Origin of the sequence: Pinibacter aurantiacus, from assembly GCF_019130065.1 — a bacterium.
Lineage (GTDB): Bacteria > Bacteroidota > Bacteroidia > Chitinophagales > Chitinophagaceae > Pinibacter > Pinibacter aurantiacus.
This window is the reverse complement of record NZ_JAHSPG010000001.1, coordinates 692,055-749,725: the sequence shown is the minus strand read 5'-3', so window position 1 is coordinate 749,725 and position 57,671 is coordinate 692,055. Positions and strand designations below refer to the sequence as shown.

Genomic DNA, 57,671 nt, shown 5'->3' with positions numbered 1-57,671 from the left:
ACGAAGGCTCAATAGTTGTGCGTAGGTGAGATAAAAAAAGAAGAAATTTTTGCGAGGAAAAATTGCAGTTTTTAAATAAAATGTTGAAAAATAATTGTTTACGATCAGGCGAAGAGATTGGCTTTGAAAAATTCTTAATTCTTAATTCCTAATTCTTAATTAATTGCCTTACTTTTGCACTCCCAAATATGTACCCACATATTTGAATTGCCCACAAGGCTCCATAAGAGTTCCGTCTGTTCGGAACCGCCAGCAGGGTATCACTTTTATAATGGTAATAAAATGCCTAAAGTAAAAACAAACTCTAGTGCCAAGAAGCGTTTTAAAGTAACGGCTACTGGAAAAATTACTCACCAAAAGTCTTTCAAACGTCACATCCTTACAAAAAAGTCTAAAAAACGTAAACGTGCGTTGCGTCAGGATGGAGTTGTTAGTGCTTCTCACACTTACTTCGTTAAACGTTTATTGCGTCTTAAGTAATTTTCCCGTAACTAATTAATTAAAACTTTAAAATTATTCAGATATGCCACGTTCAAAAAATGCAGTAGCATCAAGGGCACGTAGAAAAAGAGTCCTTAACCAGGCGAAAGGTTTCTATGGCAAACGTAAAAATGTATATACAGTTGCCAAAAACGTTGTAGAAAAAGGTCTTACTTACAGCTATGTAGGTCGTAAACTTAAAAAGAGAGAATACCGCGCTTTGTGGATCGCTCGTATCAACGCAGCAGTAAGAGAAGAAGGTTTGACTTACTCTACTTTCATCGACAAGTTGAACAAAAAAGGTATCACGCTTGACAGAAAAGTACTTGCTGACCTTGCAATGAACAATCCAGAGTCTTTCAAAAACCTGGTGAATTCAGTAAAATAAGAATGAATTTCTTACTATAAGAAGAAACCGGAGTTACATTTATGTATACTCCGGTTTTTTTTGTTTTTTAAATCATTCAAACAGTTACTTTTGTGAAGTTTTTTCAAAACCCTCACAAAAGGGCTAAACGATTTTTAAAAACATTCTTCACATTTAATCTATCGCCAATTGGAGAACAACACAACTTATTATGAGTTAGTGGATCAAACCTTTAATTTTCCTCAGGAAGGTTTTGATGTTGATAATGGGTATCTTGAGTTTAATGGCCTTGATCTCAAAGCGCTGATCGAAAAGTACGGCACTCCGTTGAAGCTTACTTACCTGCCCAAAATCGGGAAGCAGATCAACAAGGCCAAGGACATGTTTGCCAATGCTTTTAAAAAGCATAAGTATGAAGGCAAATATTATTACTGTTACTGCACTAAAAGTTCGCATTTCTCATTTATCGTGGAAGAAGCGTTAAAGAATGATATTCATTTGGAGACTTCTTATGCCTATGATATTGAGATCATCAAAAAGCTTTACCAGCGCAGAAAGATCACAAAAGATACCTTTATCATTTGTAATGGGTTCAAACAAAAAACTTATACCAGGCGCATTGCAAACCTGTTGAACACAGGTTTTAAAAATGTGATCCCGGTATTGGATAACAAAGAAGAACTGGATGCTTACAGACGATCTGTAAAAGTTCCGTTCAAAATGGGTATCCGTGTAGCTGCTGAAGAGGAGCCGAATTTCCCATTCTATACTTCAAGATTGGGTATTCGTGCGAAAGATATCCTGGAGTTTTATGTAGATAATATCGAAGGCTACGAAAACAAGTTCCAGCTAAAGATGCTCCATATCTTTTTGAATAAAGGTATTAAAGATGATATCTACTACTGGAGTGAGTTGAATAAGGTAGTGAACTTGTATTGCCAGTTGAAAAAGATCTGTCCTGAACTGGATTCAATCAACATTGGCGGCGGTTTCCCAATCAAGCATTCATTGGGCTTTAACTACGATTACCAGTTCATGGTAACCGAGATTGTAGGCACCATTAAAAACGCCTGCAAGAAAGCCAAAGTGCCAATGCCAAATATCTACACAGAGTTTGGAAGTTTTACCGTTGGTGAAAGCATGGCGCACATTTACAGCGTTATTGCTCAAAAAACGCAAAACGATCGTGAGATATGGTACATGATCGATTCATCCTTCATTACCACATTGCCTGATACCTGGGGTATTGGCGAACGCTTCCTGATGTTGCCGATCAACAAATGGAACGCGGAGTACCAGCGAGTCGTCTTAGGCGGCCTTACCTGTGATAGTCATGACTACTATGATTCCGAAGAGCATATCAACGAGGTGTTCCTGCCTAAAGTAACGCCGGATGAACCTTTATACGTAGGCTTCTTCCATACGGGCGCTTACCAGGACCAAATCAGTGGATACGGAGGCATTAAACACTGCCTGATCCCTTCTCCAAAGCACGTTATTGTTGGTTATGACAAAAACGGAAAGCTAACAGATTGGGTATACGCGAAAGAGCAGAGCGCTCAGAGTATGCTTAAGATTTTGGGATATATGTGATGAATTGAAAATTGAAAGTTGAAAATTGAAAATGCTTTCGATACTTCCATTGTAATTGTTTTCAATCTCGCTAATAAAAAAGGCTCCGATAAATTAGAATTATCGGAGCCTTTTAATTTATTGTAGGCGAATACAATTCGCCCCTACCATTTTCAACTTTCAATTTTCAATTACCTAAGTCTGTCCAGGCTTTTCACTAACTTCTCGTCTCTTCTTATTCCTCCGGCTGCCAGCCAAAGAAAGATTGCCATGGCGATTGGTAATAGACCACCCCAGCTATAAGTTCCCTTAACCATTGGCGTTGACTGTTTGAATGCATTGATGTAATATACCTCCAACCCAACTACAGCGATTGAAAGCAAAATTCCAGTGACTGCGAGTTTAAATTGAGTTGTTCTTTTTTTGAACAGGAAAATGGCAACAGTTGACATGCAAGCTACTGCGATACTCAGAGCGAAAACAACAAGATGGTCCGAAGCGAAAACAATGCGGCTTGAATTATCGGCCAAAGTTGCATTGAATAAAGGCACGCGTGACATTGCAAATCCGCATATGGCAGCCAGTGCCAGCCAGATCGTTTGTATACGTTGAATCATAATGAGTTTTTAACTGCGGTAAAAATAAACAAAAAGATGTACGATGTAAATTAAGATGTACGTTGTACGAATTTCATTCCAGCGCAACTCTGGAAACAATTTCGTACACCGTACATCGTCTACTTGCATGTAGGGGCCGCGCCAAAAAAAAGCCATTCGAAGATTTGAATGGCTTGAAGTGGTAAGGAGAGAAGAGAAGGGACAAAAACCTGACTTGTATATTATGGATTAGCTTTTTCGAATTTTTCTGTTTCTTCAGTTTCGCCGTCTACAACTTTTATTGTTTTCCAGTATTTCTCATTTTGTATTTTCACCAAATAGCCTGTTTTTTCACCTACGGTAACTTCTGTAACGCCAAATATTGAATAGCCTGCATAGTCAGCTTTGATGGCATCTTTCACGCTCTGAGGAAGCATAGCTGGATCGTAGTAGCGAATGGTATTCAGGCATTCACCTTTCTTACTGTAACATACACGGGTAAGAATACCTGCATTTTTGAAAACGACAATGCTGGTTTTTTTGCCATCGGTAACAGAGATGTCATTAATGTTGCTGTAATGGCTTACGAAGTTTTTATACGCTTTCTGGTTAGTGTTTGCCAGAGTGGCCATGCCTTCTGAACTGCTGGTAGCTGCATTCGGATCGTAAGATTTGCCTGATAAAGCGACGTATTGATTTTGCGCATTTGATGTGTTTGCGAATAGCATTCCGGTAATAGTCAGAACGCTGAAGAATAACTTTTTCATAAATTTTATGTTTAAATGATGTTGTTTAAAAATGCTCAAAAGGCAGGACTGCAATGGCTTTGAAAGGGAGGAGTTGTGTGAGATATCCGGGTTAATGCTGCATGCACATACTTTGTCGCGCATATGAAAACGATGGAAACAGGAGGAACGAAAAAAAGTAAAAAGTAAAAAGTAAAAAGTAAAAATTCCTGGATGCTGCTTGTTTTTATAAAACAGAGACAAATCTGGATTTAAAGTTTTTTACTTTTTACTTTTTACTTTTTGACTTAGCACATCTTGTCCGAACTTTCTAGTGGTTTGTTTGTAAGTATACTCGTGCTCGGCAGATACCTTTCTTATGAATTTGTGAGATGGAATTGGTCTTTACTCTCTCACCCCAACCTTTTGTAGAAAGCCGGTTTTTGTTGTCAATTGAACTTTTTTGGCTGGTTGTAAAAAACTATCACAGCGTTTGTTTTAAAAAACAGCTGTAAATGATTAATTTAGAACCCATTAAGGCTATTATGCAATCAACGTCTATTACAGATACAGACATTATTGAGGGATTGAGAAGAAAAGATAACAGGCACGTAGAGTATGAAAATGCCCTTTACCTGAAGTTTGCCTATTTCATCGAAGAAGGAAGGCACAAATATTCAGTTAATTATGAAGATGCCTTCAGCGCATACTCAGATGCAGTTATTACGGTGATTAACAACGTAGTAAATGCCAATTTCCAGGAAAGATCCTCACTAAAAACTTATTTATATCAGATTTTCCACAACAAATGTGTTGACCAGGTTCGAAAAAACACGACTAAGAAGAATGAAATGCATCACGGATTTGTTTTAACAGACGCATTAAATACTATGTCGGACACCAGCAAGACCATTGTCCAGCAACTTATAGAAAAAACGGATTTTGATTTGCTGAGGAAACGACTAAGTCAGATCGGAGAAAATTGTAAACAGATGCTATTGCTTTTTGCAGATGGTTTCAGCGATAAGGAAATAGCAACGATGGTAGGTTTTAAAACTGCGGCAGTTGCCAAAACCAGCAGACTGAGATGCATGGAAAAATTGAGACACATGTATAAACAGTAAACCCTTAGTCAGAATGAACAATTTAGAGTACATAGAAGATTATTTCAAAGGCACCCCAACACCTGATGAAAAAAAATCCTTTGATGAACGCATTCAGAACGATACGTCTTTTGCGGAAGAGGTTGCTTTTTATGTTTCTGGTCAGCAAGCAGCAGCGGATATGGCAAATGATGAGAGAAGAGAGCGCTTCAGGCAACTTAATTTCAATCAACGTGCAGCCCAGCCTGCCAAGGTTATATCTCTGCGCAGGGCTATAATATATGCCGCCGCCTGCGTTTTCCTGGTAGCGGTGGTAATGAGCTGGTTGTTTTTCAAACCGGTTTCCACAGAAAAACTGGCGAATCAATATATTGACAGTCAATTGACGACCTTTAGCGTGAATATGGGTGCACACGATAACATGCAGGAAGGCCTTGAGCAATACAATGCGGGCAAACTGGAGGAGTCGCTAAAAACATTTGAATCCATTTATAAGAACGACAATACAAAAGATCTTGCGGAAAGATATGCAGGCATATCAGCATTGCGTTTGCAGCAATACGACAAGGCTATTTCTTATTTCGAAGATCTTTCTACAAAAAGTCTTTATTCAAATCCCGGCAAGTTTTATCTCGCCCTTACCCTCATGAAACGCAACCAGGCGCAGGATAAAGAAAGAGCTCATATACTTCTCAAAGAAGTTGTTGACCAAAATCTTGAAGGCAAAGACATTGCAGAACAATGGTTGAAAAAAATGTAGTGAAAATAGTTGTTTGTTGGTAGTTGGTAGTTGTTAGACTTTATTATATGCAATCTTGCAAATAGTATCTGGCAGCTAAACTGGAAGAAGTTGAGCTGAAAGCCTAACAACCAACAACTAATAACTAACAACTAACAACTCTCTTCCGTAGCCCGCCACCAGTCATTATTTACCAATCATATTGCAAAACGACTGTCAATGAACTACACCTGGGCAAAAGAACGGGCCACTACCATAATGCTTGGAGTAAGTGTTATGGTTTTTGTTATGTCGGCCTGCAAACGCAACACAAAAGTAAAGATCTACAACTTCCCTAATTATGTAAACTGGAACGTCTCCACCAACCCCAACGCAAGTGATGACGAAAAGAAAAGAAGCCTCGACAGCGTTATTGCATATGTCAGGGGACTCAAATATCCCGACAGTACAGGCAAGGGAAGGGAAGAAGGAAATAATGGAGCGGGCGGCCGTCGAAAGATCTCCTCACAAACAGACAGCATCAAGGTATATACCTGCCCTTGCGATCCTAATCTCACCAACATTACAGCCAATTTAATTGTGATAGACAGTAGTGGTGATGCAACTTTAAAGCCGCCGCCACCGCCAAGGGTCCCCATGATCATTCAGGCACCAACTACACCGAATCCGCCAACATCAGGATCGGCAAGTAAAATGGATACTGTAATACAATCCATCAAACAAGGTGTCAGGATCAAAGGTTTCCCTGGTACAGTGAGTAAGCAAGGAATTCTCGCCATCATGGATACTGGTCTGGATACCACGTTGTTTGATCCGCAAATAAGAAGCATGATCTGGCAGGAGCCGGTTCCCGGAAATACTTTGTACAATTTCCTTCCGGGAGAAGATCCTAAGATATTGCTGGACGATAATGCCAGCAAACATGGAAGCGCGGCTACAGCTATTACATTGACACAACTTACAAATCAGTCGCCGCGGATTATGGTACTGAAAGTTCTGGATGCACATGGTCACGGAAGCGTATTTTCTGTGAGCTGTGGGTTGGCGTATGCACGCAAAAACAACGCATCGGTTATCAATGCAAGTTTGGGATATTACGGCGAGAAAGATTCCGTGTTCACAAGATATTTTACCAAAATATATGACTCGACTGTAATAGTTGCAGCAGCAGGAAATGATACGAGCCAACCTCATGAGAATGAAAAGCTTTGCTATCAACCTGTGAAACCTTCAAATAAGCTTACCCCGCACCACCTGTTTTTTCCGGCATGTTTTTCAGAGTCAACAGCTGATTTGATAAGTGTTACCGGGTTAACAGGAAGTAATGATGTCATGTGGCCGTGCTATTATCAAAACTATTCTGATGTATATGTAACGCTGGGTGTTTTGAAAAGCGATACAGGTTGTTGTACGATGAATGTGCCATTTCTCACATACCCAGTCGAAGGTTCGTCTTTTGTGGCGCCGGTAGTAAGTGGCAAAATTGTAAATTATATAATACAAAATGGATTTAAACCCACTACAAAGTTATACCTTCAAGGCATCGGTGTAAACAATGCAGCACCATCGGTGATCAATGAAACAACGCTACCTGTTAAGTATACTGTACTTGGCCAATATATCAAGAACTAAAGCCAGGATAAGAACATACATCTGCATATTTTTATTGTTAACTATTTCCTCATCCCTGTCGGCACAATGCCCTGACAGGGATGTTTTATTTAAACGGACGCTTTACTTAAGGGATTCTGTAAAAGGATTTTCGGAAGATTATTTGAAAGAACTTCTGCAGTATAAGGCGAACATAGATAAATGTGCATATAAGGGAGATACAACTCATGCGTCGCTACTGCTTACATTGGGACTTATGTATTCGAGAAGAGGCGATTTTTTAAATGCAGTGGCTTCAGCGAAACAGTCCATTGCTATCGCCAGTCTGCCCAAAAACAAATCAGCGTCCGGCAATGGATTGTTGGTAACGGACTATGCACTTTTGGGTAAGTTGTATGATTCGCTGCATCTTCCGATGGAAAAGAAATACGCCACCGACAGTTGTCTTTCCATCATTGCAAAAGAAAATGTTCAGTCACCTTATACACTGAGAATATTGTTTGATGCGGCCGACCATGCGTTTGACATTGGCGACTATCATGGCTGTCTGAATTATGTAAAGTATGGTGAAATCATTCAAAAAAACTACAACAGTGCCTACCTGGCAAGTGTGCTTCCCATGTGGAAGGGCCTTTCATTGATGAACCTGGGGAGATATGAGGATGCGGAAAATATTTTGCTTCAGTTTGTTGAAACACACAATTCAAAAGAAAGCCAGGCCTATCTGCCTATTGTGTATGGGAACCTCGGCCAGCTGTATGCGAGGAAGGGAGATATCAGGCAATCTTTGTACTATTCTAATAAAGTGCTGGAAAATTACAGGAAAAGTAAAACAGAAGATGCGGGACATGCAACTGTGTTGAATAATATCGCATTTGAAGTTTACTACAATAAAACACATGAATACGATAAAGCGCTTGACCTTTACCGGCAGGCAATTAAAATTTTTAAGAGCGTTAAAGAAATTGATGAACAAACGCGTGACTTCGAAATTTTCAATGTGCTGGATAATGTTGCCAATATTTATGTGAAAAAAGGCGATTTCAACAATGCAATGAAAACCTTTCAGCAAGCGTTTGATCTGTTGGAGCCGGGAGGATCAGAAACGATGTTGTTGCAGATGTCTCTTGCAAATGTACAAGTGAAATATGTTACTGGATTTGTGATTGACCTGGGAGATGCGTGGCTGGCGAAATACAAGGTAACACATGCAACGGCAGATCTTGAAAAGGCGATCAGCATTTATCATACAACCGATAGATTTTTCGACAGGTTAAAGGCCGAGCAATCAGACGTGCAATCGAAACTCTTTTGGCGCGAAAGCAGCCACCGCTTGTATGAGCATGCTATAGAAGCCTGTAATTTTTCGCACAATGCAGATGCGGCATTTTATTTTTTTGAAAAGAGCAGAGCCATTCTACTGAATGATCAGATACGCGAACTCGATGCGATAGGTAAAAAGGATGTGGTGAAATTCATGCAGCTTAAAAGAAACATAGTGCTGCTTGAAAGAATATTGAAGGACCTGACTTCTGACTCTTCGCAATATCGCGATTACCAGAATCAGCTGTTCGACAACAAAAAGCGGCTCGAAAAAATGCAGGACGATATTCGCGGCCACAACAAAGCATATAGCCAATCTCTTGTGGATTCTGTATTTATCACAGTGAAAAATGTCCAGGAACGTTTACTGGAAAATGATCAGTCGCTGCTGGAAATTTTTTCAGGAGATAGCGCTATTTATGCGCTCCACGTTTCCAAAACAGAAAAGAACCTGTATAAGATTGACAAAAAACAGTATGATAAACTAAGCCTTTGTTTTCTCCAATATTGTGATGATGCGGATAAGCTCAACAGGTTTTTCGGTGCCTTTGAAAAATGCGCAAACGATCTGTATAAATTGATTGCGGGAACGAGCAAGCTTAAAAGCAGATTGATCGTTTCTCCCGGAGATAATTTCTTTCCTTTCGAAGCCTTGATAACTTCCTATAATGGGCCTATTGTAAAATACATGATAGAAGATCATGCAATCAGTTACACCTATTCTGCCAAATTCTTAATGACCAATAAGGTGAGGAATAGTGTGGATGCCGGAAACGGGCAATTTATGGGGATGGCGCCTGTTACATATCCTGCGGGAATGCATTTGCCTTCATTGCAGAACAGCGATGCATCACTCGATAATATCAGCGACTATTTTTCTTCGCCTGCAGTATATGTCACGAAGAAAGCATCACGCCAACAGTTCCTTGATGAATTTTCTCAATACCAGGTCATTCAACTGTATACACATGCTGCCGACTCCAGCGCAATAGGAGAGCCTGTTATTTATTTTGCGGATTCTGCACTGTATTTGTCCGACATAATTACCGGCAATACAATGAACACAAATTTCATTGTGCTATCAGCATGTCAAACAGGGACCGGAAGGTTGTATAGGGGAGAGGGCGTGTTCAGCTTCAACAGGGCCTTTGCGGCTGTGGGGATTCCATCTTCGCTTACGAACTTGTGGTCGGTAAACAATGAATCGACATACCAGCTTACAGAGTTGATGTACAAGTATCTTGCACAAGGGTTTCCTAAAGACGTTGCTCTTCAAAAAGCGAAATTGGAGTTCATGAAAAAAGTTTCAAAGGAAAGAACATTGCCTTACTACTGGGCAGCGCCTGTGTTGGTGGGAACAGTTGATCCTGTTATTGCCGGAGGCGGCGGCTATTGGAAATACGTGCTGGGCGGAACGCTGCTCATTGCAGTCATCGGTGGTGGAATGTATATGCGAAAAAGAAAAGCCGGACGATGATCGGCCGGCTGTAGAGACAAGGCATTGCCTTGTCTGTACCGGGCTGTATGATTGCACAAAAAAGACAAGGCATTGCCTTGTCTCTACTAATTTATTTTTTCAATTCGCTCAACCACTTCTCCGCGAAGCTGATTGCTTGTTGCATTGGCTCTTTTCCCATGCGGTAAAAGTATTTCCAGTTGTTGTTTTTTCTTTCGTAGACAGGGTTGGTAAATCTTCCTTTAATTACGGTCGCATTGTAATCCACCGATTTTGCTTCTTCTATAAATGCTTTGAGTTTTTCAGGCAACACATTTTCCAGTTTGTACGTATCGTAGTTCCTTTGTTCCTGCGCCATGTCCTCTTTCAATTTTTTCAATTGCTCCTGGAACTGTTGGTCCTGTTCGTTTTTAGCGTTATTCATTTTTTCATTCATGTCGGCAGGGTACAAACTTTCAATAGCTTTTTTCTTGAACTCGTTAGGATTTGTTTTTGATAAAGCCAGCAGATCCTGTTTTTCTTTCAAGCTTTTTTGTAGTTGCTTTTTTTCAGCCTCCGTTTTTTCATTGTCCTGCAATTGTTCTTTGATCTCTACAATTTGCTGACCCACCGCTTGAGTAAGAACAGATGGTGGCAAGGAATTCATTGTTTGTATCATTGCTTTCCTTGTAGCTTCAGCATCGGGCATTTGATATTCGGAAACTTGCTTCTGTGCGGATATCGCGTTGTTGTAGGCCAGACCCGTTTTTGATTGCAGCGTGTCTTTGTGTTTATAATCGTAGGCTTCTTTGTTGGTTTCGATACTGATCTCATAGCTCTCTTTAAATTCTTTGCTGTTAACCAGTTCCTTTGCTCTTTTTAAAAGATCTGACATCAGCGCTGCACGGTCGCCTGAAGGCAACTTCAAACCTTCCGGACGTATTTTGTACCACGAATCATAATTGGTTGCAAATACGTCATTCAGCAGATAATTTTTTACGGCCTCATCAATATCATTTTGTGAAATGAGAATAGAAGCGAGCTTCTTGTAAGCGGTCATGCTCATCAGCACAACGGCCAGGGTTATAAGGGTGAAACGATAAGCTTTTTGCATAATAGAGTGTTTAAAGTGTAAAAGTATATCGCGCTGGTCCCGATAAAAATGTCAAAGGAAATGAAGTGTAGAAAACGGCGTGTGAAGTGTGGACTTCGTGCTATGCGATCATTTTTATTTCACGCAAAGCGCGCAAAGGTTTCACGCAAAGGACGCAAAGATGAGAAGGTGTATAAGGAAACCTTATCATCTGCAATCTTCGCGAAGGTTGAATTTAGTTATGATGTCTTTGCTTGTCTTTGCTCCTTCGCGCCTTTGCGTGAAGCTGTTTTGCGGGAAATAAAAAAAGCCTGCTGCAATTGCAACAGGCTTTGAAAATATATGCTGTTTGTTTTATCCCAATTCAGGATACAACGGGAATTGTTTCATGAAGGTTTTCACTTCTTCGTTTACCTGGGCAATAACCGCTTCGTCGTCGATGTTCATCAACACCTTATCGATGAAGGCAACTACTGTTTCCATGTGCTCAGCTTTCATTCCTCTTGTAGTAACAGAAGGAACACCAACACGGATACCGCTTGTTACAAATGGGCTCTTGTCATCGAAAGGAACAGAGTTCTTGTTCAACGTAATGTTTGCTTTATCAAGCGTTTCCTGCGCCTTTTTACCAGTGATATTTTTGTTACGCAGATCAATCAGCATCAGGTGGTTATCGGTACCACCGCTGATAAGGTTGTAACCGCGGCTAACCAATGCTTTTGCCATAGCCTGCGCATTTACCTGAATTTGTTTTGCGTAAGCAGTAAAATCATCGCTCAAAATTTCGCCGAAAGCAACAGCTTTGGCAGCAATCACGTGCTCAAGCGGTCCGCCCTGGATACCAGGGAACACAGCCAGGTCAAGCAATGCGCTCATCATGCGCGTATTGCCTTTTGGATCTTTAATGCCAAAAGGATTTTCGAAATCGTGGCGCATTAAAATAACACCGCCGCGAGGTCCGCGTAAAGTTTTATGTGTAGTGGTAGTAACAATGTGGCAATGTTCCAAAGGATCGTTCAACAAACCTTTGGCGATCAAAGCAGCAGGGTGGGAAATATCAGCAAGGATTAAAGCACCGATTTCGTCAGCTACTTTTCTTACTCTTGCATAATCCCAGTCGCGGCTGTAGGCAGACGCGCCTACGATGATCATTTTTGGTTTCGCTTCTCTCGCTACTTTCTCCAGTTGGTCGTAGTCAACCAATCCATCTTCTTTTGTTACACCGTAAAAAACAGGGTTGTAAATTTTACCGCTGAAGTTAGCGTGGCTACCGTGTGTAAGGTGGCCGCCCATGCTCAGGTCAAGACCCAAAATGGTATCTCCCGGCTTCAGGCAGGCAAGGAAAACCGCCGCATTTGCCTGTGCGCCACTGTGCGGTTGCACGTTGGCCCAGGTCGCATTAAACACTTGTTTTATCCTGTCGATAGCTAATTGTTCAATTTCATCGATCACTTCGCAGCCGCCGTAGTAACGCTTTCCGGGGTAACCCTCAGCATATTTATTGGTTGCTACACTACCCATCGCCTGCATTACCTGCAGTGATGTAAAGTTCTCAGAGGCAATTAGTTCAATGCCATTTTGCTGACGTACTTTTTCTTTATTCAGCAGATCGAATACTAATGTGTCTTTTTGCATGGCGCAAAGATAATGGGAGGAATTAGAAATTAGAAATTAGGAATTAGAAATTAGGAATTAGAACGACTGCTGCACCGATTATCTAATTCCTAATTTCTGATTCCTGTTTATCCTTTGCAATCGATTTCTATACGAAAAACCAAAAAATACCTATTTTCGTTTGCAGAGTGCGGAAGATGATGAAAAGGAAGGCTCTGTTACTCAAAAATGTACCGGTTTCTTACAGCTAATGCCGTAGACCGGCCCGTTTTTCGGAGATATTTATATTAAAACTTTACAAGTGAAAGCTATTATTCCCGTAGCTGGTGCTGGAACCAAGCTGCGACCACATACATATACTCAACCTAAGGCTCTCATTCCACTGGCAGGAAAAACGATTTTAAGCATCATAGTAGATCAACTGCTGGAAGCCGGTATAACAGAATACATTTTTATCGTAGGATATCTTGGAAACAAGATACAGGACTATGTGAGAGACAGATATCCCGGCCTCAACGTGCATTTTGTACAGCAAAATGAACGCAAGGGCATAGGACAAGCGATTGCACTGACAAAGGACATCGTTAACAATGATGAGCTGTTCATCGTATTGGGCGATTCGATTTGCGAGTACAATCCGAAAGATGTGCTGCAAAACGAACATTCCGTTCTGGGCGTAAAAAAAGTAGACGACCCGCGTGATTTTGGCGTTGCGGAAATCGGTGAGGACGGCATGATCAGCCGGGTGGTGGAAAAACCGCATATCCCGAAATCTAACATGGCCCTGGTGGGGATTTACTTTATCAAGGAATCCGAAAAGCTTTTCCAGTGTCTTGAAAATAACCTGGAAAACAACCTGACAAGTCACGGCGAATTCAACCTGACAGATGCATTGGAGTGTATGATCAATAGCGGCATTAAGATCGCGCCATTTAAAGTACAGAACTGGTTTGACTGCGGAAAGAAAGAAACCTTGCTAGACACGAACGCAATCCTGCTCAAAAAATTCGGACACAAAATAGCGGAGGACCGCATCTTTGAAAATACAATCATCATTCCTCCGGTAAACATCGCTTCGGGCTGCAACATTCGCAATGCGATCATCGGGCCGAACGTTACCATTGGAGAAAATGTTACCATTCATTCCTCCATCGTAAAAGATGCCATAATTGGTACTTTTTCTAACCTTAGCGACATCGTTATAACCCGCTCCCTCATTGGCAGCGACGCGGAAGTGAAAGGTGAAAGCCGAAGCTTGAACGTGGGTGATAATGCTGAAATAGATTTAGGCAGAACGATATAAAAGAAATAAAAAATAAAAAGTCAAAAGTCAAAAACGGTTCAAACTATTCGGGACCATTTTTGACTTTTGACTTTTTACTTTTGAATTAGAAAGGCACTATCATTTTTACACATGCATTCCTTCCCATCCCATAAATGCCCAGCTTACCATTGGGCGATTGCGAATAGTATTCAAAATATTTAAGCCTGCTCAAACCTGACTGGAAAGACGTGTTGAAAATGTTATTCACCTGCAAATAAAATTGCAGTGAAGATTTTTTACTGTAATTAATAACGGTGCTAACGGAAGCGTTGAAAAGCGTAAAAGCTTCGGATACCGTTTCTGTATTGAAGGATTGCAGGAACCTGTCCTGCCGGGCGTTGTAGTCAATATCTGCTTGTACGGATAATGAAGGAACAAACGAACTTTTGGTTTTTATCTCCTGCGAAACGGAACTCAATAATTTCGCCGGTGGAATAAATGGCAAATACTCTCCTTCAACACCTTTTCCTTTGTAGTTATTATTCTTGTTAAAGCCATATACAGCAGAAAAATGATTGCTGATCATAAATCCTTTCAACCGTTGTGGATGAATACTTAATGAGGCTTCCAAGCCATACAGCTGCGCTGCTTCCTGTTGGTATTGAAAAGTTTTATTGCCTTGCGCATCTGTGAGTGGATTACCGGCGCCGTCTGTTAACTGGGAAAAGTAAATGTAATTCTGCACGTTGTTATTGAAAACACTAATGCCCGCAGTTGCATCTTTTGAGCTAAAGTCCAGACCGATATCTTCCTGCAAATTGAATTCGGGCGAAAAATTACTGTTTCCCAAATAGATAATGTGAGCGCCGGGATCGAGGCCGTTTGAAGCGAGCTCAGTAATGTTAGGTGCTCTGTAACCCTTGGCAATGTTGGCCTTCACGGAAATCTTTTCGGTGAGTTTGTATGTTGCACCCGCACTTAGTGAAACTCCTGTAAATGTTTTTTGCAAAGCAGGAAACTGCAAAACCGAACCGGCAGTATCCGGCAAAAAGTATTGCTTATGAAACCCATTGCCGGAGTTGGGGCCTATGTACATATCCTTCGTGTGCATGGTTCGGACATCATATCTGATACCGCCACTAAGCGTCCATTTTTCATATTTCCAGGTAGCACAGACATAGGATCCTATATCCAGTAAGTTGTAATCGGGGATAGGAAAATCAGTGGCATCTTTGCTCTTGTTGTTTTGCAACATGCCATTCACACCAATAGTAAAATCAATGTTCGAAAAATAATGTGTGTTGTACTTTATATTGTAGTTCACAGTGTTCAATCTTACAAATAATGCAGCTTGTGTGGGTGCCGTTGGATGACTGAATTCCCTGCGTACATTTTGCTGTAAACCCAACAAAACTTCGAGGTTGCTTGTGCCAAAAATATAGCGGGTATTATTGTAAATACGATAGTGTTGAATATGCTGGTGCAATGGCGAAAGCGCATAGCTGTTGAGTTCTGCACCTGTTACAATTGGCCGGCTGGCAATGTCGTCGTGGCTGCCTTCATAGATCTGTTTCGTGAATTTTCTTGAAAGCGAATCACGGCTACCATCGGGAATTCCCTGCAGGTTGTCATACAAAGTAAAATTGAGGGTAGAAGAGAGCTTGTCATTATTATAGCCTGCCAGTGCAGCAAAATTTTTCTCACTAAATCCTGTGTTGTATACTCGTCCGTCCACTGCGTTTGTATAATTTTTTGCGAAGCGATAGGAGCCACGCAATGCGTATGACCAGTGCTCATTGCTATAATTGAGTCGCAGCCCGTTTCCCACCAGACCATTGTTGCTTTGATATTCTGTCGTGAATTTCCCTCTTAGCTTTCCGTCCTTTTCCTTCGGTACGTTAGGAAAAAGACTCACAACGCCCGCCAGTGCATCCGAGCCAAACATCAAACTGGACGGCCCTTTGATCACTTCTGCTTTTTCAATATTGTAAGCATCTACTTCAATACCGTGTTCATCTCCCCATTGCTGGCCCTCCTGGCGAATGCCGTCATACAAGGTCAGTACTCGATTGTAGCCAAGCCCCCTGATGAATGGTTTGGAAATATTCGGTCCCGTTTTTACAGTATTCAAACCCGGTACATTCTTCATCAGCACATCGATGATATTGCTCTCAATTGTTTTTTCAATTTTGATGGATGAAACGGTGGCGATGGGAACCGGATTTTCCCTGATCAACGTGGCTTTTGAAACACCCGTGATCACTACTTCTTCAAGCGATGCGGAAGTTTTTGAAAGTTTTATATGTACCGTTGCATTTGCAGTTCCGGTAACGCTTTTTTTATCGTAACCTACCGACGTTATCTCAAGTTCATACCTAACAGAATCAGGAACTGATATAGTAAAACTTCCTTGTTCATTACTAAGTGCACCAGCATTGATCGCTGGAATAAAGACAGACGCGCCTGCCAATCCATTACCCGTCAATTCGTCTTTTACAACGCCCCTGATGCTGTGTTTGTGCCTGGATTGGCCAGATGTTTGAGCTTGCAGATCATCGCAAAATGAAGTAAAAAGAAAGCTCAAAAAGAATAGTTTTTTCATTTAACTAAAAAAATATTTAGGTGTGTCTAAAATTTAATTTAGATAAACATATATTATTTTGTTAATATCAGAAAATATATTTTTACGGATTACTTTACCTCCTGATGTCATATGGCTGTTCGAAAAACATTCGACCCGTTTGCTTGTCATCCGAGGAACGAGGGATCAGAGACGCGCACTGGCAGGTTGTTTGTGTGGAACCCAGATCCCTCGTTCCTCGGGATGACAAGCGGTATTCCTTTATAAACGCGGAAATTCTTCATCCGCAAAGCCAAACAAAAAATCATATCAAATCATGACAACCATGAAAATCTGCGTTCTTTGTAGTTTATTAAGTAATTTCGCCTTTGCTACAAACCGAACTATCGTGTCGTCTTTTGACGGCAAGGAAAGTCTGGACAGCGCAGAGCAAATGCACCGGTGAACAGCCGGGTGTTTCGAGCAATCGGAGCAACAGAAAGTGCCACAGAAAATAACTATCCTGCTCACGCGGGAAAAAGGTGAAAATGTGGGGTAAGAGCCCACGGCCGTATGCAGTAATGCATACAGCGGGTAAACCTTGCATGCTGAAATGCCACGTATACCGGCGCCCGAGGGCTGCTCGCCCGATGCCGGAGGGTAGGCAGATTGATCCCTGGAAGTAATTCCCGGGACAGATAAATGATAGTGTAAAAACAGAATCCGGCTTATGAGTTTGTAGCTTTTTAATTTGAAAATTTGAAGATTTGAAGATTTGAAAATGTCAAGTGCGGCATATTGTACACTTTCATTTTCTTTCAAATTTTAACCTAATAAAACAGTGCACCTTCAATTGATCTTGTTTACTTGAAGGTGCAAAAAACTCCCTAAGCTCCCTCATTTTCAAATTTTCAAATTCCCACATTTTCAATTTATTTTGCAGTCCATTAAAACAATAGACTATGGCAGGTATACTCGATTTAGTAGGGAATACACCGTTAGTAGAGCTTAAGAATATTCCTACCAATAAGAACGTCACCGTATATGCGAAGCTGGAGGGAAATAACCCAGGAGGAAGTGTGAAGGACCGTGCGGCTTATGGCATGATCAAAGGAGCATTGGACAGGGGAGAAATAAAACCGGGCATTAAATTAATCGAAGCCACCAGCGGTAACACCGGCATTGCACTGGCGATGATCTCCAGCCTGTTTGGTGTGGAAATAGAACTCGTGATGCCCGATGATGCTACTAAAGAAAGGGTTTCCACAATGAAGGCCTTCGGAGCAAAAGTGATCTTAACGCCAAAAGAAAGATCTATGGAAGGCTCCATTGACTATGCGAACGAGCAGGTCGCAAAAGGCGGCTATTTGATGCTCAATCAATTTGGCAACCCTGACAACTACATGATGCACTACCGCACAACAGGCCCGGAAATATGGAGAGACACTGATAGAAAGATCACGCACTTTGTTTCCTCCATGGGAACAACAGGAACGATCATGGGTGTATCAAAATATTTAAAGGAACAAAATCAAAATGTGCAGATTGTAGGTTGCCAGCCAACAGATGGTTCGCGCATTCCCGGCATTCGAAAATGGCCCGAAGCATACTTACCCAAGATATTTGACCGCAGCCGGGTTGACCGCATAATAGAACTCGATGAAAAAGAGGCTCGCACCATGACCAAGCGCCTTGCCAAAGAAGAAGCCATCTTCGCCGGTATGAGCAGTGGCGGTGCCGCGCACGCAGCTATACAACTCGCAAATGAATTAGAATCAGGAGTGATTGTGTTTATCGTTTGCGACAGGGGAGACAGGTACTTATCGTCCGATCTTTTTGACTAGCAATTAGCACACGGATGACACGGATTAGACGGATTTACACGGATCTTTTTGAAGGCACGCAGATGACGCTGATTAAGCAGATGTGCACAGATTTTTTTCTTCATCTTGAGCAGCAAAGCTAATCCTGGGTTTTCTATTATTTAGTCTTTAACCATATAAAAAAATCAGTGTAAATCCGTCTAATCCGTGTCATCTGTGTGCCAAAAAAAGCCGCTACATCGCTGTAACGGCTAAACTATAATGGATGGGTTAGAGACGTAAGAGGCCTTTTCTACTGTATATACGTAAAAGTCGCTTTTTTATTGCCTATCATTACGTCAAAATCTCCCGGTTCTGTTATTGTCTTCAATTTTTCGTTTACAAACGCAAGGTCATTTTTGTCAAGAGTAAACGTGACCGTTTTACTTTCACCCGCTTTTAAATCGATCTTTTGAAATGCTCTCAGGCGCTGAATGCTTGGTGTAATGCTTGCATATTGATCATGCGTGTAAAGTTCTACAGTATGCTTGCCATCGCGGCTGCCAGTGTTTTTTACAGTGATGCTGACAGTTAATTTTGCAGCACCTTTTAATTGCTTAGAGCTTAGTTGAATATCACCGTATTCAAAAGTGGTGTAGCTCAAACCAGCTCCAAAAGCAAACAAAGGTTTATAACCATCCATCGTCATATCGGAGTTAAAGATTTCACGGATTTCTTCTGTGGGCTTCCGATCATACATCACTATTTCGCCCATGCTGCGAGGATAGCTGTATGGCAATTTTCCGCTTGGGTTGTAGTCGCCAAATAAAACGTCGGCAATTGCTTCACCTGTTTTTTTACCGCTCCAGTAAGCCATGAGTACGCCCTTCATTTGAGGTTCAATGTTTGTAATAAAACGTGGTCTTCCTTCTGTAAGAACAAGAATAACAGGTTTGCCGGTTGCCCACGCAGCCTTCGCTAAATTGATTTGGTTCTCAGGCAAAGCAAGGTCGGTGATATTGCCCGGACTTTCTGCATAGGCATTTTCACCAAGACATAAAATGATTGCAGAAGCATTTGCAGCAGCTGTTTTTAATGCGGTGGTATCAAAATTTTGCGGAGCATCAAAGCCTTTGGCTGTAGTCGTCGTTACGTTGGCAGCGCCAATTTTATCAGAAATTGATTGAAAGATTGTTTTGCTGTCCTTTGGGTACCAGGTTTCATCTTTGCCCTGCCATGTGTAGCTCCAGCAACCATTTAAAGCGCTGATGCTTTGTGCCGCCGGACCGGCTACCAATATTTTTGCGGTTTTAGGTATAGGTAAAATATTGCCATCGTTTTTCAACAAAGTCATTGCTTCGTGAGCCGCGTCCAATGCCAGTCTTTGATATTCGGGCTTGCCGAAATTTGCAGCCGCGTTTTTTTCAGGATATGGGTTATCGAACAAACCAAGCTTTGCTTTCAACAAAAGTATCCTGCGAACAGCATCATCAATGCGGGTCATTGGCACCTCATTTTTCTTTACTGCTTCAATCAGCAGGTCATAAAAAGAAAAATCAGTAGGCACCATGCTCATGTCAATACCTGCATTCACAGCCATCGCTACTGCGGCTCTTGGAGTTGATGCAACAAAATGCCTGTCGTTGAGACGTTTAATATCTTCCCAATCTGTTACGATAATGCCTTCAAAACCGAGTTCTTTGCGCAAAACATCTGTCAGCAAATACTTGCTTGCATGAACAGGCGTGCCGTTGATCTCGCTTGAATTGATCATCACCGTGGAAGCGCCAGCTTTCACTGCTTCGCGGAATTGTGGCAAATAATATTCGCGCATTTCAATCTCCGGCATGTAAATAGGAGTGCGGTCCTTGCCGGTTCTTGATGCAGAGTAGCCCAGGTAATGTTTCATACAGCTTGCTACTGCGGTTGGATTGCGTAGTCCATCTTCCTCATAGGCTTTAATGACTGTTGCGCCCATCGTTTTACCGATGTACACATCTTCACCATATGTCTCCGGAAATCTTGACCACAACGGCTGGCGGCCAAGGTCCAGCACCGGTGCGAAGTTCCAGCGTACACCAGAAGCACGCAATTCTTTCGCTGCCACTTTCGTAACTGCTTTTGCAAGCTCAGGATTACGTGTGGCGGCCATGCCTATATTTTGTGGAAACAGCGTTGCATCCAAAGTATATGTTTGACCATGAATGCCGTCAAGGCCATATAGCACAGGAATTTTCAAACGACTGTTCTTTGTTTCATCTTGTATTTGAGTGATCACTTTGCCCCATTGATCGACCGACAATGCGTGGTTTGTTACATTCAAAATAGAACCGACGCGATAATCAACAACTGCTTTTTTCAAGGCGGAAGGATCAAGCACGCCGTCTTCCGCAGTAGCAACAACACCGAGTGTAACCTGTGTCATTTGACCTACTTTTTCTTCCAGCGTCATTTGTTTAAGAAGTGATTCTACCTTTTGTTTGTCAGCAGGAGTTTGCCCGAAGGAAAAGTGAGATAGCATTAATCCCACCGTGGCGATAGCAAGCTGTTTCATTCGTAAAAATGTTGGTTGTGTTATTGTAATGCACTAATGTAAACAGAAGTTTGGTTGCTTCAAATGACGGTTTGAATTTTATAATCCAATGCTGACGGTATTTTAGCTGAGAGATTAAAAAAGTACAAGAAAAGGCAAAAGTAAAAATTCAAAAGTCAAAAATGATGCGACGGAGCGAACGTTTTGAATTTTGAATTTTTACTTTTTAATTTTAGTCTATGGTAAAATTCAGCACCACCATTCTTCGTTTCAACTCGCAGGGCGAAAAGACCGGCTGGACCTACATTGAAGTGCCTGCTGCTTTGGCGCAGAAACTTTCTCCAGGCAACAAAAAATCATTTCGCGTAAAGGGAAAGCTGGATAATTATGAGTTTGAAGGTGCATCATTGTTGCCGATGGGCGAAGGCAATTTTATCCTGGCATTGAACGCCAACATGCGCAAAGGAATCAAAAAGCAAAAAGGCGATAAACTGATGGTGATATTGGAGATAGACAAGCCATTTGAAATTCCATCATGGTTCATGGAATGCATCGAAGATGAACCCAAAGCCATTGCACATTTTAATAGTCTACCGGGCTCACATAGAAACTATTTTGTAAAATGGATATTGGCTGCAAAAACAAGTCCTACACAGGACAAGCGAACTGCACAAGTGGTCCATGCCTTGATCAATGGAATGACTTATCCGGAGATGCTGCATTATGAGAGAGACAGGGGGAGTTGAGAATTGAGAGTTGAGAATTGAGAGTTGAGAGTTGAGAATGCTTTCTGTGTGGCGGAGGAAGTAATAACAACCTTCCGTCTGCTTATCAGTTGTTGGTTGCATCCTCAGAAAAAAATCGGTGAAAATCAGTCTAATCAGCGTCATCTGTGTGCTATAAATCTTGACTAATCTTGAAAATCATGAAAATCTGCGTTCCTGCCTTTCCATTTTCAAATCTTCAAATTTTCAAATTATCTAATTGTTCCTCTGTTTCTTAAAATTCTTTTCAAAAAATTTGGTGGTTTGGAAAATGAGGTTCATTTTTGCCTTGCAATGAAAAAACAAGTAATAAATATTCAGTGGTGGTGGCATACAAACTCTTCCGGGGTTGTGTAATGTCATTTTCATGTTTATATAAACGCATTATATCAGGCCCCGAAGTATTCGGGGCTTTTTTATTTAGTTCCGGATAGCGAGGCGAATTAGAAACAACAGTCAAAAAAACATCCATTAGTCACCGAATGAAACGAATTGCAATAAGAACGGAAGTAAAAAAAATGCTGGCAGATGTATTTACGCCGGTAGGCATCTACCTCAGGTTAAGGGACAGGTTTCGCGACACGATCCTGCTTGAAAGCACTGACCACCACGTAGCAGAAAACAGCTACTCATTCATCGGCATCAACGCAATTGCCGGAATGGAAATCACTTCAAAAGAAAGCCTGGAATTCAAACTACCCGGCCAATCACCCGAAAAATTACCCATCAAAACCACGGAAGAAGTACCGAAGCACCTATGGAACTTTATGAAGCGCTTTGAGATTGCCGAAGGTTCAAGCATGCTTAAAGAAGCAAGATTTGCACAAGGGCTTTATGGCTACACCACTTTCGACGCGGTGCAATTCTTTGATACTGTAAAACTCAACGTTGGCAATGGTCAGCAACCGACCATTCCGTTGATGCGATACAGGTTATACCAATATGTGATTGCCATTAATCACTTTAAAGACGAACTGTTCATTTGCGAAAATAAAATTGACGGCATCGAGAGCGAACTCAGCGTAGTAGAATCGCTGATACGCAGCCGCGACATTCCGGTGTATCCATTTGCGGCGCAAGGTGAAGAAGGAAGGAACATGAGTGACACAGATTACATGGATATGGTGAAGAAAGGCATCCAGAGTTGTTTCCGTGGAGATGTGTTTCAGATCGTGCTCAGCAGAAGATTCCAGCAGAAGTTCACCGGCGATGAATTCAATGTGTACCGCGCACTTCGCAGCATCAATCCTTCTCCTTATTTATTCTTCTTCGATTACGGCGATTACAAATTAATGGGCTCAAGTCCTGAGGCGCAACTGATCATACAAAACGGCAAAGCGGTTGTACACCCGATTGCCGGCACTTTCAAAAGAACCGGCAACGATGAAATTGACGCACGCGAAACTGAGCGTTTAAGAAATGACCCCAAAGAAAATGCGGAACACGTAATGCTCGTGGATCTTGCCCGCAACGATCTTAGCCGCTTGTGTGATGATGTGCAGGTGGTTCACTACAAGCAGGTGCAATACTACTCGCATGTAATTCATTTGGTTAGTGAAGTAACCGGGAAAGTGCGTCCTGAAAGCAATCCGTTCGAACTACTTGCGAAAACATTTCCGGCGGGTACATTAAGCGGAGCGCCAAAGATCAAAGCTATGCAGCTGATCGATTCATACGAACCAACAAGCCGCAGTTATTACGGTGGAGGCATTGGCTTTATGGGATTTGATGGCAGTTGCAACCACGCAATTATGATCCGCACATTCTTAAGCAAAGACAATACGCTTACTTACCAGGGCGGAGCGGGCGTAGTATCTGCAAGCAATCCTGAACATGAATTGCAAGAGGTAAACAACAAACTGGGTGCATTGAAAAAGGCTATCGAGTTTGCAGAAACAATTTGATTTTGGGCGTCAATTAAAACACAATCATGGCTAATAATACAACAGATAATAAAGGCGTAGGAAAAATATTGGTGTTTGATAATTACGATTCATTCACTTATAACCTCGTGCATCTTGTAGAGAAAATAACACACACAAAAGTGGACGTTTACCGCAATGATAAAATTGCACTGGCAGACGTTGATCAATATGACAAAATCATTTTATCACCGGGTCCAGGCATTCCTGAAGAAGCAGGTTTGTTGTTGCCTTTGATCAAACAGTATGCACCAACGAAATCCATACTGGGCGTATGTCTTGGCCATCAGGCGATAGGACAGGCATTTGGTGGAAATCTTACAAACCTGTCAACAGTTTATCACGGTGTGGCAACGAACATCATGCAAAAGAAAGTTGCACCGAAAGGCACCAACGAAGTGTTCAATAATTTACCAGCAGAATTGGAAGTTGGCCGTTATCATTCATGGGTGATAGATAAAAAGGGATTTCCCGAAGAGCTGGAAATTACCGCTGAAGATGAAAACGGTTTTATCATGGCATTGCGCCATAAAAAATATGACGTGCAAGGGGTACAGTTCCACCCAGAAAGCGTTTTAACACCAATGGGCGAGAAGATTTTGAGGAATTGGCTGGAGATTAATTGAAAATTGAAAGTTGAAAATTGAAAATGGAGTGCGTAGGGGCGAATCGCATTCGCCCTGATGCCCAAACGGCGAGATGAATTGAAACAGAAATGGTGATTGAATCGGGTGTTAAACAAAAAAGCAAAATGAAAAAGATTTTACAATATTTATTCGAACATAAAACGCTGAGCCGCGAGCAGGCAAAGGATGTGCTGGTAAACATTAGTCGCGGACAGTACAACGAACACGAAATAACCGCATTTGTAACGGTGTTTTTAATGCGCAGCATTACCATTGCCGAATTGCAGGGTTTTGGAGATGCATTGCTGGAACTGTGTGTGAAAGTTGACCTGAATGGTCACAAAGTAATTGACATTGTTGGAACCGGTGGTGATGGAAAAAATACATTTAACATCTCTACACTTTCATGTTTTGTGGTAGCAGGTGCCGGGCACAAAGTTGCCAAACACGGCAATTACGGCGCAACATCGGTAAGCGGAGCCTCAAATGTAATGGAGCAGCTGGGTTACAAATTCAAGTCAGATAATGGAGCGCTACAAAGGGAAGTGGACGAGGCAAATATTTGCTTTTTGCACGCACCAATATTTCACCCGGCATTGAAAACAGTTGCCCCGATCCGCAAGAATCTTGCAGTGAGGACATTCTTCAACATGCTTGGGCCAATGGTGAACCCCGCGAATCCTGCGTTTCAATTGGTAGGTGTGTACAACCTTGAAATGGCAAGGATATACACGTATTTGTTGCAACAAACCAACCGTGAATTTGCCATCATCCACAGTCTCGACGGGTATGATGAAATTTCTCTGACAAACGATACCAAAGTGATCACCAATCGCGGTGAGCGCATCATGACACCGGAGCAATTAGGTAAAAGAATGGTAAATGCATCCGATATTTATGGTGGCAATTCACCGGAAGAAGCCGCGAAGATTTTTCTTAAAGTAATCCAGGGAAAAGGAACGTGGGCGCAGAACGCAGTGGTATTTGCAAATGCTGCAATGGCATTGAATGGCTCGGGGAAATACGGAGATTACGAGGCCGCTTATAACGCGGCAGTGGAAAGCCTGGAAAGTGGCAAAGCTTACGAAAGCTTGCAAAAATTAATAGCAATGCAATGACATACAGATTGATCCGCGCCATGAATGGTGACAGCGAATTGATTTTCGACATAAAGAAAAGGTCGATCAAACCTTATGTTGAAAAGATGTTTGGATGGGACGAAGAATGGCAGCGACAATTTGTATTTAAAAACTATAAGCCTCAAAATATCGAGTTCATCATTGCAGAAGATCATTGTATAGGGCTACTGGAAGTACAGGAAAATGATAACGAAATATTTTTAAAGAATATCCTGATTGTAAACGAATACCAGCAAAAGGGAATTGGAGCAGATATTTTGAAAAAGCTAATTGAAAGAGCAGTAGCGTTGCAGAAGCCAATAAGACTTGAGGTTTTGGCGGTTAACGAAAGAGCGGAAGCTTTTTATAAACGATTAGGATTTGAGGTGACGGTGAGGAATAATATTAAGGTGTGTATGGAATTCAAAAGTAAAAAGTAAAAAGTCAAAATATGTGCGACTTTTTGAACATTTTTTGGCTTTCAGCTTTCGACTTTTGACTTTTTAATTTTGACTTTTAACTTATAAAGATGAACATTTTAGATAAAATAATTGAGCAGAAGAAAATTGAAGTAGCAGAAAGGAAAGCGAAAAAATCCGTAGACGAATTGAAACAGAGCGAGTTCTTTGGAAGAGAGACATTTTCTCTGAAACAGTTTTTGCTCGACGAAGATAGAACGGGCATCATTGCAGAGTTTAAGAGAAAGTCGCCATCAAAAGGAATGATCAATGGAACTGCTGATGTGGTAGAAGTTACAAGCGCTTACAGAGCAAATGGAGCATCCTGTTTATCGGTGTTGACAGACGAGATATTTTTTGGAGGGACGACTGAAGACCTGATCAAAGCAAGGGTGAACAATATTCCTATTTTGCGAAAAGATTTTATCATAGATGAGTACCAGATAGTGGAGGCGAAGTCAATGGGAGCTGATGTAATTTTGCTGATAGCAGCTTGCCTTACGCCAGAAGAAGTAAAACGTTTGGCAGCATTTGCAAAGTCATTGTCATTGGAAGTATTACTTGAATTACATGACGAAGAAGAGTTGCAACACATTTGCAACGAAACAGAAATTGTAGGGGTGAATAACAGAAATTTGAAAACATTTATCGTAGATATAGAGCGCAGCATTGCCATGTCGAAAAAGATACCGGCAGATAAGATAAAAGTTGCAGAGAGTGGTATCAGTTCAATTGAAAATATCAATATTTTTAAACAAAACGGATTTCGTGGATTTTTGATCGGCGAGAATTTTATGAAAGAGGCTGACCCCTCAAAGGCTTTCGCCACATTCGTTTCACAACTTAAAAACCAATCGACAAGAACATGAGAGTAAAAGTCTGCGGCATGATGCAACCGGAGCAAGTAGCTGAACTAGAAAGCATCGGCGCTACATTTGCGGGATTTATTTTTTATCCGAAATCGCCCAGGTACATTTTCAAACAGATGAGTCTTTTGCAGTTGAAGAAGATTAAGAACATCAACAAAGTAGGCGTGTTTGTAAATGCACCGGTAGAAGAAGTATTGCACATGGTAGATGAATGCGGTTTGCACATGGTGCAGTTGCATGGCGATGAATCGCCCCGCTACTGCGAACGCATTGCAGATTATATCTCGGTAGTAAAAGCATTCCGCCTGAGTGAAAACGATAGTATCGAGTGGATGATCAAACCTTATATGGATGTGTGTGACATGTTTATGTTCGATACAATGGGCGCGGGTTACGGAGGTACGGGAAAGAAATTTGACTGGAACCAATTGAAAAACGTCACTATCGGTAAACCGTATTTCCTGAGTGGTGGCATACAACCTGATGATGTTGAGAAACTGAAAGAGTTTGCAAAAGAGCCATCGTCGAAAGCTTTGTTTGCTGTAGATATCAATAGCAAATTTGAAGTAAGTCCTGGAGTAAAGGACATGCAGAAGGTAAAAACATTTATTAAAGAGTTGTCGTAATAAATTTCACATGATAGTAAGAGAAGCCACAGATGCCGATTTGCCGCAAATACTGGAAATATACAATGATGCGATATTAAACACCACCGCCGTATATGACTACAACCCGCATACATTGGAAATGCGCCAGCAATGGTTCGCCACAAAGAAAGAACAAGGCTTTCCGGTGTTTGTTGCCGAAGAAAACGGAGAAGTGATGGGATTCAGTTCCATTGGGCCTTTCAGGCCTTGGACAGGATATAAATTTACCGTTGAAAATCTTATTTATGTGGCAGAAAAAGCAAGAGGCAAGGGCATAAGCAAGTTGCTCATGCAGCCATTGATTGATGCGGCAAAAAAGCTGAACATGCACGTGATCGTTGCGGGCATTGATGCTACAAACGATATCAGCATTAACCTGCATAAAAAATTCGGCTTCGAAGAAGTAGGATTGTTCAAACAGGTTGGCTATAAGTTTGACCGATGGCTTGACTTGAAGTTTTTGCAGCTTACGTTGTAAACCGCAAATTTGAAAATTTGAAGATTTGAGAATTTGAAAATGAGGAGCCTGATTTTTTAAACATATCTCTTTTAACAAAGCTCATAATAACTTGTTGCCTTTGTGCCTTTGCTTCTTATGTTGCTTTGCGTGAAATAATATAAAATGAAACAAACATTCACATCGCCTGATACAAAGGGCTATTATGGAAAATTTGGAGGTGCTTACATTCCTGAGATGTTGCACCGCAATGTAGAAGAACTACAGTCGAAATATTTGGAAATCATGTATGAAAAAGGTTTCCGTGAGGAGTTTAATGCTTTGCTGAAAGACTATGTTGGCAGGCCAACGCCATTGTTTTTAGCAGAACGTTTGAGCAAACAGTTCAATACAAACATTTACTTAAAAAGAGAAGACCTTAACCATACCGGAGCACACAAAATCAACAATGCGATTGGACAAGTGTTACTGGCACAGCGCCTTGGTAAGAAACGTATTATTGCAGAAACAGGTGCAGGTCAGCATGGTGTGGCAACTGCAACCGTATGTGCATTGAAAGGAATTGAATGCATTGTGTACATGGGAGTGAAGGACATTGAAAGACAAGCACCAAACGTTGCCCGCATGAAAATGCTCGGGGCAAAAGTAATGCCTGCAACAAGTGGTAGCCAAACGCTGAAAGATGCAACCAATGAAGCTATTCGCGATTGGATCAACAATCCGACAGATACGCACTATGTAATTGGCAGTGTGGTAGGGCCGCACCCTTACCCGGACATGGTGGCACGTTTTCAAAGTGTGATAAGCGAAGAAACGAGATGGCAGTTAAAAGAAAAAACAGGCAGCGAATTGCCTACGCACGTTGTTGCCTGTGTTGGTGGTGGTAGCAATGCAGCCGGAGCTTTTTATCATTTTCTCGACGAACCGCAAGTGCAATTGGTAGCCGTTGAAGCAGCCGGTCTTGGCGTTAACAGCGGGCACAGTGCAGCTACCACACAACTCGGTACAGCAGGAGTTTTGCACGGTAGCAAGAGTATTGTGATGCAAACAGAAGACGGGCAGGTTGTAGAGCCACACAGTATTTCAGCAGGTTTGGATTATCCGGGCATCGGGCCATTGCATGCACATCTTTTTGACAGCGGCCGTGGTAAATTCTTAAGTGCCACAGATGATGAGTCTGTACAGGCGGCATTTAATCTTTGCAAATTGGAAGGCATCATTCCTGCATTGGAATCTGCCCATGCACTCGCCGGATTGAATCAATTGCAACTAAACGAAAAAAACGTTGTAGTGCTTTGCCTGAGTGGTCGCGGAGATAAGGACTTGGCCACTTACATGAATCGCATGGATGCGTAAGGCAATTTGAAAATTTGTGAATTTGAAGATTTGAAAATGTTGGGAACAACATTTATTAAAGTTTCAGTTATTCAGTTAATCAGTTATTCAATTATTATTCGATGAATCGTATAGAACAGGTTTTTAAAAATAAAAACAGCAAAGTGCTCAATGTTTACTGTACGGCTGGTTATCCTAAGCTAGACAGCACTTTGGAAGTAATGCAGGCATTGCAGGAAAGCGGCGCAGATTTGATTGAACTCGGAATGCCGTATAGCGATCCATTGGCGGATGGTCCGGTTATTCAACACAGCGGTTCGATTGCATTAAGCAATGGGATGACGATCGCAACATTGTTCAAACAGCTCAAAGACTTTCGCAAAACCGTTACGGTCCCCGTTATATTAATGGGTTACATGAATCCTGTAATGCAGTATGGTTTTGAAAAGTTCTGTTCAGATGCGGCGGCAGTAGGTATTGATGGTTTGATTTTGCCTGATTTACCTCAATACGAGTTTGAAACAGAGTATGGGGCGATCATAAAAAAATACGGACTTGATTTTATTTTTCTCGTAACGCCTGAGACCTCTGAGAAGAGAGTAAAGGAATTGGACGCACTAAGTACCGGATTTTTATACGCGGTGTCTTCTTCGTCTACAACCGGTAATGATAAAGACTTTGGAGCAGTTGAAACATATTTGCAACGATTAAAGAATTTACAGTTAAATAATCCAGTGTTGGTGGGTTTTGGTATAAAAGACAAACAAACATTTGAATCGGCAAGCAAGCATTCCAATGGTGCAATCATTGGAAGCGCATTTGTCAAAGCATTGGAAAATTCATCAGACATCAAAGCAGATACAAAGAAGTTTATCGCTAATGTATTAGCGTAGATAAACTAGTGTCAAGCTTTTTACTTTTTACTTTTTACTTTTTCATTTTTACTTTTTACATGAAACTCACAATTGTAAAATACAACGCAGGAAATATTCAGTCGGTTTTGTACGCACTGGAAAGGATAGGAGTGGAAGCGGTTGTTACGGATGATCATGCACAAATCAAAGAGGCGGATAAGGTGATATTTCCCGGTGTTGGGGAAGCAAGCAACGCAATGAAATATTTGAAGGAAAGAGGCTTGGATGAAGTGTTGCAAAACCTTACACAGCCTGTGTTGGGTATTTGCCTTGGCATGCAGTTGATGTGTTCTTACAGCGAAGAAAACGACACTCCTTGTTTAAATATTTTTGATGAACGCGTTACTAAGTTCAAACCTTCCGAGGCGCTGGAAAAGATCCCGCAAATTGGTTGGAACAATATTTACGATTTGAAAACAGCGTTGTTCAGCAATGTGAAAGAAAACAGCTATTGCTATTTTGTTCACGGTTATCATGCAGCGCTAGGGCCACACACGATAGCAACGACCAATTATATAAAACCTTATAGTTCTGCCTTACACAAAGGCAATTTTTACGGGGCTCAATTTCACCCGGAAAAAAGCGCTGAAGTGGGCGAGCAGATTTTGAAAAATTTTTGTCTGGGAATAAAGTAGGAGAGAATTGAAAGTTCCTGCCCGACTGCGTCAGTCAGGCGGGGAAAATTGAAAATGGTAGGGGCGAGTGGCATTCGCCCTCAGCTCCGTAGGGGCAAAACGTTCGTAGAACAACAAGTTATATCACCCTCATATAACCAGCTCCGTAGGAGCGATATGTTAGTAGAAATGAATAGAAATCTCGCAAATGACAATGCGCAAATAGAACAGATACTCGATGCTGCAAAGCGATTGAGTATTTCGTATTTGCAGCGATTGGATGAAAGGCCCGTTAGCATTGATCAGCCTTCACATCATTTGCCACTGTTGTCAAAAGAAGGATTGGGTGCGATACAAACACAGCAATTATTTGAAAAAGAATTTTTGCATAACATTATTGCTTCTTCCGGGCCGAGGTATTATGGCTTTGTGACAGGTGGTACTACACCTGCGGCAATTGCTGGCGACTGGCTAACCTCTGTATTTGATCAGAACACGCAAAATGCAAAAGGCAACGGTGATGTTTCGGCCATGCTTGAAATGCATACTGTTCAATTGTTGCTGCAACTGTTCGGCTTACCGGATGTATTTATGGGCGCTTTTGTAACTGGTGCAACGATGTCAAACTTCTCTGCATTAGCCGTTGCGAGACAATGGTTCGGTAAACAAAAAGGCTATGATGTTGCACTTGAAGGAATTCAGCCCGGAATAAAAATATATACTTCTGTTCCTCACTCGTCGTCTGTTAAATCGCTCGCGATGCTTGGCATTGGAAGCAAGAATATCATCAGTGTGCCGACTTTGGAAGACAGGGAATGCATGGATGTAAATGCATTAAAAGTCCTGATAGAAAAAACACCTGACGAGCCATTTATTTTGATTGCAAGCGGAGGAACGGTGAATACAGTTGATTTTGACGATATGCAGGAAATTGCAGCGCTGAAAAAACAATACAATTTCTGGTGGCATGTGGATGCCGCCTTCGGTGGATTTGCTGCTTGTAGTGATTCCCGCAAACACTTGTTGAAAGGCTGGGAAAATGCCGACAGTATTACTGTTGATAATCACAAATGGATGAATGTGCCGTATGACAGTGCAGTTGTTTTCACGAGAAAAGAGCATGCCATATTACAGGTGCAAACATTTCAAAATTCAAATGCACCCTATCTTGGTAATGCACTTGATGACTTTAATTATTTGAACTACGTGCCTGAAAACTCCCGTCGTTTCAGGGCTTTACCGGCTTGGTTTACATTGATGGCTTATGGCGAAGAAGGGTATAAAAATATTGTAGAGACAAATATTGAGCAGGCTTTGATATTTGGCGAGTTGATCAATCAGTCGGATGGTTATACGCTTGCGGCACCGGTGCGCTTGAACACAGTTTGCTTTACCGTGAAGGAAGAGAAAGGCCGGAAAGAAAAGATCATGGCAGTTTTAGCTGAATTGAATAAACGTGGGAAAGTGTTCATGACACCAACAATCTACAAAGGTATGTCTTGCATCCGCGCCGCATTTGTGAACTGGCGCACTACGCAGGAAGATGTTGACATTGCTGTGGTGGAACTGAATAAAGTATTTGATTTGTTAAACACTTTGTAATGGAAAAGTTGATAAAGGATGCACCTTTGGAAGATGTTTTGGAAATGCGCAGAGAGGTTATGTATCCTGCGTTTTCCATCGAACAGGTGCGGCTTAAAGATGATGAAGAAGGCGATCACCTGGGGCTGTATGTAAACGGTGAGTTGATTGCTGTGATATCTGTTTTTGTTCGAAACAATATTATGCAATTCAGGAAATTTGCAACGAAAGAACTGTACCAGGGCAAAGGATACGGTAAGCAGTTACTTGACTATGTGATGAAGCTTGCGAAGGACCGGCATTGCACTTCTATCTGGTGCAATGCAAGAGTGAGCGCAAAAAAGCTTTATGAGAAATTTGGAATGCAGGTGACCGGTAACACATGGTTACAAGATGGACATGAATTTATTAAAATGGAAAAACAATTATTGTAATGGAAATAATTCCAGCGATTGATATTATTGATGGCAAATGTGTTCGCTTAACACAAGGTGATTACGATCAAAAGAAAATTTACAACGAGCATCCGCTTGAAGTAGCGAAAGAGTTTGAAGATGCAGGTTTACAGCGTCTGCATCTCGTTGATCTTGATGGTGCAAAAGCCGGTGCGGTGAAGAACTGGAAGGTTTTGGAAACAATTGCTTCCAAAACTTCGCTCACAATTGATTTTGGCGGCGGTATAAAAAAGGAGGAAGATGTAAAAGTAGTGTTTGACTCCGGTGCTGCATTGGCAACCGTGGGAAGTATTGCTGTTAAAGACGAAAAGACTTTTGTGCAGTGGTTACAAAAGTTTGGTGCCGAAAAATTTTTGCTGGGTGCAGATGTAAAGGATGAAAAGATTGCTGTTGGAGGTTGGTTGGAGACGACCGATGTGTGGATTTACGACTTCATTGAAAAGTATATCAATCACGGCGTGCAACAGATCTTTTGTACGGATGTGAGTAAGGATGGAAAGTTGGAAGGTCCTTCGATTGATTTGTATAAAAATATTATTGCGAAGTTTCCTTCGTTGCATTTTATAGCTAGTGGCGGAGTGAGCGGGAGTGACGATGTACACGCTTTGCGTGAAATAGGCTGTACTGGAGTGATTATTGGCAAGGCCATTTACGAGGGACGAATTGCTATTAATGACTTAAAGAGGTTGGCTGTGTAGCGCTTCGGTTACCACTAAGACACTAAGGCCACTAAGTTTCACTAAGAGAACCCTTAGTGCGGCTTAGTGCCTTAGTGGTGAATCTGGGTCTTAAAATTTAGATAAAATCGTAGAAACTAGAAGTTGATTTTTATACGTACGATTTTTTAAAAAACTATAATTATACGTATATTTGAATTATGAAAGCAAAGTTAACTTTATCAATAGATTCTACCTTGATTGATAATATCAAGAAAAAGGCTCGCCTTGACAAGAGCATTAACATATCCAAGATGGTCGAGGAGTTTTTGATGAATGAATTTGGTTCTCCAAAAAAAGATGATAAAGCATCCGTAGTCAAAAGCCTGCGGGGAATTTTGAAAGGTGTTGATGATAGAATAGATTGGAAAGATGAGAAATATGAAAGAATAGTTAAAAAGCATTTGAAGTAATGAAAATATTTATCGACACCAATATCTTTCTTGATCTAATTCTTGAACGTGAAGAGCATGCAGATCACGCTGAACAATTGCTAATCTGGTGCGCAAACGGAAATATTACAGGAATAACCTCTGCTGTTAGCCTTGTAAATGTTTATTATGTTGCAGGCTGGCATAAAAGCAAAACAGAAGCAAAAAAGGTGATACGAAAATTACTTTCTTTTGTAGAGATAGCGGAGACTAATCATAAGGACTTGCTGCTGGCATTAGACAGTGAGTTCGCCGACTTCGAAGATGCAGTACAATATCAAACGTCTCTTAATAGTCCAGGTGTTAAGTATATTATTACCAGAAATAAAAAGGATTTTAAACTTTCCAATATTCCTGCATTGACCGCAGAAGAATTTATTGCAAAAATTGAGCAATGATTAATCGTTATTCTACTGCGACTTACTTAAAATTTTCAAATAACTATGCTGACTAAGAGAATAATACCTTGCCTCGATATAAAGGATGGGCGCACCGTAAAAGGGACAAACTTTGTTGACCTTCGTGATGCCGGTGATCCGGTTGAGCTGGGTGCATTGTATGCAAAACAAGGTGCAGACGAGCTGGTGTTTCTTGACATCACAGCAACAGTTGAAAAACGCAAAACACTGAGAGAGTTGGTGAACCGGATTGCGCATCATGTAAACATTCCATTTACAGTGGGCGGTGGTATTAGCAGCGTAGAGGACGTGAGTGCGTTGCTGCAAAATGGGGCCGATAAAATTTCGGTGAATACTGCGGCGTTCAAGAATCCTCAATTGATCAATGACCTGGCGAAAGAGTTCGGTAGTCAATGCGTAGTGTTGGCTATTGATACAAAGAAAGAAGAAGATGGCGAGTGGTATGTGTACTTAAACGGTGGTCGTACCAAGACAGAAAAAAAATGCGTGGATTGGGCGAAAGAGGCGGTTGATCTCGGTGCGGGAGAAATATTGCTTACTTCCATGAACCACGATGGCACAAAGCAGGGTTTTGCATTGGATATTACCCGAACTTTGGCAACGCAATTGCCGGTTCCGGTGATTGCAAGCGGCGGCGGCGGTAAGATGGAGCATTTCACCGACGTGTTTGAAAATGCATACGCGGATGCCGCACTCGCAGCCAGTATTTTTCACTTCAAGGAAATTGCTATTCCTGATTTGAAAAGCTATTTGAAAGGGAAGAACATTAACGTAAGGATTTAAATACAGGAACGCAGATTCTCATGATTGTTATGATCTATCAAGATTTGATAAAATCATAAAAATCATCACAATCATGAAAATCTGCGTTCTCACTTATACAATTATGAAGATCGACTACAGTAAATACTCCGATGGTTTGGTGCCTGCGATCGTGCAGGACAACAGTACTTTGAAGGTGCTGATGCTTGGCTTTGTAAATGAAGAAGCGTTGAAGAAAACGGAAGAAACCGGCAAAGTGACTTTTTACAGTCGCAGCAAAAAACGTTTATGGACAAAAGGCGAGGAGAGCGGCAACTTCCTTGAGCTTCGTTCTCTGGCGGTTGATTGCGACAATGATACACTGTTGATCAAAGCCCATCCCGTTGGGCCGGTTTGCCATACCGGTGCGGACACTTGCTGGAGTGAAAAAAATCATTCCGAAGATTTTCTTTTTTACCTGGAAGAAATCATCAACCTGCGTAAAAAAACGAAGCCTGAAGAATCATATGTGGCAAAATTATTGTCACGCGGAATCAATAAAGTTGCCCAGAAAGTAGGAGAAGAAGCGGTTGAGTTGGTGATCGAGGCGAAAGATGATAATAAAGACCTATTTTTGGGCGAAGCGGCCGATCTTTTGTTTCATTATTTGCTGTTAATCAATGCAAAAGGTTACAGTTTGAATGATGTACTTGAAGTGTTAAAGGCCCGACATTCTAAATAAATAACTATGAAAAGAATCGCAGGAATATTGGCTTTTTTACCTCTTGCCTTGCATGCACAGAAAGGTTTTGAGATGAATGGAAATGTGACAGGGCTGCAAGATAAATCCAGGGTTTTTCTGATTGATGCAAATAATCCGAAGGATACCGTTTGCAAAACAACTTCAGCTAAAACCAGTTTCACCTTAAAGGGTGATTTGAAGGACGCAACGCTCTATTACCTTGTGTTCACTCCGCAACAGAAGAAAACAGTCTTATTCCTCGATAATTCAAAGACCACGGCAACCGGCGATATCAACGATGTAAAAAATATTAAGGTGGCCGGATCGCCTGCCCAGGCAGACTTTGATGAGTTTCAAAAAACATTCAATCCTTATTTTGATAAACTTGGCGCGGATAATCAGAAGGCTCAAATGTCTGGTATGACAGATAGTTTGCAGGCTTCGATCAGTGCTACCATTGGCGAGGTGTTTGCGGAAGTGGATGCGTTCATTACAAAGAAACCTGCTTCAAGCGTTTCTCCTTTTGTGTTGCTCGTTACATCGCAATTAAGCGAAGATGCGGTGGCATTGGAGACGCGTTATAACAAACTGGCACCCGAATCTCAGAATAGTTTCTTTGGTAAATATTTGGGCAAACAATTGGCCGATAAAAACTTCGGAGCCATTGGTAGCAAAGCGCCTGAGTTTACCCAAAACGATACACAGGGCAAACCCGTTTCGTTGTCTTCTTTCAAAGGTAAATATGTGCTGGTGGATTTCTGGGCTAGCTGGTGCGGTCCGTGCAGAATGGAGAACCCGAACGTTGTAACAGCTTTCAACAGATTTAAGAATAAAAACTTCACAGTACTGGGCATCTCACTTGACAAAAACAAAGATGCGTGGTTGAAAGCCATTAAAGACGACGGTCTGTCATGGACGCAACTGAGCGATCTTAAGTACTGGCAAAATGAGGTGGCTACCATGTACAAAGTGCAAAGCATTCCTCAAAACTTTCTAATTGATCCCAAAGGAAACATTGTTGGCCGCGATCTGCGTGGAGCGGCGCTGGAAGAAAAGTTGTGCGAGTTGCTGGGGTGTAATTAATGATTGATATTTGATGTCGTTCAGTTAACGAGAAGGCTTCGACAAACTCGACCTGACAGCGCGAACAAGCCGTCAGGCTGAGCTTGTCGAAGCCTTGTTAAATGGGAATGGTGATTGCGAAATATTTCTTAACTAAGCGGCAGTGGATTTCAAATCTAATTTCTGCTGGCATTGATCGGCTTTTGAAGCAAACATTTCCACCTGTTATAATGTTATTAATTCAGCGTTCCTCTAAATGGACGCTGCAATGAAAGCCTTCATAACCCCTTTATTGTTTTTTGCAATGACTAGTCTGCAAGCCCAGCAACCATCCGCTGTTGGCGAATATTACATGCACGGTGTAATGGAAACCGCCAGTGCCTTCGCTTTAAAAGACGACAGCACATTTGAATTCTATTACAGTTACGGCGCTGTTGACAGGTTCGGCAAGGGAAAATGGCATCAGAAAGGAGATTCCATTATTTTAAACAGCAATGAAAAACACATAAGCAGTTTTAAGCTGGTAAAAAGCGAACAACACCCCGGCAAAGACCTCACTATAAAATTTTCGAATCCCGATCGCAATTTACTGTCCTACCTGAGCTGTCTTGCCAAGAGCAGCAAGGAGCAAAACTTTGGCAGAACTGATAACAACGGCATAGCCACTGTTCCAATGAAAAGTGCAGACAGTCTGTACGTGGTTTTTGAGTTATGCCCAGAGCGGATATCTTCTTTTAAAGTAACCAATAAAAATTACTTTGAGTTTGAATTGGAACCCTGGGTTGCGGAAGTGACGTTTGACAATTTCCCTCTGCGGCTCACTGCCAAAGGCCTGGAAGGGCATCATCCGTTGCTGGACCCGAACAAGGTGGTGCTTTATGAAAGGCAGTGATCAATTTGAAAATGTGGTGATTTGAAAATTTGAAAATGGGTAGAGGGCGAATCGCATTCACCTTCATCATGAAACAGGCTTTTTTTTCACCACTAAGGCACTAAGGGCACTAAGCTTCACTGAGAAAACGTGCTTCATCGGAAACTACTTAGTGGAACTTGGTGTACTTAGTGCCTTAGTGGTAAATTCTAAAACATAAACCTCGGGTTGTATCTGTATAAAAAGCAAAAGGCTCCGACATTGTCGAAGCCTTTGCTATATAAAGTAAGATTAGAAATTAATCAGCGTAAATCAGTCTGATCTGCGTCATCAGCGTGCTCACTATAGCACGTTGTATGCGAAACTCACGTAATACAAGCCACCTATGCGTGGGTTGCCGTAAGAGTTCAGATAGTAGTGGTTGGTAATGTTTGTGCCACCCAATTTGATCATCGATTTGATGTCCGGCAATTTCAGGCTGATCATTGCATCCAGCGTGCTGAACGCATTTACGTTACCATTGATGAAAGTGCTCTCGTTGTAGTAAGCATCCTGCCATCTGTACACTACGTTAAAGCCCATTCTTTTTTTCCAGCCAAAGCCGCTGTTCGCAAGGCCAATGTTGGTGCGGTATTTCGGCGTGTTGAACTGTGCCTGGAAGTTTGCAGGAACGTCAGTGATATCGTCGGAATAGAAGTTTCCATTGATAGAGAAATTGTTTCTAAGCAAATATTCCAGAGAAAGACCGTAACCGTAAGTGTTTACACTAGATGCGCTGTTAACCGCAACAGAGTAGAAAACAGGGTTTGCAAGGCCGGAAATTTCGCCATTAGATGACTGAACTACGTTTATTCTACCAAGAAAATCTTTATAGTGTGCATAGTAACCGTAAACATCGAACATCAGTTTGTTTGCAATCAAACCTTTGTAACCAATTTCATATGAGTTAGATGTTTCTGGTTTGTATGTTTTAAACTGCTGAACAACCAATTTGGAAGGATCACCGGTGCCGGCAAAATTAATATAGCTGTCTTGCGTGTAAACAGGATTGGTATCGAAGTGGTGACCTTCTCTCAACTGTGGTAAACCTCCGATAAGGAAGGCTGTACCTGTTTGCAGGTTAATCCACTGGTTTTGTGTAGTTGGGAACCTGTACGCTGTTTGATAAGACAAACGGATGTTTTGATCTTTCGCCACCTTTACAACAGCAGAGAAACGCGGAGTGAATTTACCTTCAAAGTTTTCGTTCTTATCATATCTGCCGGATGCGGTCAGTTTCAACGCATCACCAAATAATTTCTGAGAGATCTGAGCGTATACGCCAACCTCGTTGATCTTGATTTTGCCTGTTGTATCAGCAAAAATGGTTCCCTGTGAATTCAACACATATTGTTTCCAGTTGCCACCAACAAGGATGTCTGTTCCCTTGCTTTGCAGATTCAAAGGCTCTGTCAGGTTGTACTGGCCTTCTACCATGTAAAGATCTGAGCGGTCAACAAACAAACCACCTTGTGGAATTGGTTTGGTAATAACGGAGTTAAAGTTGTTTTTAAATTCAGTGCTTCCTGCAGCAGGTCTGCCCTGATCCGCGTATCCTCTTGCGGCATTATTCAAAACAGTGGCATTGGCTACCACAGCAGCTTCTGCTGTAGCGGCAGCTTGTTGTTGGCTCTGGCCAGCCTGCAGGGCAGCCGCGTAAGCTTGTTGCCATACGGTTACAGCTCCTTGCACAAAGGCGCCTGCATATTGTGGGTACCAGCTGCCTGTTGGATTGCCTGGATTATAACTTGGTTTCCACGCTTCATTTGTAAGACGTGTACTTACCGTTGCGTTGTAAGATTTACCTGAATTTTCCTGTGTGGTATAACCTCTCAGGAACCAGTTTTTAGACTTTAGTTCTACTTTATACTGACCCATTTTAAGGTCCTTCAAAGCATATCTGTCACTACCTGTATATACAGTGCTACCCGTTCCCCAATAACCGGAAATAGAAGCCATCAGGTCGTGGGTGATCTTATAATAAAGACCTCCGGAAATTTTGAGGTTATAGGTTTTCGGATCAATAATATCAGCCTCGTTGTAACCTGTTCTCGAAACACTGAAAGGAGAGGTTAAAAACGGTGTCATAATTTGCGTAACCAATGGCTGTTGTGCCGCAGGCAAAGTAGCTATTACTCCCTGGATAAAAGGAGACTGTGAGCTTCTGATATCAACAGTTGTTTCATCACCATAAACATTCACACCGTTATAGTTTGGATCGGTTGTGCGGTTGCCGGCTTTACCTTTGAATGCAATTGCATCGTAGTTGGAGCTGTCATAAGGCGCCCAGTCGTTAGCCTGCATATATTGTCCGGCTATTTTGAAAGCGAATTTATCTGAAATTTTTTGCGCCCATCTGAGAGAGTAGTCCTGGTAAGCAGAAGTGCTTCTTACCGGGCTGTTAATGTTCATTACTCCACCTTTTACCTGCGCACTAAGACCTGGATATTTGAATGGATCTTTGCTGTTGATAAGGATAGTTCCGTTCATGCCACCGGGACCGTACAATGCAGAAGATGCACCACCCAGCAGTTCCATGCTTTCAACATCCAATTCTGTAAGACCGATAACACCGCCCACAGAAAAGTTGAGGCCCGGAGCCTGGTTATCCATACCATCTACGATCTGGTTCAAACGGGTGTTACCACTGGCGTTGAAACCACGCGTACTCGGCGTTTTAAAAGTTAAGCTGGAAGTTGTCATGTCAACGCCCTTCAGGTTGCCAATGATATCGTAATACGATGTGGCAGGTGCAACTCTGATGCTGGCTGCGTTGACACGCTCAATAGAAACCGGTGATTCCAGGATTCTTTCCGGAACACGGCTGGCAGATACAACTATTTCTGAACCGAGCGATACTGCCGGTTCAAGTACAACATTAACAGGGCTTGCACTTGTTACAATTACTTCTCTTGGCTCATAACCCACAGAACTCACCACTATTGTGAACGGTGGATTTTTTTTTGATACCAGTTTAAAATTTCCTTTTTCATCTGTGAACGTACCGGTTCCTGTGCCCTTAATGGCAATGGACGCAGCAGCAACATTTTCACTTGATGACGCATTTTTTACGTTTCCGGTAATAGTAACCTGAGCGAAAGAGGCAATCGTTGAAAAAGAGAGGACAAGCAAACATAGTAGTAAACGGCTCAATCTCATATTGGCAAATTTGGTTAGGTATATTGTGTCGGCAAAATATGTATTAAAATCATGTCTCCAAAAAATAAATTTACACATACAGCGTCTGAAACCATTGTTACGAGCGGGTAATAAGGGTTTGTACCTATATGCTATTACCTGATGCAGGTTAGTTTTTGTGTGTTGCATTTTGATTTACAAAATGCGGATATATGCTGGTTGAAGTTCTACGCCGAGGGTTAAACTTTGATTTATTTAAGGGGGAAAGGCGATTTTTGCGGGGCATTCTTCTCGAATTTGGATAATTGCCAGTCTTGTAGGTATTTTGCAGCATGTCTACACTACAATTTCCCGGTCAAACTGGCTTTTACAAAGGCAAAGTGCGTGATGTTTATAGCATCGGCAATGATTTACTGGTAATGATAGCCAGCAATCGAATCTCTGCATTTGATGTTATTTTACCCAAACCGATCCCTTATAAAGGACAAGTTTTAAATCAAATAGCTGCATACATGCTGAATGCAACGAAAGATATTTGTCCAAACTGGTTGCTGGATGTGCCTGCGCCATCTGCATCAATTGGTAAACGTTGCCAACCGTTTAAGATTGAAATGGTTGTTCGTGGCAACTTAACAGGACATGCATGGCGCACCTACAGTAGTGGTAGCAGAGTGCTTTGTGGCGTAACAATGCCGGAAGGAATGAAAGAAAACGATTTCTTCCCAACGCCAATTATTACACCAAGTACAAAGGCCGATGAAGGACATGATGAAGACATTTCCAAAGAGCAGATCATTGCGCAAGGTTTGGCTTCTGCAGAAGATTGGGCTGTGCTGGAAAAATATACGTTAGCGTTGTTTGAAAGAGGTAAACAAATCGCCGCAAAACAAGGATTGATCCTCGTTGATACAAAATATGAATTTGGAAAAATAGGTGACACCATTTACCTGATGGATGAAATTCATACACCAGATTCTTCAAGATATTTTTATGCTGATGGCTTCGAAGAAAGACAAGCAGCGGGTGAACGTCAAAAACAACTGAGCAAGGAGTTCGTACGTGAGTGGCTCATTGCAAATAACTTCATGGGCAAAGAAGGACAAACTGTTCCCGAAATGAACGAAGAGTGGATCAATACCATCAGCAAACGCTATATTGAGTTATACGAAAAAGTAATAGGAGAGAAGTTCCATCCGGCGGATCTATCCGAGCAGGAGACTTTTGATCGTATAGTAAAGTCATTAGAGAGCGCCGCCGGATAATTTGAAAATTTGAGGATTTGAAAATTTGAAAATTCTTTCTGTGTGTTTTTCGTTTGATAACTGACAGACTTATTTATGTTCAAAGAGGCTTCGACAAGCTCAGCCTGACACTTCGTTTACGCTGTCAGGCTGAGCTTGTCGAAGCCTTGTTGCAAAATCAGAGGCATTGCCTTGATAATTACTTTATCCTATCCTGAAAATTGCGTTTGTTTGTAAAAATTGCAGAGTCACGACAATTTTCAAATTTCCATATTTTCAAATTTTCAAATTGGCACCACCATGCGCTTCGTTATAGTAATCACTCTCACACTTTTGGGTACCCGTTCTTTTTCTCAAAAAATAGTTCCACTGAACACCAGTGCCAAAGCCAGTTTCCGCGGTTTAAGCGTAGTAGATGACAACACAGTTTGGGTAAGTGGTAGCAATGGAACTGTTGGAAGAAGTGTGGATGCCGGCAAAACATGGACCTGGCTTCCCGTTCCCGGATTTGAAAAAAGAGATTTCCGCGACATAGAAGCATTTGATAAATCAACGGCCATTATTATTGCAGTGGATACTCCTGCGTTAATTTTGAAAACCACCGATGGTGGTAAAACATGGAAAACGGTTTATGAAAATCACACACCGGGCATGTTTCTCGATGCCATGGAGTTCTGGAACGACGATAACGGAATTGTAGTTGGCGATCCCATCAAAGGAAAATTTTTCATTGCACGCTCATTCGATGGTGGCAACACCTGGACAGAAGTTCCCGTAGAAAATGCACCCGCCGCAGATTCCGGAGAAGCATGTTTCGCAGCAAGCGGTACCAATGTTCGCATTCTCAGTAGAGACATGGCATGCCTTGTCTCCGGTGGAACACGTTCAAGATTATTCATTCAGGGTGCACCAATCAATTTACCCATCATCCAGGGCGCACAAACTACCGGTGCCAATTCCATTGCCATAAGAGATAACAATAAATTAAAAGACAGCGAATATTTTGTAGTGGTGGGTGGGGATTTTTCAAAAGATACATTGAAAGAAAAGAACTGTTTCATAACCAAAGATGGTGGCAAAACATGGATCGCTCCTGCGACACCGCCAAACGGTTACAGATCATGCGTTGAATTTATTGATAAGAATAAACTCATCACATCCGGCACTTCCGGTGTCGATATTTCAAACGATGGAGGCCTTAACTGGCGCAATATTTCCAAAGAAGGCTATCATGTTTGCCGCAAAGCGAAGAAAGGAAAAGCCGTCTATTTAGCGGGTGGAAAGGGGAGAATAGCGAAGCTTGAAAATAACTGAATAACTGAGTAACTGAGGTGTTTGGGCAGTCAACTTTTAGTTATTCAGTTACTCAGTTATTCGGTTATTGAGACAATCAAGTCTTCAATTATTCAATAATTCAACTATTCATAATTCGCGTTTCTTGCACAAATAACGATCCTTGCCTATATTAGCGCTACCGTAAAACTTACCTCAATATGGAATGGATCGAGATTTTGAAGTGCCCTATAACCGGAAAAGATGTTCGTGCATTAGAACCCCATGAAATTGAATCGCTTAACAGCAAAGTAGCCGCAGGGGCCGTATGGCAGGCAGATGGCAAAGTGTTTTCCACTCCACTCACCAAAGGCTTGATTACTACAGACGGAGCTTATATCTACCCAATCATCAACGAAATTATTTTATTGCTGAAAGACCTGGCAGTGGTGGATTCGCAGGACAAACTGCTGAAAGAAACCATTAGCGCTGATAAACAGCTGGTTAAAAATTTCTACGACGAAAAAGGATGGACCGCCAATGAAAAAGGCGATTATGAAGACGCTGTAATTTTCGAGGACCTCCGTGACGTTTCCAAAGAGTACATAAAAAAATGCCACGACCGCGTGCGCCGTTTTTTAAATCCAAGCGGAACTTACATGCTGGATGCGGCTTCAGGAGCATTGCAATTTCCAGATTATTTACAGTATTCAGACAATTACAAATACCGCATTTGTGTAGACTTCTCTTTCACCGCACTTTCTGAAGCAAAAAGAAAACTCGGTGACAAAGGTATTTGCGTATTGTGTGACATGACTAACATGCCTTTTAAAGATGGCAAAATTGATGGGTTTATTTCTTTGAACACTATTTACCACATTCCTAAAGACGAGCAGGTTACTGCCATGAAAGAGTTGTACCGTGTGCTTGCTGCAAAAGGTAAAGGTGTAATTGTGTACGAGTGGTTCAAACATTCTCCATGGATGAACGTTGGCTTGTTCCCATTCCGTGCGGCTGTATTTACCAAAAACAGGCTCAAAGAGGCTTTCAACAAAGTAGCGGGGAAAGGTGCTCCGGAAAAGATGTTATACTTCCACGCACATCCTTACGAATATTTCAAAAAGAATTTGCCATTCGCTTTCCAACTTAAAGTATGGCGCAGCATCAGCGTGCCATTTATGAAATATTATATTCACGCACCATTATTCGGCAAACAAATCCTCAACTGGCTATACAACAAAGAAGAACGCGAACCAGAAAAATGTGGCTTGAAAGGAGAGTATCCGATTTTTGTGTTTGAAAAATGAGAGAGGAATAGCAATTAATAATTAATAATTAAAAATTAATAGCGCATCCTTCCAAATAAATCGCGACACCATTGAAGTGTAAGACCTGACTGGGTTTTTAAAACCAGTCGGGTTTTTTGTTTTTGGTATAACAAACAATAACGTCGCAGTTTATTTCGAAGCCATTCTGTTAATTATTAATTATTAATTATTAATTTCCATCATGCTCTGGATCACACGTGAACGCCCCAAAATAGACCGCCTTGCTTGTCCATGGCTCATTAGAAAGTTCGTGGACAAAGACGCCGAATTTATGTACGTTCCTTTCGATCAGGTTATTGACAAAGCTAACGAGCTGAGTGCAATTGCATTCGACATTCCGGGCGTTGAGTTTACACATTATCATGATCAGTGTACTTTTGATTACATCGTAAAGAAATACAACATCACCGATCCTGCGATTGCCATCATCGCAACCATTGTTCGCGGCGCAGATACAGACAGGCACGACATAGCAAAAGAAGCCGCAGGGCTCTGGGCTATTTCTGCGGGCCTCGCCCACAACATCACAGATGATTATGAGTTGTTGAAAACATCAACGTTGATTTATGATGCACTGTATAGTTGGGCCACACATTTGTATCAGCAAAGACATCTACAAAATGGTCCGTTTGAAAGTTTGTTGCATGAAGTTTATAGCAAATTTTTAAAAGAGGAAAAATCGGACAGAAAGAAAATTCCTGATTGGGTGGCAGAATTAAAAGCCATCATACAGGATCAAATCGACACACAGTTTTCATTTGATCTCAAAAAGATTTCTACGGAACTGGCGCTTAATCCTTCTTACTTATCACGGGAGTTTTCGAAGTATTTCGAGGACCTGAATTTTGGCGAATACATCAGAAAAATAAGAATCGAAAAAGCCATTTCGTTGATAGAAAATTCTTCTTACTCACTTACGGAAATAGCTTATCTCACGGGCTTTTCGGACCAGAGCCATTTCACAAGAATATTCAGGCAGCATACAGGAAAAAATCCTTCATTATTTCGAAAAAATGCTACAAAAAGTAAACCAGATACAAAAGGTAAATAGCATTCAATTTTGACTTAAGTGTTCAGCATAGTTTTGCTTTTTAACGAAATTATGTTCAGAAAATACTTACTTGTTTTATTTGTCCTTCTTGCTCATGTAAACATTTCTTTTTCGCAAAACAGTACCCAGAAGATTGGCGTTTATGCCAGCATCGTTCATCCAATAGTAACACTTAGCAGTGATGGACCGTCCTACAATTTTAAAGACTACTATGTCGTTGGATTTCCTTTTGGCATTAACTATTGGAAAACTTCGAATGTTGGTTTTTCTTTTGAATTGGCTCCATTCATAAAGTCGGAAAATGGCAGCAGTAAAATGAGTTACCTGCTATTTCATCCCGGCGTGTTGGTCGCATTGGGCAAGGGATACACATTTGTAGGAAGAATGGCATTTGAAACGTCAGGCAGGTACGGCATCACTCCGGTTTTTAATAAGGTATTTGCAAAAGGTAAAACTTGTAACTATTTTATTGCGGTCCCCTTGCCCGTGCGCTTTGGAAACGATAAACCCACAACAGCCTCGGTAGGACTTCAATTTGGTATTTCATTTTAAAAGCTATGGATAACAAACCTATATACACTTTACAGCAACTTGTACTATACTTTCTAAAGCTGGGAACAGTTGGGTTCGGCGGACCTGTCGCATTGGTTGGATATATGCACAGGGATTTGGTAGAAGATAAGAAGTGGATGTCTGAAGATGAATACAAACAAGGTCTTGCCCTGGCACAATTAGCCCCGGGACCATTGGCAGCGCAATTGAGCATCTACCTGGGCTTCGTGCATTACCGAATTGTCGGCGCAACTCTGGCTGGTTTAGCTTTTGTGCTTCCTTCTTTCATCATGGTCGTTTTGTTGGGTATTGCCTATAAATTGTATGGCGGCCTTAGCTGGATGCAAGCCGTTTTTTATGGCGTAGGTGCTGCGGTAATTGGCATTATTGCAATCAGTTCTTATAAACTCACCACCAAATCAATCGGCAAATTCAATGCGCAATCATTCAGGCAAAACTGGTTGCTCTGGTTATTTTTTCTGGCAGCCGCTGTCATCACTTTTGTGACTCAACGGGAACAGGTGTTGCTGTTTGTCGCGGCAGGCATTTTGTACATGTTTGTAAAAGCGCCACCAAAATGGACGAGTGTAAAAACAGTGAACAGCCTTGTGTTGCTACAGGTTGGTTTTGATAATCATGAAAATTCATTACTCGTAAAAATAGCAGTGTTCTTTGCAAAAGCGGGGGCGTTTGTTTTTGGCAGCGGATTGGCAATCGTACCATTTTTACATGCGGGTGTGGTTACCGAAAATCACTGGCTTACAGAACAACAATTTATAGATGCTGTTGCCGTCGCTATGATCACGCCCGGCCCTGTGGTAATAACTGTTGGATTTATTGGCTACCTCCTTGCCGGCATTCCTGGCGCTTCCGTTGCGGCATTGGCAACTTTTTTACCGTGTTACCTGTTCACTATTGTGCCTGCGCCGTACTTCAAAAAAATATCAAAAAATCAGTCAATCAAAGCATTTGTTGATGGCATAACGGCCGCAGTTGTAGGCGCTTTGGCTGGCGCGGTAATTGTGATAGCTACAAGAAGCGTAACAGATATTTTCACGGCAGTCATTGCAATTGCAGCTGCTCTGTCGTTGATATATGTAAAGAAAGTAAAAGAGCCACATATCATTTTAATAAGTGCCGTTGTGGGATTGATCCTAAAAAACTTGCTGTAAATTTTCAATTAAGAATTAAGAATTAGGAAATTCTTCTGTGTATCATCGCCTGGTTCGTGTGAGCTCTCTAAATGTTCAACATGGAAAGAGCCTGAGATGTTGGGGAATGCTACACCAAAAGAATTTCTTAATTCCTAATTCTTAATTTACTCAGTTTTTTAGCATACATTTACTAAAAATATTAGTATATGGATCCAAATACTTTCTATAACGCTTCCTACAAGGGATCAAAGGAGTTTAATCAGTGGGATGTTAAAACCGCTAATGCAACCGGGTTTGGCGCTGCTGCAGATGACTATATGGAACGGGGTATTGACCTTAATGAGCAGTTGGTAAAAAACAAGCCTGCTACGTTCTTCATGCGGGTGTCCGGCGATGCGATGATTGGAGCGGGCATTCACGATGGCGATGTGGTCATTGTAGACCGTTCGTTAAAAGCCGTAAGCGGAAAAGTGGTGATCGCTATTCTAAACGGAGAGATGCTTATTCGCCGTCTTGACAAAGCATTTAACAAAATCCGGCTCATTCCTGAAACACCAGGATTAGCACCAATAGAAGTAGAACCATTAGCAGAGTTTGCGGTGTGGGGAGTGGTGACGTATGTGATACACAGAGTGTGACTGAATAACTGAATAACTGAATAACTGAATAACTGAATAACTGAATAACTTGAATAAACTTATTAATAACAAAAGAAGAGAATAGCGAATAGCTTGGTAACTGAATAAAGTAAATTATGATGCACTAAAAGTTCAGTTATTCAGTTATTCAGTTATTCAATATTGCCTCCCATGCCATTCAAAGCCATTGTCGACTGTAACAGTTTTTATTGCTCCTGCGAGCGGGTTTTTCGTCCTGAGTTGGCGGAGCGCCCCGTTGTGGTGTTGAGCAACAATGATGGCTGTATCATATCGCGAAGTGATGAAGCAAAGAAATTGGGAATTGATATGGCAGGTCCCTATTTTAAAGCGAAACCGCTTATTGAGAAAAATGGCGTCGCAGCATTTTCTTCCAATTATAACTTGTATGGAGACTTGAGCTGGCGTGTAATGGAAACGCTGCGGACATTGGTTGATCCGTCGAACGTGGAAGTTTACTCAGTGGATGAAGCTTTTTTGGATCTGCATGATATTGCAGAACGCGACCTTGCACCAGCTGCAATGAACATTCGCAAAACGGTAGAGCAGTGGACAGGCATTTCAGTGTCTGTGGGAGTGGCACCAACCAAAGTATTGGCGAAAGTGGCCAATCACATTGCCAAGAAAAACAAGAAGGCAACCCAGTGCGTAACGGTACTTGATACAGATGATAAAATTCGCACCGCATTGCAAAATACAAGAGTGGGAGAGTTATGGGGCATTGGCCGGGCGTACGCAGAAAAGCTGGTGGGCTGGGGAATTGCAGACGCCTGGCAGCTTTGCAACATGCCTCAAAACTGGGCCTTCAAGCATTTGGGAGGTGTGGTGGGTGTTCGATTGTTAAAGGAGCTTCGCGGCGAAGCTGCGATTTTCTTGGATGATGAATTGGTAAATAAAAAAATGATTGCAACTACACGAATGTTTGGTCAGCCAGTGACCGCTGTTGCCGATATCAGAGAAGCTGTCGCCACTTATATATCGAGGTCAGCTGAGAAACTGCGCAGGCAATATAGTGCCGCAAATATTGTAAGCGTATTTATTGTGCCGAAGGAGCAGGATCACAAAGTAGCCTTTCATCATGGTCCCGTCGTTAGTTCGTACACAATATTGCCCAATGCTACGAGTTCTACCAACGAACTTATCAAACCGGCTATGAAGCTGGTTGATGCACTATTTGAGGAAGGAAAGACTTATAAAAAAGCAGGCGTTATGCTTAGTGGCCTCGTGCCGGATAGTTCCATCCAGGGCAACCTTTTTAACGAACATACAAATGAAAACAGGCATTTAATGAGCATGATCGACAACATCAATTTCAGCATGCGTAACGATGTGTTGAAGTTCGCATCCTCCGGCACCACCCGCGACTGGAAAATGCGCCAGGAGCTGCGCAGTCCGCGATATACAACGAGGTGGGAGGAGCTGTGCGAGGTGAGTTAATTTCAAAATCTTGTGATTTGAGAATTTGAAAATTGATCTCCATAGGAGCGAATCGCATTCGCCCTGTTGCACAGAATGATGTTTGAACCAATATCTCGTTATTGCACACAAAACCCACCGCTCCATGGCATTCCTACAGACGAACGTAATGCGACGCAACGATGTTTAACCGGAGTTTCCAATGCTGGTGCCCTAAAAAACATGACAATCTGCGTTCCCGTATTTTTATCAATTTTGTTTAGTTCTACATTTGCTTTTTATATGAAGTAGAGACGGATAACAATCCGTCTCTAGTAAAATAACAATCCGTCTCTAGTAAAATAACAATCCGTCTCCTGTAAAATAACAATCCGTCCCCCATAAACTAACAATCCATTCCCGCAAATAAATTCCGATGAACAAAATCATTACCATAGTTTGTAGCTGCATCTTTTTTCTGCAACATCTATCTGCTCAAACTCTTACAGACAAAGACCGGAAGACCATCGATGCATTGATGAGCAAAATGACCATTGAAGAAAAAATAGGTCAGCTGAATCAACTGGATTTTGGCATGGATGTAACAGGCCCCACCATCAGTAAAGATGTTGAACAAAAAATAAAAGACGGCAAGGTTGGCTCACTGTTAAATGCATACACGCCAGCCGTGGTACGAAAGCTACAGGATATAGCCGTGAAGGAGACACGCCTGCATATTCCATTATTATTTGGCAACGACATTATTCACGGGCATCAGACAATATTTCCCGTACCGCTGGCCATGTCCTGTACATGGGACATGCCATTAATAGAACGTTGCGCGCAAATCGCTGCCAATGAAGCCAGCGCCGATGGATTGAACTGGACATTTTCCCCAATGGTTGACATCACCCGTGATCCGCGCTGGGGAAGGGTTGTGGAAGGCAGTGGTGAGGATCCCTATCTGGGCTCACGCATTGCAGAGGCAATGGTAAAAGGCTACCAGGGAAGTAATTTGCGCAGCGACACCTCCATACTGGCCTGCGTTAAACACTTTGCATTATATGGTGCCGCAGAAGCTGGCCGCGATTACAACACTGTCGATATGAGTCGGTTGAGAATGTATCAATATTACTTCCCTCCATACAAAGCTGCGGTTGATGCGGGAGCAGCTACAGTGATGACATCTTTTAATGAAGTTGATGGCATACCGGCATCCGGCAATAAATGGCTCATGGATACAGTGTTGAGAAAGCAGTGGGGATTTAAGGGATTTGTAGTTACCGATTATGCCGCTATCAATGAAATGACACCGCATGGGTTAGGAGATTTAAAAGATAATGTTGTGAGGGCAATGAATGCAGGAGTTGATATGGATATGGTGGGAGAGGGATATTTGTCCTACTTGAAAGAATCATTGCAGCCCGGCAAAGTGACCATGCAGCAAATTGAAAACGCCTGTCGCCGCATCCTGGAAGCCAAGGCAATGCTGGGTTTACTGGATGATCCTTATAGATTTTGCAACGACGAACGGGCAGCAACAGTAAATTTAGCAACCAATCACAGGCAGGTCGCACGCGAAGCAGCCGCACGAGCGTGTGTGTTGTTGAAAAATGCAAACAATATTTTGCCACTGCAAGAAAACAAAACCATTGCATTGATAGGCCCGCTGGCTGATGATAAAAAGAACCTGATAGGTAGTTGGCATGACTATGGTGACTGGAAAAATGCTGTAAGTGTGCTGGAAGGAATTAGGAACCAGCAGGGCAACAATGTACGTGTACTGTATGCAAAGGGGTGCAATCTTGTTGAAGATGATCACACTATTAAAGTTTTAAATGAATCGGGAGAGGGGTTGGAAAAAGACAGTCGTTCTATACAAACTATGCTTGACGAAGCTTTGAATATTGTCGATAAAGCTGATATTATAGTGGCGGTTTTGGGTGAAGCAAAAGGCATGACCGGTGAAGCTGCCAGCCGCGGTGATATCGATATTCCCGAAAATCAAAAAGACTTACTAAAAGCATTGGTGAAAACCGGGAAACCTGTGGTGTTGGTGCTGATGAACGGACGCCCTTTAACATTGTCGTGGGAGAACGATCACGTATCGGCCATTTTGGAGACATGGTTTGGCGGGCTCGAAGCAGGCAATGCCATTGCTGATGTATTGTTTGGAAAATACAATCCTTCCGGCAAACTGACACAGTGTTTCCCGTTAACGATGGGACAAATCCCGGTGTATTACAATCACAAACACACTGGCCGGCCATTTAACGACACCTCTCTCGAGAAATATAAGTCACGATATTTTGACATTCCCAATGCGCCATTGTACACGTTTGGTTATGGCTTAAGTTACACCACGTTTAATTATAGTAACATTACTGTAGGTCCTTCTCAGTTAAAAGGTAATCAAAAAATGAAAGCCTCTGTAATCATTACCAACACTGGAAAGTATGCGGGAGAAGAAACCGTACAACTTTACATCACAGACACTGTGGCCAGTGTAACCCGCTCTGTAAAGGATTTGAAAGGATTTAAAAAAATATTCTTGCAGCCAGGCGAAAGCAAAGAAGTGACCTTTGAAATAACGACAGAAGATTTAAAATTCTACAACGAAAAGCTCGAATACATATGGGAGCCCGGTGAATTTATCATACACATCGGCACCAATTCAAATGAGCTGAAATCCGCAAAAATCGTTTGGGCATCCCCGTAGAGACGGATGATAATCCGTCTCCGTTGAACCCCAGATAATCCGTCTCCTGCGAACCCCGGATAATCCGTCTCCTGCGAACCCCAGACAATCCGTTATATCTAATCAAAATTTATTCGTTCATTTTCAACCACCCGTCCATCCATTTGAAATAATTATTCGTCTATGTGGAATCTAAAACAATTTCTGTTCCTTGTAGAAAACGAATCTTATGTCAAATGAAAAATATCTGAACAAATACCGTATTCCATCAGCACGATTGCAAGGTTATGATTACGGCGCAAATGGAGCATATTTTGTAACCATTTGCACGCAAAAAAAGATACCGTATTTTGGTGAAATTATTTCCGCCGCCGTAGAGACGGATAATAATCCGTCTCTTGTAAACGGGGATAATAATCCATCTATCGTAAACGGGGATAATAATCCGTCTCTTGTAAACCCGCCTATAGCCGCAGATTTGGAGACGGATTTTCATCCGTCTCTACGGGAAACCGCGATTGGCAAAATAGCATATGATTGTTGGGTTGCCATACCCGATCATTTTCCTTTTGTTGCATTAGATGAATTTGTTATCATGCCCGATCATATTCATGGGATATTGTTCTTTAACAAACCTTATCAACACGATTGGATGGCAAATACATTCGGGCGCCAATCACAGAATTTAGGATCGGTTTTAAGAGGATTTAAAGCATCAGTAAAACGATTTGCAAACAGCAACAATATTGAATTTGAATGGCAAAGCCGTTATCACGACAGAATAATCAGAGACGAAAATGAATTAAACAGAATTCGGTTGTATATTAAAAACAATCCTACAATCTGGCTCAAGGATGAATTGAATCCACATTAATGTCGGTAATCGAAAACAATTATGAAGACAACTTTCGTGACACTGATCCTTTCTCTTTTTGTGAGCAATGCTTTCACGCAGGTGATTCATTTCGATACAAAATGGCGTTTCACAAAAGGAGATAGCATGGCCTATAAAAATGAAAGTTTTGATGACAGCAACTGGAAGCAAGTCGTTGTTCCTTCCTCCAGCAAAGGATGGGAAGGAATGGCCTGGTACAGGGTAAAGTTTAAGGTGCCAAAGGAATGTGTAGGAAAAGAAATGATACTGTATGCCGGCACGATTGACGCTGCAGACGAAACATATGTAAATGGCAAACTGGTAGGCACCCATGGCAAGCTGCCACCGAAAGTGGAAACCGCATGGGATCAGGAAAGAAGATATGTTGTTCCCGTGGGCGTCATTAAAGAAACAAATACGCTTGCCGTCAGAATGTACAATGCGCCGGCCATCGGTGGGATCTACAAGGGCCGGCTCGCAATAATGGCAAAGGCGACCTATGAAAAAGAGCAAAAAGAACGTGCGGTTAGCAAGCAATCTTATTTTCAGCTGACAACTTCCAATGGTTTGATTGCTGCTGTTTACAATGAAGAAACAAACAGGCTGGAGGCACTTTATCCGCATATTTTCAGCTACTATGACTCCGCTCAATCGGTGGAACCCGTTGCATATAACATTGAAATGAATCAGCGCCAGCGGCCAATTTCAGTGAGGTATTTAAACAATACACACGTTATAGAAGTACAATACAAACAATTTTCTGTTTACTATTTCGCACCTTTTACTACGCACGAAAAAGTGTTGTATGCAATGGTAAAAGGTGCCCCTGCCGCAATAAAAAGTATATCCTTTAAATATGACGAAGGCAAGGGGAAAATGCAAACTGCAAACTGGACATTAACCAGGAATGGAGTGGCAGAAAAATATTTTCTTTTTGGTTTTACCGACTCGTTAAATCACGATGAAACAGTGTGCGAAAAAGCCAAACAACGATTACAGAAGAACGACAAATCAATGCTTGCCGAAGAACAACAATTCATGCAGTCCGTATTTGCCAAATGCAAGATTCCAGCCAGCGCCACATCTGATGAAAAAGCAACGCTGCAACAATCAATTTCGTTTCTGAAAATGTCACAGGTCGCAGATCAGGAAGTGCTTCCTTACTCACATGGGCAGGTAATAGCTTCATTACGGCCCGGGCAGTGGTGCATCGCGTGGGTGCGTGACGGATCGTTTGCCCTGGCTGCAATGGCAAAGCTGGGAATGAACGAAGAAGCAAAGAAAGGATTGGAGTTTATGCTGAAAGCACAACCGGTTGGCAGGTTCAAACATTATATTTTCAGGGATGGAAAAGACTACGGTATTGGTGTAGATTATCAAATATCTGCAACGCGTTATTTTGGCAATGGCAAAGAAGAATGCGATTATAATGATGATGGACCCAATATTGAAATCGACGATTTCGGATTGTTTTTGTTTGCATTGGATGAATACATGAAGAGCAGCAACGACACAGCTTTTTATAAACAATGGGAAAACGTGCTGGCGGTTAAAGTTGCAGATGCGATCATTCACAACATTGACAATGATGGATTGATACGCCGTGACTCCGGCCCCTGGGAACATCATTTGCCCGGTAGGCGATATACCTTTACATCTGGTGTGTGCGCGGAAGGCCTGAAGCGTTTTGCATTACTGCAAAGAAAATATGGTTACGAATCCGGGAAGTATGCCGCAGCAGCAGATAGCATGTATCGTGGCATCATGAAATACATGGTGTATGAAAACCGCGTAGTAAAAGGCAATGCCGACGATCAGTCACCAACAGCACACTACTTTCATGATGCAGGAACATTTGAATTGTTTGCCAACGGACTTATAACAGATAAAAAACTTTTTACCACACACATGCAGGACTACGATCCATTAATGAAAATAAAAGGTGATGTGGGCTACATTCGCGTATACAGCGATGATACTTACGAAAACCAGGAATGGCCATTTGCCGACTTGCGTGTTGCCGTGGCGCAAAATCATTTAGGCAGCAGAGTGCTTGCCAAAGAGTTGATCGACAAAGTGACCAAACTATCCAAGGCAAATTATAACACCATTCCTGAAATTTATATGCTAGGAACATGTTATTTTAACGGTGCCATTCCAATGGTAGGGTATGGGGCGGGAGCGTATGTGCTGGGAGTGTTGGATTATTATGGTAAAAAGTAAAAAGTAAAAAGTAAAAAGTAAAAAGTAAAAAGTAAAAAGTAAAAAGTAAAAAGTAAAAAGTAAAAAGTAAAAAGTAAAAAAACTTACTACTCACAACTCATTACTTAAAACTCATAACTCATATGAACATTGTTGTAAAACCTACGTATGAATCGCTTTCAAAAGCTGTTGCTGATGAAATCGTAAAACACCTGCAAAGTTCGCCACGAGCCTTGTTTTGTCCAGCCTCGGGTGATACTCCGTCAGGAGTTTTTAATGAACTAGTGCAGAGGCAGCAGACAGGACTTGTCGATATCTCGCGCTGGCACTTTGTGGGCCTCGACGAATGGGTCGGCATGAATGGAGAAGATGAAGGCAGTTGCCGAAATTATTTAGACAGGCAGTTGTTTGGGCCATTACAGATTGGAGAAGATAGAATTTGTTTTTTTGACGGAAAAGCTGAAGACAAGAAAAAAGAATGTACACTTATCGAACATTTCATTAGCCAGCACGATGGTATTGATGTCGTGCTACTAGGTATCGGTTTGAACGGGCACATAGGAATGAATGAACCCGGTTCTGATCCTTCACTATTTTCACGTATATCAGAGCTTCATGCAATGACAAAGGAAGTGGGGCAGAAATATTTTTCAGCTGAAACGGAACTAAGCGAAGGACTTACGCTCGGCATTGCATCTATCATGAATGCACGGCACGTAATCCTTATGGCAAGCGGCGAAAAAAAGGCCGCCATTATCAGGGAAGTAATTGAAGGTGAAATCACACCGGATGTGCCCGCGAGTTTATTGCGCAATCATCTCAGCTTTACGATATTTATAGATGAAGCTGCAGCTAAGGAATTAAATGGTTATTGAGAGGAGGGAAGTAACTAATGGATAGACTTTGAAATGCTTTTTCAAACCATATGTCTTACATAATATATTCAAACATTACCAGCAAAGATTTTGACCAATTGTATGAACGTATAGCGTTGCTTCGGCAGCCGTTTGAACTGGGGTTGTCGGGCAATAAATACAAACTTACAACGAAGTACTTAGCGGATATCCTTGGCTTGGACTTTACTTGTAAAGATGGTCGTTATCATGGTAATATCGGGTTCTTGTTTAATGATACTCCCGGTCTTTATACTTTTACATTCTACATTACCAAATCATTTGATGAAAATAAGCGGAGACACTTTAAAAAGATCCAAATAGTGGAACACGTTGATTTAGAATTTATAGAAAACAACTATGAGAGTTTATTGAACGATGCGTTAAAGGTTTATAGTTCATTAAAAGACGAAGATTTAGATACCATAATTAAATTGTAGACTCAGAGTTGACTGGTTCTGCTACACCGAAACAACCTCTAAGCCTCTGTCAAATCTTCCGGTTAAATTTAAAATCTACCCAAGTTCTTATTCATCAGGATAGATCGGGACAGTTATGACCTCTCGTATCATAACTTTAAGGCTTATGCAGAATTGATTAAAATTGACGTCGCATGAAAAATGAAATATCCTTTGTTCCTGTTTTGCTTTTGTTGAAAACTGTGCAGCCTACAACTGAAGCGCAAAGTTTTCTTTTGCTATTGAATGTTTGCACTAAAATGAGCAAATAGGCATCCGGCAAAACTATTACCACCTTAGCGCATCATCATACCACACCTTAAAAAACGATTGACCCTTAATAGCCTTATGTTTGCCAAAAGAATATTACTTATTTCTTTCACCATGCTCTTTACTCATGCTTCCGGCATGGCACAGATCATTAATAAAAAAATCCCTGATAAGCTTGTTGTGCTTACATTCGATGATGCGGCAAAGAGCCACTACAATTACGTTGCACCGATCTTAAAGAAATATGGTTTTGGCGCCAGTTTCTTTGTTTGTGAATTTCCTCCGGACTTTTCAGACACAACCAAATACATGAATTGGCAACAAATACAGGCATTGTCGGACATGGGTTTTGAAATAGGCAACCACACCCGCACACACAAGCACGTAAATAAAATGCAGGATGCTGAAGCGAATGAGCAACTAAGCTATGTCGAAAGTAAATGCGATTCACTGCACATTCCAAAGCTGCAGAGTTTTGCGTATCCGGGCTATGACACGCGTGCCGCGACTTTGAAGATATTAGGAGATCGCGGTTATCTGTTTGCACGCGCGGGCGGAAGTCGCGTGTATGATCCCCTCAAAGATCATCCTTACCTCATTCCAAGCTTTAGCACCAGCGGCACTGATCAACAAAAAGTGATCGACGCCATTAAACTTGCAAAGGATGGAAAGGTCGTAGTGCTCACCATTCACGGTGTTCCTGACTATGCGCATGATTGGGTAACCACACCGCCGGAATTGTTTGAAGTATACATGAAATATCTCCACAAACATCATTACAAAGTCATTGCATTAAAGGATCTGGCAAAATACATCAACATACAGCAGGCGCTTGACACCATTAAACCTGATTGGTCCCTCAAAACAAAATAACAACAACCATGAATCAAA

The 57,671-nt window shown here is 41.7% G+C and carries 51 protein-coding genes and 1 other RNA gene (1 of these 52 only partly in view); 45 read left to right on the top strand and 7 right to left on the bottom strand.

The window, feature by feature from the left end; translation table 11 throughout:
• The first annotated feature begins 282 nt into the window (after positions 1 to 282).
• The 3 genes from rpmI to KTO63_RS02685 all read left to right on the top strand — a co-directional run bounded on the left by rpmI (position 283) and on the right by KTO63_RS02685 (position 2,440).
• Positions 283 to 480, top strand: coding sequence for a 50S ribosomal protein L35 (gene rpmI / locus KTO63_RS02695; RefSeq protein ID WP_217789581.1), 198 nt, complete (start codon positions 283 to 285; stop codon positions 478 to 480).
• 43 nt (positions 481 to 523) lie between these two features.
• Entirely contained in the window at positions 524 to 868 is a 345-nt protein-coding gene (rplT, locus tag KTO63_RS02690) for a 50S ribosomal protein L20 (RefSeq protein WP_217789580.1), read from the top strand.
• Positions 869 to 1,036: 168 nt separating this feature from the next.
• A complete protein-coding gene (locus KTO63_RS02685) occupies positions 1,037 to 2,440 on the top strand; it encodes a type III PLP-dependent enzyme domain-containing protein (protein WP_217789579.1) in 1,404 nt (467 codons plus the stop codon).
• A gap of 170 nt (positions 2,441 to 2,610) precedes the next feature.
• Here KTO63_RS02685 and KTO63_RS02680 read toward each other — a convergent pair whose 3' ends face one another.
• Entirely contained in the window at positions 2,611 to 3,036 is a 426-nt protein-coding gene (locus KTO63_RS02680; RefSeq protein ID WP_217789578.1) for a DUF4293 domain-containing protein, read from the bottom strand.
• Positions 3,037 to 3,257: 221 nt separating this feature from the next.
• A complete protein-coding gene (locus KTO63_RS02675; RefSeq protein ID WP_217789577.1) occupies positions 3,258 to 3,782 on the bottom strand; it encodes a hypothetical protein in 525 nt (174 codons plus the stop codon).
• Positions 3,783 to 4,255: 473 nt separating this feature from the next.
• On the opposite strand from KTO63_RS02675, the gene KTO63_RS02670 reads away from it, so the two are divergent.
• The 4 genes from KTO63_RS02670 to KTO63_RS02655 all read left to right on the top strand — a co-directional run bounded on the left by KTO63_RS02670 (position 4,256) and on the right by KTO63_RS02655 (position 9,993).
• Positions 4,256 to 4,864 (top strand): RNA polymerase sigma factor, encoded by a 609-nt coding sequence (locus tag KTO63_RS02670; RefSeq protein WP_217789576.1) that lies wholly within the window; start codon positions 4,256 to 4,258, stop codon positions 4,862 to 4,864.
• A 13-nt stretch (positions 4,865 to 4,877) separates the two neighbouring features.
• Positions 4,878 to 5,603, top strand: coding sequence for a tetratricopeptide repeat protein (locus tag KTO63_RS02665; RefSeq protein WP_217789575.1), 726 nt, complete (start codon positions 4,878 to 4,880; stop codon positions 5,601 to 5,603).
• Between the two features lie 198 nt (positions 5,604 to 5,801).
• Entirely contained in the window at positions 5,802 to 7,214 is a 1,413-nt protein-coding gene (locus KTO63_RS02660; protein WP_217789574.1) for a S8/S53 family peptidase, read from the top strand.
• Positions 7,159 to 9,993, top strand: a complete 2,835-nt coding sequence (locus tag KTO63_RS02655; RefSeq protein ID WP_217789573.1) for a CHAT domain-containing protein — start codon at positions 7,159 to 7,161, stop codon at positions 9,991 to 9,993. Before KTO63_RS02660 ends, KTO63_RS02655 begins: the two co-directional genes overlap by 56 nt.
• A gap of 91 nt (positions 9,994 to 10,084) precedes the next feature.
• On the opposite strand, the gene KTO63_RS02650 is transcribed toward KTO63_RS02655, so the two are convergent.
• Together KTO63_RS02650 and KTO63_RS02645 are read right to left on the bottom strand one after the other, a co-directional pair.
• Complete coding sequence (locus tag KTO63_RS02650; RefSeq protein WP_217789572.1) at positions 10,085 to 11,065, bottom strand: serpin family protein; 981 nt, start codon at positions 11,063 to 11,065, stop codon at positions 10,085 to 10,087.
• 333 nt (positions 11,066 to 11,398) lie between these two features.
• Positions 11,399 to 12,679, bottom strand: a complete 1,281-nt coding sequence (locus KTO63_RS02645) for a serine hydroxymethyltransferase (protein ID WP_217789571.1) — start codon at positions 12,677 to 12,679, stop codon at positions 11,399 to 11,401.
• 280 nt (positions 12,680 to 12,959) lie between these two features.
• Between KTO63_RS02645 and KTO63_RS26355 the strand changes: the two genes are divergently transcribed.
• Positions 12,960 to 13,961 carry a sugar phosphate nucleotidyltransferase gene (locus KTO63_RS26355; RefSeq protein WP_217789570.1) on the top strand — a complete coding sequence of 334 codons (1,002 nt, stop codon included), beginning with the start codon at positions 12,960 to 12,962 and terminating at the stop codon, positions 13,959 to 13,961.
• A gap of 85 nt (positions 13,962 to 14,046) precedes the next feature.
• Here the strand turns inward: KTO63_RS26355 and KTO63_RS02635 are convergent, their stop codons facing one another.
• On the bottom strand, positions 14,047 to 16,524 hold the full coding sequence (locus tag KTO63_RS02635) for a TonB-dependent receptor (RefSeq protein ID WP_217789569.1): 2,478 nt from the start codon (positions 16,522 to 16,524) through the stop codon (positions 14,047 to 14,049).
• A 349-nt stretch (positions 16,525 to 16,873) separates the two neighbouring features.
• Here KTO63_RS02635 and rnpB point away from each other — a divergent pair.
• Positions 16,874 to 17,229: RNase P RNA component class A (gene rnpB, locus KTO63_RS02630), an RNA gene on the top strand.
• A gap of 215 nt (positions 17,230 to 17,444) precedes the next feature.
• Positions 17,445 to 18,326 (top strand): cysteine synthase CysM, encoded by an 882-nt coding sequence (gene cysM, locus KTO63_RS02625; RefSeq protein WP_217789568.1) that lies wholly within the window; start codon positions 17,445 to 17,447, stop codon positions 18,324 to 18,326.
• Between the two features lie 271 nt (positions 18,327 to 18,597).
• On the opposite strand, the gene KTO63_RS02620 is transcribed toward cysM, so the two are convergent.
• Positions 18,598 to 20,838 carry a glycoside hydrolase family 3 N-terminal domain-containing protein gene (locus tag KTO63_RS02620; RefSeq protein ID WP_217789567.1) on the bottom strand — a complete coding sequence of 747 codons (2,241 nt, stop codon included), beginning with the start codon at positions 20,836 to 20,838 and terminating at the stop codon, positions 18,598 to 18,600.
• A 218-nt stretch (positions 20,839 to 21,056) separates the two neighbouring features.
• On the opposite strand from KTO63_RS02620, the gene KTO63_RS02615 reads away from it, so the two are divergent.
• The 20 genes from KTO63_RS02615 to KTO63_RS02525 all read left to right on the top strand — a co-directional run bounded on the left by KTO63_RS02615 (position 21,057) and on the right by KTO63_RS02525 (position 37,580).
• A complete protein-coding gene (locus KTO63_RS02615; protein ID WP_217789566.1) occupies positions 21,057 to 21,563 on the top strand; it encodes a YdeI/OmpD-associated family protein in 507 nt (168 codons plus the stop codon).
• 500 nt (positions 21,564 to 22,063) lie between these two features.
• Positions 22,064 to 23,485 carry an anthranilate synthase component I family protein gene (locus KTO63_RS02610; protein WP_217789565.1) on the top strand — a complete coding sequence of 474 codons (1,422 nt, stop codon included), beginning with the start codon at positions 22,064 to 22,066 and terminating at the stop codon, positions 23,483 to 23,485.
• Between the two features lie 26 nt (positions 23,486 to 23,511).
• On the top strand, positions 23,512 to 24,129 hold the full coding sequence (locus tag KTO63_RS02605; protein ID WP_217789564.1) for an anthranilate synthase component II: 618 nt from the start codon (positions 23,512 to 23,514) through the stop codon (positions 24,127 to 24,129).
• 125 nt (positions 24,130 to 24,254) lie between these two features.
• On the top strand, positions 24,255 to 25,247 hold the full coding sequence (trpD, locus tag KTO63_RS02600; protein ID WP_217789563.1) for an anthranilate phosphoribosyltransferase: 993 nt from the start codon (positions 24,255 to 24,257) through the stop codon (positions 25,245 to 25,247).
• Positions 25,244 to 25,687 carry a GNAT family N-acetyltransferase gene (locus tag KTO63_RS02595; RefSeq protein WP_217789562.1) on the top strand — a complete coding sequence of 148 codons (444 nt, stop codon included), beginning with the start codon at positions 25,244 to 25,246 and terminating at the stop codon, positions 25,685 to 25,687. The genes trpD and KTO63_RS02595 overlap by 4 nt, the downstream gene beginning before the upstream one ends.
• Before the next feature lie 89 nt (positions 25,688 to 25,776).
• Entirely contained in the window at positions 25,777 to 26,574 is a 798-nt protein-coding gene (gene trpC, locus KTO63_RS02590; protein WP_217789561.1) for an indole-3-glycerol phosphate synthase TrpC, read from the top strand.
• On the top strand, positions 26,571 to 27,200 hold the full coding sequence (locus KTO63_RS02585; protein ID WP_217789560.1) for a phosphoribosylanthranilate isomerase: 630 nt from the start codon (positions 26,571 to 26,573) through the stop codon (positions 27,198 to 27,200). Before trpC ends, KTO63_RS02585 begins: the two co-directional genes overlap by 4 nt.
• A 10-nt stretch (positions 27,201 to 27,210) precedes the next feature.
• Positions 27,211 to 27,699, top strand: coding sequence for a GNAT family N-acetyltransferase (locus tag KTO63_RS02580; protein ID WP_217789559.1), 489 nt, complete (start codon positions 27,211 to 27,213; stop codon positions 27,697 to 27,699).
• A 144-nt stretch (positions 27,700 to 27,843) separates the two neighbouring features.
• A complete protein-coding gene (gene trpB, locus KTO63_RS02575; protein ID WP_217789558.1) occupies positions 27,844 to 29,034 on the top strand; it encodes a tryptophan synthase subunit beta in 1,191 nt (396 codons plus the stop codon).
• A 101-nt stretch (positions 29,035 to 29,135) separates the two neighbouring features.
• A complete protein-coding gene (trpA, locus tag KTO63_RS02570; RefSeq protein ID WP_217789557.1) occupies positions 29,136 to 29,906 on the top strand; it encodes a tryptophan synthase subunit alpha in 771 nt (256 codons plus the stop codon).
• A 59-nt stretch (positions 29,907 to 29,965) separates the two neighbouring features.
• Positions 29,966 to 30,562 carry an imidazole glycerol phosphate synthase subunit HisH gene (gene hisH / locus KTO63_RS02565; protein WP_217789556.1) on the top strand — a complete coding sequence of 199 codons (597 nt, stop codon included), beginning with the start codon at positions 29,966 to 29,968 and terminating at the stop codon, positions 30,560 to 30,562.
• A 168-nt stretch (positions 30,563 to 30,730) separates the two neighbouring features.
• A complete protein-coding gene (locus tag KTO63_RS02560) occupies positions 30,731 to 32,143 on the top strand; it encodes a pyridoxal phosphate-dependent decarboxylase family protein (protein WP_217789555.1) in 1,413 nt (470 codons plus the stop codon).
• On the top strand, positions 32,143 to 32,556 hold the full coding sequence (locus KTO63_RS26200) for a GNAT family N-acetyltransferase (protein WP_232372995.1): 414 nt from the start codon (positions 32,143 to 32,145) through the stop codon (positions 32,554 to 32,556). The genes KTO63_RS02560 and KTO63_RS26200 overlap by 1 nt, the downstream gene beginning before the upstream one ends.
• Positions 32,556 to 33,275: a 1-(5-phosphoribosyl)-5-[(5-phosphoribosylamino)methylideneamino]imidazole-4-carboxamide isomerase gene (hisA, locus tag KTO63_RS26195; RefSeq protein ID WP_232372994.1), complete on the top strand. Its 720-nt coding sequence runs from the start codon at positions 32,556 to 32,558 to the stop codon at positions 33,273 to 33,275. The genes KTO63_RS26200 and hisA overlap by 1 nt, the downstream gene beginning before the upstream one ends.
• A gap of 179 nt (positions 33,276 to 33,454) precedes the next feature.
• Entirely contained in the window at positions 33,455 to 33,706 is a 252-nt protein-coding gene (locus KTO63_RS02550; RefSeq protein ID WP_217789554.1) for a DUF6364 family protein, read from the top strand.
• Positions 33,706 to 34,122, top strand: coding sequence for a type II toxin-antitoxin system VapC family toxin (locus KTO63_RS02545; RefSeq protein ID WP_217789553.1), 417 nt, complete (start codon positions 33,706 to 33,708; stop codon positions 34,120 to 34,122). Before KTO63_RS02550 ends, KTO63_RS02545 begins: the two co-directional genes overlap by 1 nt.
• 45 nt (positions 34,123 to 34,167) lie before the next feature.
• Complete coding sequence (gene hisF / locus KTO63_RS02540) at positions 34,168 to 34,926, top strand: imidazole glycerol phosphate synthase subunit HisF (RefSeq protein WP_217789552.1); 759 nt, start codon at positions 34,168 to 34,170, stop codon at positions 34,924 to 34,926.
• A 73-nt stretch (positions 34,927 to 34,999) separates the two neighbouring features.
• On the top strand, positions 35,000 to 35,626 hold the full coding sequence (gene hisIE / locus KTO63_RS02535) for a bifunctional phosphoribosyl-AMP cyclohydrolase/phosphoribosyl-ATP diphosphatase HisIE (RefSeq protein WP_232372993.1): 627 nt from the start codon (positions 35,000 to 35,002) through the stop codon (positions 35,624 to 35,626).
• A 6-nt stretch (positions 35,627 to 35,632) separates the two neighbouring features.
• Positions 35,633 to 36,709, top strand: a complete 1,077-nt coding sequence (locus tag KTO63_RS02530; RefSeq protein WP_217789551.1) for a TlpA disulfide reductase family protein — start codon at positions 35,633 to 35,635, stop codon at positions 36,707 to 36,709.
• A 247-nt stretch (positions 36,710 to 36,956) separates the two neighbouring features.
• On the top strand, positions 36,957 to 37,580 hold the full coding sequence (locus KTO63_RS02525; RefSeq protein WP_217789550.1) for a hypothetical protein: 624 nt from the start codon (positions 36,957 to 36,959) through the stop codon (positions 37,578 to 37,580).
• Between the two features lie 321 nt (positions 37,581 to 37,901).
• Here KTO63_RS02525 and KTO63_RS02520 read toward each other — a convergent pair whose 3' ends face one another.
• The gene (locus tag KTO63_RS02520) at positions 37,902 to 40,757 is read right to left on the bottom strand and encodes a TonB-dependent receptor (protein ID WP_217789549.1); all 2,856 of its coding nucleotides are present in this window, start codon (positions 40,755 to 40,757) and stop codon (positions 37,902 to 37,904) included.
• Positions 40,758 to 41,068: 311 nt separating this feature from the next.
• Here KTO63_RS02520 and KTO63_RS02515 point away from each other — a divergent pair, with 311 nt between their 5' ends.
• The 15 genes from KTO63_RS02515 to KTO63_RS02445 form a co-directional block, all read left to right on the top strand.
• A complete protein-coding gene (locus KTO63_RS02515) occupies positions 41,069 to 41,998 on the top strand; it encodes a phosphoribosylaminoimidazolesuccinocarboxamide synthase (RefSeq protein ID WP_217789548.1) in 930 nt (309 codons plus the stop codon).
• Positions 41,999 to 42,277: 279 nt separating this feature from the next.
• Positions 42,278 to 43,291 (top strand): WD40/YVTN/BNR-like repeat-containing protein, encoded by a 1,014-nt coding sequence (locus KTO63_RS02510; RefSeq protein WP_217789547.1) that lies wholly within the window; start codon positions 42,278 to 42,280, stop codon positions 43,289 to 43,291.
• Between the two features lie 179 nt (positions 43,292 to 43,470).
• A complete protein-coding gene (locus KTO63_RS02505) occupies positions 43,471 to 44,556 on the top strand; it encodes a class I SAM-dependent methyltransferase (RefSeq protein WP_217789546.1) in 1,086 nt (361 codons plus the stop codon).
• Between the two features lie 202 nt (positions 44,557 to 44,758).
• Positions 44,759 to 45,628, top strand: coding sequence for a chromate resistance protein ChrB domain-containing protein (locus KTO63_RS02500; RefSeq protein ID WP_217789545.1), 870 nt, complete (start codon positions 44,759 to 44,761; stop codon positions 45,626 to 45,628).
• 51 nt (positions 45,629 to 45,679) lie between these two features.
• Complete coding sequence (locus KTO63_RS02495; protein ID WP_217789544.1) at positions 45,680 to 46,180, top strand: hypothetical protein; 501 nt, start codon at positions 45,680 to 45,682, stop codon at positions 46,178 to 46,180.
• Between the two features lie 5 nt (positions 46,181 to 46,185).
• The gene (locus KTO63_RS02490) at positions 46,186 to 47,352 is read left to right on the top strand and encodes a chromate transporter (RefSeq protein WP_217789543.1); all 1,167 of its coding nucleotides are present in this window, start codon (positions 46,186 to 46,188) and stop codon (positions 47,350 to 47,352) included.
• Positions 47,353 to 47,540: 188 nt separating this feature from the next.
• Entirely contained in the window at positions 47,541 to 47,972 is a 432-nt protein-coding gene (locus tag KTO63_RS02485) for a LexA family protein (protein ID WP_217789542.1), read from the top strand.
• Positions 47,973 to 48,143: 171 nt separating this feature from the next.
• Complete coding sequence (locus KTO63_RS02480; RefSeq protein WP_217789541.1) at positions 48,144 to 49,427, top strand: Y-family DNA polymerase; 1,284 nt, start codon at positions 48,144 to 48,146, stop codon at positions 49,425 to 49,427.
• Positions 49,428 to 49,821: 394 nt separating this feature from the next.
• The gene (bglX, locus tag KTO63_RS02475; RefSeq protein ID WP_217789540.1) at positions 49,822 to 52,104 is read left to right on the top strand and encodes a beta-glucosidase BglX; all 2,283 of its coding nucleotides are present in this window, start codon (positions 49,822 to 49,824) and stop codon (positions 52,102 to 52,104) included.
• 208 nt (positions 52,105 to 52,312) lie between these two features.
• Positions 52,313 to 52,957 carry a transposase gene (locus KTO63_RS02470; protein WP_217789539.1) on the top strand — a complete coding sequence of 215 codons (645 nt, stop codon included), beginning with the start codon at positions 52,313 to 52,315 and terminating at the stop codon, positions 52,955 to 52,957.
• 21 nt (positions 52,958 to 52,978) lie between these two features.
• A complete protein-coding gene (locus tag KTO63_RS02465) occupies positions 52,979 to 55,180 on the top strand; it encodes a beta galactosidase jelly roll domain-containing protein (protein WP_217789538.1) in 2,202 nt (733 codons plus the stop codon).
• Between the two features lie 122 nt (positions 55,181 to 55,302).
• On the top strand, positions 55,303 to 56,034 hold the full coding sequence (locus KTO63_RS02460; protein WP_217789537.1) for a glucosamine-6-phosphate deaminase: 732 nt from the start codon (positions 55,303 to 55,305) through the stop codon (positions 56,032 to 56,034).
• A gap of 50 nt (positions 56,035 to 56,084) precedes the next feature.
• Positions 56,085 to 56,492, top strand: a complete 408-nt coding sequence (locus tag KTO63_RS02455) for a hypothetical protein (RefSeq protein ID WP_217789536.1) — start codon at positions 56,085 to 56,087, stop codon at positions 56,490 to 56,492.
• Positions 56,493 to 56,858: 366 nt separating this feature from the next.
• Positions 56,859 to 57,653: a polysaccharide deacetylase family protein gene (locus KTO63_RS02450; RefSeq protein WP_217789535.1), complete on the top strand. Its 795-nt coding sequence runs from the start codon at positions 56,859 to 56,861 to the stop codon at positions 57,651 to 57,653.
• A gap of 8 nt (positions 57,654 to 57,661) precedes the next feature.
• A protein-coding gene (locus tag KTO63_RS02445) for an oligogalacturonate lyase family protein (protein ID WP_217789534.1) crosses the window boundary here: on the top strand, positions 57,662 to 57,671 show its start. Its footprint extends 1,196 nt past the window's final position; the window shows 10 of its 1,206 coding nt (coding positions 1-10); it begins with the start codon at positions 57,662 to 57,664; its stop codon lies beyond the right edge, outside the window.

What these genes read in the sequence shown, in the direction of transcription:
- KTO63_RS02510 (WP_217789547.1), top strand. Translation starts at nt 42,278, where the DNA reads ATGCGCTTCGTTATAGTAATCACTCTCACACTTTTGGGTACCCGTTCT.
- KTO63_RS02560 (WP_217789555.1), top strand. Translation starts at nt 30,731, where the DNA reads ATGAATAGAAATCTCGCAAATGACAATGCGCAAATAGAACAGATACTC.
- KTO63_RS02450 (WP_217789535.1), top strand. Translation starts at nt 56,859, where the DNA reads ATGTTTGCCAAAAGAATATTACTTATTTCTTTCACCATGCTCTTTACT.
- KTO63_RS26200 (WP_232372995.1), top strand. Translation starts at nt 32,143, where the DNA reads ATGGAAAAGTTGATAAAGGATGCACCTTTGGAAGATGTTTTGGAAATG.
- KTO63_RS02615 (WP_217789566.1), top strand. Translation starts at nt 21,057, where the DNA reads ATGGTAAAATTCAGCACCACCATTCTTCGTTTCAACTCGCAGGGCGAA.
- KTO63_RS02665 (WP_217789575.1), top strand. Translation starts at nt 4,878, where the DNA reads ATGAACAATTTAGAGTACATAGAAGATTATTTCAAAGGCACCCCAACA.
- KTO63_RS02460 (WP_217789537.1), top strand. Translation starts at nt 55,303, where the DNA reads ATGAACATTGTTGTAAAACCTACGTATGAATCGCTTTCAAAAGCTGTT.
- hisIE (WP_232372993.1), top strand. Translation starts at nt 35,000, where the DNA reads ATGAAAATCTGCGTTCTCACTTATACAATTATGAAGATCGACTACAGT.
- KTO63_RS02515 (WP_217789548.1), top strand. Translation starts at nt 41,069, where the DNA reads ATGTCTACACTACAATTTCCCGGTCAAACTGGCTTTTACAAAGGCAAA.
- hisA (WP_232372994.1), top strand. Translation starts at nt 32,556, where the DNA reads ATGGAAATAATTCCAGCGATTGATATTATTGATGGCAAATGTGTTCGC.
- KTO63_RS02610 (WP_217789565.1), top strand. Translation starts at nt 22,064, where the DNA reads ATGAAACGAATTGCAATAAGAACGGAAGTAAAAAAAATGCTGGCAGAT.
- KTO63_RS02480 (WP_217789541.1), top strand. Translation starts at nt 48,144, where the DNA reads ATGCCATTCAAAGCCATTGTCGACTGTAACAGTTTTTATTGCTCCTGC.
- KTO63_RS02485 (WP_217789542.1), top strand. Translation starts at nt 47,541, where the DNA reads ATGGATCCAAATACTTTCTATAACGCTTCCTACAAGGGATCAAAGGAG.
- KTO63_RS02455 (WP_217789536.1), top strand. Translation starts at nt 56,085, where the DNA reads ATGTCTTACATAATATATTCAAACATTACCAGCAAAGATTTTGACCAA.
- KTO63_RS02605 (WP_217789564.1), top strand. Translation starts at nt 23,512, where the DNA reads ATGGCTAATAATACAACAGATAATAAAGGCGTAGGAAAAATATTGGTG.
- KTO63_RS02490 (WP_217789543.1), top strand. Translation starts at nt 46,186, where the DNA reads ATGGATAACAAACCTATATACACTTTACAGCAACTTGTACTATACTTT.
- trpB (WP_217789558.1), top strand. Translation starts at nt 27,844, where the DNA reads ATGAAACAAACATTCACATCGCCTGATACAAAGGGCTATTATGGAAAA.
- KTO63_RS02635 (WP_217789569.1), bottom strand. Translation starts at nt 16,524, where the DNA reads ATGAAAAAACTATTCTTTTTGAGCTTTCTTTTTACTTCATTTTGCGAT.
- KTO63_RS02525 (WP_217789550.1), top strand. Translation starts at nt 36,957, where the DNA reads ATGAAAGCCTTCATAACCCCTTTATTGTTTTTTGCAATGACTAGTCTG.
- KTO63_RS02520 (WP_217789549.1), bottom strand. Translation starts at nt 40,757, where the DNA reads ATGAGATTGAGCCGTTTACTACTATGTTTGCTTGTCCTCTCTTTTTCA.
- rplT (WP_217789580.1), top strand. Translation starts at nt 524, where the DNA reads ATGCCACGTTCAAAAAATGCAGTAGCATCAAGGGCACGTAGAAAAAGA.
- KTO63_RS02670 (WP_217789576.1), top strand. Translation starts at nt 4,256, where the DNA reads ATGATTAATTTAGAACCCATTAAGGCTATTATGCAATCAACGTCTATT.
- KTO63_RS02545 (WP_217789553.1), top strand. Translation starts at nt 33,706, where the DNA reads ATGAAAATATTTATCGACACCAATATCTTTCTTGATCTAATTCTTGAA.
- KTO63_RS02550 (WP_217789554.1), top strand. Translation starts at nt 33,455, where the DNA reads ATGAAAGCAAAGTTAACTTTATCAATAGATTCTACCTTGATTGATAAT.
- KTO63_RS02495 (WP_217789544.1), top strand. Translation starts at nt 45,680, where the DNA reads ATGTTCAGAAAATACTTACTTGTTTTATTTGTCCTTCTTGCTCATGTA.
- trpA (WP_217789557.1), top strand. Translation starts at nt 29,136, where the DNA reads ATGAATCGTATAGAACAGGTTTTTAAAAATAAAAACAGCAAAGTGCTC.
- KTO63_RS02660 (WP_217789574.1), top strand. Translation starts at nt 5,802, where the DNA reads ATGAACTACACCTGGGCAAAAGAACGGGCCACTACCATAATGCTTGGA.
- KTO63_RS02645 (WP_217789571.1), bottom strand. Translation starts at nt 12,679, where the DNA reads ATGCAAAAAGACACATTAGTATTCGATCTGCTGAATAAAGAAAAAGTA.
- bglX (WP_217789540.1), top strand. Translation starts at nt 49,822, where the DNA reads ATGAACAAAATCATTACCATAGTTTGTAGCTGCATCTTTTTTCTGCAA.
- KTO63_RS02655 (WP_217789573.1), top strand. Translation starts at nt 7,159, where the DNA reads ATGAAACAACGCTACCTGTTAAGTATACTGTACTTGGCCAATATATCA.
- hisF (WP_217789552.1), top strand. Translation starts at nt 34,168, where the DNA reads ATGCTGACTAAGAGAATAATACCTTGCCTCGATATAAAGGATGGGCGC.
- trpD (WP_217789563.1), top strand. Translation starts at nt 24,255, where the DNA reads ATGAAAAAGATTTTACAATATTTATTCGAACATAAAACGCTGAGCCGC.
- KTO63_RS02500 (WP_217789545.1), top strand. Translation starts at nt 44,759, where the DNA reads ATGCTCTGGATCACACGTGAACGCCCCAAAATAGACCGCCTTGCTTGT.
- KTO63_RS02530 (WP_217789551.1), top strand. Translation starts at nt 35,633, where the DNA reads ATGAAAAGAATCGCAGGAATATTGGCTTTTTTACCTCTTGCCTTGCAT.
- KTO63_RS02675 (WP_217789577.1), bottom strand. Translation starts at nt 3,782, where the DNA reads ATGAAAAAGTTATTCTTCAGCGTTCTGACTATTACCGGAATGCTATTC.
- KTO63_RS02585 (WP_217789560.1), top strand. Translation starts at nt 26,571, where the DNA reads ATGAGAGTAAAAGTCTGCGGCATGATGCAACCGGAGCAAGTAGCTGAA.
- cysM (WP_217789568.1), top strand. Translation starts at nt 17,445, where the DNA reads ATGGCAGGTATACTCGATTTAGTAGGGAATACACCGTTAGTAGAGCTT.
- KTO63_RS02580 (WP_217789559.1), top strand. Translation starts at nt 27,211, where the DNA reads ATGATAGTAAGAGAAGCCACAGATGCCGATTTGCCGCAAATACTGGAA.
- KTO63_RS02650 (WP_217789572.1), bottom strand. Translation starts at nt 11,065, where the DNA reads ATGCAAAAAGCTTATCGTTTCACCCTTATAACCCTGGCCGTTGTGCTG.
- KTO63_RS02470 (WP_217789539.1), top strand. Translation starts at nt 52,313, where the DNA reads ATGTCAAATGAAAAATATCTGAACAAATACCGTATTCCATCAGCACGA.
- hisH (WP_217789556.1), top strand. Translation starts at nt 29,966, where the DNA reads ATGAAACTCACAATTGTAAAATACAACGCAGGAAATATTCAGTCGGTT.
- KTO63_RS02505 (WP_217789546.1), top strand. Translation starts at nt 43,471, where the DNA reads ATGGAATGGATCGAGATTTTGAAGTGCCCTATAACCGGAAAAGATGTT.
- rpmI (WP_217789581.1), top strand. Translation starts at nt 283, where the DNA reads ATGCCTAAAGTAAAAACAAACTCTAGTGCCAAGAAGCGTTTTAAAGTA.
- trpC (WP_217789561.1), top strand. Translation starts at nt 25,777, where the DNA reads ATGAACATTTTAGATAAAATAATTGAGCAGAAGAAAATTGAAGTAGCA.
- KTO63_RS02595 (WP_217789562.1), top strand. Translation starts at nt 25,244, where the DNA reads ATGACATACAGATTGATCCGCGCCATGAATGGTGACAGCGAATTGATT.
- KTO63_RS02620 (WP_217789567.1), bottom strand. Translation starts at nt 20,838, where the DNA reads ATGAAACAGCTTGCTATCGCCACGGTGGGATTAATGCTATCTCACTTT.
- KTO63_RS02680 (WP_217789578.1), bottom strand. Translation starts at nt 3,036, where the DNA reads ATGATTCAACGTATACAAACGATCTGGCTGGCACTGGCTGCCATATGC.
- KTO63_RS02465 (WP_217789538.1), top strand. Translation starts at nt 52,979, where the DNA reads ATGAAGACAACTTTCGTGACACTGATCCTTTCTCTTTTTGTGAGCAAT.